This window comes from Streptomyces roseirectus, from assembly GCF_014489635.1.
Lineage (GTDB): Bacteria > Actinomycetota > Actinomycetes > Streptomycetales > Streptomycetaceae > Streptomyces > Streptomyces roseirectus.
In genome coordinates, this window is the sequence record NZ_CP060828.1 from 6878466 (window position 1) to 6935267 (window position 56802).

The 56802-nt window shown below is 72.2% G+C and carries 54 protein-coding genes and 1 riboswitch (2 of these 55 running past the window's edge); of the genes, 34 read left to right on the forward strand and 20 right to left on the reverse strand.

Annotated elements, in window-relative coordinates:
* Both IAG44_RS29500 and IAG44_RS29505 read left to right on the forward strand, forming a co-directional pair.
* Positions 1 to 15 carry the end of a C40 family peptidase gene (locus tag IAG44_RS29500; RefSeq protein ID WP_187750109.1) on the forward strand. 1002 nt of this gene lie to the left of the window's left edge, so the window shows 15 of its 1017 coding nt (coding positions 1003-1017); its start codon lies beyond the left edge, outside the window; it ends in the stop codon at positions 13 to 15.
* Between the two features lie 69 nt (positions 16 to 84).
* Positions 85 to 1236, forward strand: a complete 1152-nt coding sequence (locus IAG44_RS29505) for a hypothetical protein (RefSeq protein ID WP_187750110.1) — start codon at positions 85 to 87, stop codon at positions 1234 to 1236.
* A 10-nt stretch (positions 1237 to 1246) separates the two neighbouring features.
* Here the strand turns inward: IAG44_RS29505 and IAG44_RS29510 are convergent, their stop codons facing one another.
* Entirely contained in the window at positions 1247 to 1771 is a 525-nt protein-coding gene (locus IAG44_RS29510; RefSeq protein WP_187750111.1) for a PadR family transcriptional regulator, read from the reverse strand.
* A 98-nt stretch (positions 1772 to 1869) separates the two neighbouring features.
* On the opposite strand from IAG44_RS29510, the gene IAG44_RS29515 reads away from it, so the two are divergent.
* From IAG44_RS29515 to IAG44_RS29525, 3 genes are all read left to right on the forward strand, one after another.
* A complete protein-coding gene (locus tag IAG44_RS29515) occupies positions 1870 to 3162 on the forward strand; it encodes an MATE family efflux transporter (protein ID WP_187750112.1) in 1293 nt (430 codons plus the stop codon).
* A gap of 475 nt (positions 3163 to 3637) precedes the next feature.
* Positions 3638 to 4786, forward strand: a complete 1149-nt coding sequence (locus IAG44_RS29520) for a glycosyltransferase family 4 protein (RefSeq protein WP_187750113.1) — start codon at positions 3638 to 3640, stop codon at positions 4784 to 4786.
* 220 nt (positions 4787 to 5006) lie between these two features.
* The gene (locus IAG44_RS29525) at positions 5007 to 6638 is read left to right on the forward strand and encodes a GMC oxidoreductase (protein ID WP_484603690.1); all 1632 of its coding nucleotides are present in this window, start codon (positions 5007 to 5009) and stop codon (positions 6636 to 6638) included.
* 34 nt (positions 6639 to 6672) lie between these two features.
* On the opposite strand, the gene IAG44_RS29530 is transcribed toward IAG44_RS29525, so the two are convergent.
* Complete coding sequence (locus IAG44_RS29530) at positions 6673 to 8469, reverse strand: AMP-dependent synthetase/ligase (RefSeq protein ID WP_187750114.1); 1797 nt, start codon at positions 8467 to 8469, stop codon at positions 6673 to 6675.
* 257 nt (positions 8470 to 8726) lie between these two features.
* On the opposite strand from IAG44_RS29530, the gene IAG44_RS29535 reads away from it, so the two are divergent.
* The 6 genes from IAG44_RS29535 (at position 8727) to IAG44_RS29560 (ending at position 13637) form a co-directional block, all read left to right on the forward strand.
* Entirely contained in the window at positions 8727 to 9503 is a 777-nt protein-coding gene (locus IAG44_RS29535; protein WP_187750115.1) for a metallophosphoesterase family protein, read from the forward strand.
* 107 nt (positions 9504 to 9610) lie between these two features.
* Positions 9611 to 10045 carry an SRPBCC family protein gene (locus IAG44_RS29540; RefSeq protein ID WP_187750116.1) on the forward strand — a complete coding sequence of 145 codons (435 nt, stop codon included), beginning with the start codon at positions 9611 to 9613 and terminating at the stop codon, positions 10043 to 10045.
* A gap of 43 nt (positions 10046 to 10088) precedes the next feature.
* Positions 10089 to 11231, forward strand: a complete 1143-nt coding sequence (locus IAG44_RS29545; RefSeq protein WP_187750117.1) for an ArsA family ATPase — start codon at positions 10089 to 10091, stop codon at positions 11229 to 11231.
* Between the two features lie 53 nt (positions 11232 to 11284).
* Positions 11285 to 11740: a DUF5304 domain-containing protein gene (locus IAG44_RS29550; RefSeq protein ID WP_187750118.1), complete on the forward strand. Its 456-nt coding sequence runs from the start codon at positions 11285 to 11287 to the stop codon at positions 11738 to 11740.
* 79 nt (positions 11741 to 11819) lie between these two features.
* Entirely contained in the window at positions 11820 to 12773 is a 954-nt protein-coding gene (locus IAG44_RS29555) for an ROK family glucokinase (protein WP_187750119.1), read from the forward strand.
* Positions 12774 to 12923: 150 nt separating this feature from the next.
* A complete protein-coding gene (locus IAG44_RS29560) occupies positions 12924 to 13637 on the forward strand; it encodes an endonuclease/exonuclease/phosphatase family protein (RefSeq protein ID WP_187750120.1) in 714 nt (237 codons plus the stop codon).
* A 28-nt stretch (positions 13638 to 13665) separates the two neighbouring features.
* Here IAG44_RS29560 and IAG44_RS29565 read toward each other — a convergent pair whose 3' ends face one another.
* Both IAG44_RS29565 and IAG44_RS29570 read right to left on the reverse strand, forming a co-directional pair.
* Positions 13666 to 14268, reverse strand: a complete 603-nt coding sequence (locus IAG44_RS29565) for a hypothetical protein (protein WP_187750121.1) — start codon at positions 14266 to 14268, stop codon at positions 13666 to 13668.
* Positions 14261 to 15046: an alpha/beta hydrolase gene (locus IAG44_RS29570; protein WP_187750122.1), complete on the reverse strand. Its 786-nt coding sequence runs from the start codon at positions 15044 to 15046 to the stop codon at positions 14261 to 14263. Before IAG44_RS29570 ends, IAG44_RS29565 begins: the two co-directional genes overlap by 8 nt.
* A 143-nt stretch (positions 15047 to 15189) precedes the next feature.
* Here IAG44_RS29570 and IAG44_RS29575 point away from each other — a divergent pair, with 143 nt between their 5' ends.
* The 4 genes from IAG44_RS29575 to IAG44_RS29590 are packed head-to-tail and all read left to right on the forward strand — an operon-like array spanning position 15190 to position 18894.
* Positions 15190 to 15915 carry a lysophospholipid acyltransferase family protein gene (locus tag IAG44_RS29575; protein ID WP_187750123.1) on the forward strand — a complete coding sequence of 242 codons (726 nt, stop codon included), beginning with the start codon at positions 15190 to 15192 and terminating at the stop codon, positions 15913 to 15915.
* 29 nt (positions 15916 to 15944) lie between these two features.
* Entirely contained in the window at positions 15945 to 17147 is a 1203-nt protein-coding gene (gene macS, locus IAG44_RS29580; RefSeq protein WP_187750124.1) for a MacS family sensor histidine kinase, read from the forward strand.
* On the forward strand, positions 17144 to 17812 hold the full coding sequence (locus IAG44_RS29585) for a response regulator (protein ID WP_246562170.1): 669 nt from the start codon (positions 17144 to 17146) through the stop codon (positions 17810 to 17812). The genes macS and IAG44_RS29585 overlap by 4 nt, the downstream gene beginning before the upstream one ends.
* Before the next feature lie 53 nt (positions 17813 to 17865).
* Positions 17866 to 18894 carry a 6-phosphofructokinase gene (locus IAG44_RS29590; RefSeq protein ID WP_187750125.1) on the forward strand — a complete coding sequence of 343 codons (1029 nt, stop codon included), beginning with the start codon at positions 17866 to 17868 and terminating at the stop codon, positions 18892 to 18894.
* On the opposite strand, the gene IAG44_RS29595 is transcribed toward IAG44_RS29590, so the two are convergent.
* Together IAG44_RS29595 and IAG44_RS44820 are read right to left on the reverse strand one after the other, a co-directional pair.
* Positions 18891 to 20735 (reverse strand): anthranilate synthase family protein, encoded by a 1845-nt coding sequence (locus IAG44_RS29595; RefSeq protein ID WP_187750126.1) that lies wholly within the window; start codon positions 20733 to 20735, stop codon positions 18891 to 18893. The two genes, IAG44_RS29590 and IAG44_RS29595, sit on opposite strands and share 4 nt — an antisense overlap.
* Positions 20736 to 20829: 94 nt before the next feature.
* Positions 20830 to 20886, reverse strand: coding sequence for a trp operon leader peptide (locus IAG44_RS44820; RefSeq protein WP_187752905.1), 57 nt, complete (start codon positions 20884 to 20886; stop codon positions 20830 to 20832).
* Positions 20887 to 20968: 82 nt separating this feature from the next.
* On the opposite strand from IAG44_RS44820, the gene IAG44_RS29605 reads away from it, so the two are divergent.
* On the forward strand, positions 20969 to 22324 hold the full coding sequence (locus tag IAG44_RS29605; RefSeq protein WP_187750127.1) for a class II 3-deoxy-7-phosphoheptulonate synthase: 1356 nt from the start codon (positions 20969 to 20971) through the stop codon (positions 22322 to 22324).
* A 122-nt stretch (positions 22325 to 22446) separates the two neighbouring features.
* Positions 22447 to 22677: a (2Fe-2S)-binding protein gene (locus IAG44_RS29610; protein WP_187750128.1), complete on the forward strand. Its 231-nt coding sequence runs from the start codon at positions 22447 to 22449 to the stop codon at positions 22675 to 22677.
* A gap of 8 nt (positions 22678 to 22685) precedes the next feature.
* Here the strand turns inward: IAG44_RS29610 and bfr are convergent, their stop codons facing one another.
* Positions 22686 to 23165 (reverse strand): bacterioferritin, encoded by a 480-nt coding sequence (gene bfr / locus IAG44_RS29615; protein ID WP_187750129.1) that lies wholly within the window; start codon positions 23163 to 23165, stop codon positions 22686 to 22688.
* A 174-nt stretch (positions 23166 to 23339) separates the two neighbouring features.
* On the opposite strand from bfr, the gene IAG44_RS29620 reads away from it, so the two are divergent.
* The gene (locus IAG44_RS29620) at positions 23340 to 23972 is read left to right on the forward strand and encodes a sulfite oxidase-like oxidoreductase (protein WP_187750130.1); all 633 of its coding nucleotides are present in this window, start codon (positions 23340 to 23342) and stop codon (positions 23970 to 23972) included.
* 28 nt (positions 23973 to 24000) lie between these two features.
* Here IAG44_RS29620 and IAG44_RS29625 read toward each other — a convergent pair whose 3' ends face one another.
* The gene (locus IAG44_RS29625) at positions 24001 to 24480 is read right to left on the reverse strand and encodes a DUF4396 domain-containing protein (RefSeq protein ID WP_187750131.1); all 480 of its coding nucleotides are present in this window, start codon (positions 24478 to 24480) and stop codon (positions 24001 to 24003) included.
* Between the two features lie 130 nt (positions 24481 to 24610).
* On the opposite strand from IAG44_RS29625, the gene IAG44_RS29630 reads away from it, so the two are divergent.
* The gene (locus IAG44_RS29630; protein ID WP_187750132.1) at positions 24611 to 24781 is read left to right on the forward strand and encodes a hypothetical protein; all 171 of its coding nucleotides are present in this window, start codon (positions 24611 to 24613) and stop codon (positions 24779 to 24781) included.
* Between the two features lie 13 nt (positions 24782 to 24794).
* Here IAG44_RS29630 and IAG44_RS29635 read toward each other — a convergent pair whose 3' ends face one another.
* The 5 genes from IAG44_RS29635 to thiO all read right to left on the reverse strand — a co-directional run bounded on the left by IAG44_RS29635 (position 24795) and on the right by thiO (position 30668).
* A complete protein-coding gene (locus tag IAG44_RS29635) occupies positions 24795 to 25661 on the reverse strand; it encodes a deoxyribonuclease IV (protein ID WP_187750133.1) in 867 nt (288 codons plus the stop codon).
* Between the two features lie 35 nt (positions 25662 to 25696).
* Positions 25697 to 27610, reverse strand: coding sequence for a Stk1 family PASTA domain-containing Ser/Thr kinase (pknB, locus tag IAG44_RS29640; protein ID WP_187750134.1), 1914 nt, complete (start codon positions 27608 to 27610; stop codon positions 25697 to 25699).
* Between the two features lie 897 nt (positions 27611 to 28507).
* The gene (locus tag IAG44_RS29645) at positions 28508 to 29302 is read right to left on the reverse strand and encodes a thiazole synthase (RefSeq protein WP_187750135.1); all 795 of its coding nucleotides are present in this window, start codon (positions 29300 to 29302) and stop codon (positions 28508 to 28510) included.
* A 2-nt stretch (positions 29303 to 29304) separates the two neighbouring features.
* A complete protein-coding gene (thiS, locus tag IAG44_RS29650) occupies positions 29305 to 29505 on the reverse strand; it encodes a sulfur carrier protein ThiS (protein WP_187750136.1) in 201 nt (66 codons plus the stop codon).
* Positions 29502 to 30668: a glycine oxidase ThiO gene (gene thiO, locus IAG44_RS29655; RefSeq protein WP_187750137.1), complete on the reverse strand. Its 1167-nt coding sequence runs from the start codon at positions 30666 to 30668 to the stop codon at positions 29502 to 29504. Before thiO ends, thiS begins: the two co-directional genes overlap by 4 nt.
* Positions 30666 to 30778: riboswitch (TPP riboswitch) on the reverse strand. (Overlaps the previous gene by 3 nt.)
* Before the next feature lie 53 nt (positions 30779 to 30831).
* Between thiO and IAG44_RS29660 the strand changes: the two genes are divergently transcribed.
* The 6 genes from IAG44_RS29660 to IAG44_RS29685 all read left to right on the forward strand — a co-directional run bounded on the left by IAG44_RS29660 (position 30832) and on the right by IAG44_RS29685 (position 36103).
* Positions 30832 to 31176, forward strand: coding sequence for an avidin-fold protein (locus IAG44_RS29660; protein ID WP_187750138.1), 345 nt, complete (start codon positions 30832 to 30834; stop codon positions 31174 to 31176).
* A 32-nt stretch (positions 31177 to 31208) separates the two neighbouring features.
* The gene (locus IAG44_RS29665) at positions 31209 to 32459 is read left to right on the forward strand and encodes an NAD(P)/FAD-dependent oxidoreductase (protein WP_246562172.1); all 1251 of its coding nucleotides are present in this window, start codon (positions 31209 to 31211) and stop codon (positions 32457 to 32459) included.
* A 153-nt stretch (positions 32460 to 32612) separates the two neighbouring features.
* A complete protein-coding gene (locus IAG44_RS29670; RefSeq protein ID WP_187750139.1) occupies positions 32613 to 32978 on the forward strand; it encodes an Rv2175c family DNA-binding protein in 366 nt (121 codons plus the stop codon).
* A 205-nt stretch (positions 32979 to 33183) separates the two neighbouring features.
* Complete coding sequence (gene thiE, locus IAG44_RS29675) at positions 33184 to 33843, forward strand: thiamine phosphate synthase (RefSeq protein WP_187750140.1); 660 nt, start codon at positions 33184 to 33186, stop codon at positions 33841 to 33843.
* A gap of 290 nt (positions 33844 to 34133) precedes the next feature.
* A complete protein-coding gene (metF, locus tag IAG44_RS29680) occupies positions 34134 to 35057 on the forward strand; it encodes a methylenetetrahydrofolate reductase [NAD(P)H] (RefSeq protein WP_187750141.1) in 924 nt (307 codons plus the stop codon).
* A 56-nt stretch (positions 35058 to 35113) separates the two neighbouring features.
* A complete protein-coding gene (locus IAG44_RS29685; protein WP_187750142.1) occupies positions 35114 to 36103 on the forward strand; it encodes an SCO2102 family sporulation regulator in 990 nt (329 codons plus the stop codon).
* Between the two features lie 93 nt (positions 36104 to 36196).
* Here IAG44_RS29685 and IAG44_RS29690 read toward each other — a convergent pair whose 3' ends face one another.
* The 3 genes from IAG44_RS29690 to IAG44_RS29700 all read right to left on the reverse strand — a co-directional run bounded on the left by IAG44_RS29690 (position 36197) and on the right by IAG44_RS29700 (position 39855).
* Positions 36197 to 37678, reverse strand: coding sequence for a phytoene desaturase family protein (locus IAG44_RS29690; protein ID WP_187750143.1), 1482 nt, complete (start codon positions 37676 to 37678; stop codon positions 36197 to 36199).
* Positions 37679 to 38188: 510 nt separating this feature from the next.
* Entirely contained in the window at positions 38189 to 38818 is a 630-nt protein-coding gene (locus IAG44_RS29695; protein ID WP_187750144.1) for a DUF4126 domain-containing protein, read from the reverse strand.
* A 410-nt stretch (positions 38819 to 39228) separates the two neighbouring features.
* On the reverse strand, positions 39229 to 39855 hold the full coding sequence (locus tag IAG44_RS29700; protein WP_187750145.1) for a TetR/AcrR family transcriptional regulator: 627 nt from the start codon (positions 39853 to 39855) through the stop codon (positions 39229 to 39231).
* Positions 39856 to 40056: 201 nt separating this feature from the next.
* Here IAG44_RS29700 and IAG44_RS29705 point away from each other — a divergent pair, with 201 nt between their 5' ends.
* From IAG44_RS29705 to IAG44_RS29715, 3 genes are all read left to right on the forward strand, one after another.
* The gene (locus IAG44_RS29705) at positions 40057 to 40608 is read left to right on the forward strand and encodes an SAV_6107 family HEPN domain-containing protein (protein WP_187750146.1); all 552 of its coding nucleotides are present in this window, start codon (positions 40057 to 40059) and stop codon (positions 40606 to 40608) included.
* A 212-nt stretch (positions 40609 to 40820) separates the two neighbouring features.
* Complete coding sequence (locus IAG44_RS29710; RefSeq protein ID WP_187750147.1) at positions 40821 to 41639, forward strand: class I SAM-dependent methyltransferase; 819 nt, start codon at positions 40821 to 40823, stop codon at positions 41637 to 41639.
* A gap of 285 nt (positions 41640 to 41924) precedes the next feature.
* Positions 41925 to 42320: a DUF3040 domain-containing protein gene (locus IAG44_RS29715; protein WP_187750148.1), complete on the forward strand. Its 396-nt coding sequence runs from the start codon at positions 41925 to 41927 to the stop codon at positions 42318 to 42320.
* 307 nt (positions 42321 to 42627) lie between these two features.
* Here IAG44_RS29715 and IAG44_RS29720 read toward each other — a convergent pair whose 3' ends face one another.
* The 4 genes from IAG44_RS29720 to IAG44_RS29735 form a co-directional block, all read right to left on the reverse strand.
* A complete protein-coding gene (locus IAG44_RS29720; protein WP_187750149.1) occupies positions 42628 to 45126 on the reverse strand; it encodes a transglutaminase TgpA family protein in 2499 nt (832 codons plus the stop codon).
* Positions 45123 to 46439, reverse strand: coding sequence for a DUF58 domain-containing protein (locus IAG44_RS29725; protein ID WP_187750150.1), 1317 nt, complete (start codon positions 46437 to 46439; stop codon positions 45123 to 45125). The genes IAG44_RS29720 and IAG44_RS29725 overlap by 4 nt, the downstream gene beginning before the upstream one ends.
* A 416-nt stretch (positions 46440 to 46855) precedes the next feature.
* On the reverse strand, positions 46856 to 47866 hold the full coding sequence (locus tag IAG44_RS29730; protein ID WP_187750151.1) for an AAA family ATPase: 1011 nt from the start codon (positions 47864 to 47866) through the stop codon (positions 46856 to 46858).
* Positions 47867 to 48104: 238 nt separating this feature from the next.
* The gene (locus IAG44_RS29735) at positions 48105 to 48653 is read right to left on the reverse strand and encodes a beta-class carbonic anhydrase (RefSeq protein WP_246562174.1); all 549 of its coding nucleotides are present in this window, start codon (positions 48651 to 48653) and stop codon (positions 48105 to 48107) included.
* A 353-nt stretch (positions 48654 to 49006) separates the two neighbouring features.
* Between IAG44_RS29735 and rsmH the strand changes: the two genes are divergently transcribed.
* The 6 genes from rsmH to mraY form a co-directional block, all read left to right on the forward strand.
* Positions 49007 to 49963 (forward strand): 16S rRNA (cytosine(1402)-N(4))-methyltransferase RsmH, encoded by a 957-nt coding sequence (gene rsmH, locus IAG44_RS29740; RefSeq protein ID WP_187750153.1) that lies wholly within the window; start codon positions 49007 to 49009, stop codon positions 49961 to 49963.
* Positions 49964 to 50435: 472 nt separating this feature from the next.
* A complete protein-coding gene (gene ftsL, locus IAG44_RS29745; protein WP_187750154.1) occupies positions 50436 to 51104 on the forward strand; it encodes a cell division protein FtsL in 669 nt (222 codons plus the stop codon).
* Between the two features lie 5 nt (positions 51105 to 51109).
* Entirely contained in the window at positions 51110 to 53095 is a 1986-nt protein-coding gene (locus IAG44_RS29750; protein ID WP_281404309.1) for a peptidoglycan D,D-transpeptidase FtsI family protein, read from the forward strand.
* A gap of 33 nt (positions 53096 to 53128) precedes the next feature.
* The gene (locus tag IAG44_RS29755; RefSeq protein WP_246562176.1) at positions 53129 to 54778 is read left to right on the forward strand and encodes a UDP-N-acetylmuramoyl-L-alanyl-D-glutamate--2,6-diaminopimelate ligase; all 1650 of its coding nucleotides are present in this window, start codon (positions 53129 to 53131) and stop codon (positions 54776 to 54778) included.
* 4 nt (positions 54779 to 54782) lie between these two features.
* Positions 54783 to 56192 (forward strand): UDP-N-acetylmuramoyl-tripeptide--D-alanyl-D-alanine ligase, encoded by a 1410-nt coding sequence (locus IAG44_RS29760; protein ID WP_187750156.1) that lies wholly within the window; start codon positions 54783 to 54785, stop codon positions 56190 to 56192.
* A protein-coding gene (gene mraY, locus IAG44_RS29765) for a phospho-N-acetylmuramoyl-pentapeptide-transferase (protein ID WP_246562177.1) crosses the window boundary here: on the forward strand, positions 56189 to 56802 show its 5' portion. It continues 460 nt past the right edge of the window; the window shows 614 of its 1074 coding nt (coding positions 1-614); it begins with the start codon at positions 56189 to 56191; its stop codon lies off the right edge, out of view. The genes IAG44_RS29760 and mraY overlap by 4 nt, the downstream gene beginning before the upstream one ends.

A 56802-nucleotide genomic window follows, 5' to 3' on the forward strand; every position in this document is an offset into this window, starting at 1 on the left:
GTCACGCGGCCCTGAGAGGCCCTGAAGAGGGGGTGTGCTCCGGCGCTCACCCCCTTCTTGCCCGTTCCCCGTACGATCGTCTGGATGGCTGGTGATCGGAGGCGGGTGCGCGGGTCGGGGGTCATAGCCCTGTGCCTGCTCGCCGTCTCGCTGGTGGGGTGCGGGCCCGGCTCCCGGCGGGACACGACCCGCGACGAGGTGCAGGTCGCCCTGGACCGGCGGGCCGCCGTCGTGCTCGGGCGGGAGGGGGCCACCTACGACGTGCCGCTCGCGCAGTGGTCGTACCGGCTCACGTCCGTCGACGCCGAGGGGGACCGCGCCACCGCCGACGCACGGCTCAGCTACCGGCTGCGGGGGTACGACTCGGTGCCGGTGACGACCTCGCGGGTGGTGCGGCTGGCCCGGGACGAGGGCGGGGTCTGGTCCGTCGTCTCGGAGGAGCCCGAGGAGGGCGCGGGGGAGCAGTTGTGGGACCAGGGGCGGGTGAGCGTGGTGCGGGGGGCGCGGAGCCTGGTGATGGGAGTGGGGCAGCCCCTCGACCGGCTCCGGGACTTCGCCGACCTCGCCGACCGGGCCGTCCCCGCGGTCTCCGAGGCGTGGGGGACGGGGTGGGCGCGGCGCGTCGTCGTGGTGGTGCCGGGGTCCTTGCGGGGGATGGCGGAGCTGCTGGGGGCGTCCGTCGACTCGTACCGGGGGATAGCCGCCGTCACCACCGGCGAGACCGGCGGGCGGGCGCCGGCCGACCGGATCGTCGTCAACCCCGAGGCGTACGCGATGCTCGGCTCCGTCGGCCGGCAGGTCGTCCTCACGCACGAGACCACCCACGTCGCCACCCGCGCGCACACCAACGCCGCGACGCCCCTGTGGTTGTCCGAGGGGTACGCGGACTGGGTCGGTTACCGGACCACCTCGCGTACGCCCGCCGAGGCGGCTCCCGAACTTCAGACCGCCGTCACCGAGGGTCGGCTGCCTGCCGCGCTGCCCACCGACGCGGACTTCTCCTTCGGCGCCGATGCCACTCGGTTGGCCCAGGCGTACGAGGGTGGGTGGCTGGCGTGCCGTCTCATCGCCGAGCGTTGGGGGGAGGACCGGCTCGATGCCTTCTACAAGGCCGTCGGGGCGCACGGGAAGCGGGAGGGGGCTGTGGAGGGGGCGCTGGGGAGGGTGTTGGGGGTGTCGTCGGGGGAGTTCACGGAGCAGTGGCGGGCGTATGTGAAGGAGGAGTTGGCGGGGTGAGGGGGGAGGTTCACCCCTCCAGTTCCGCCAGTGCCTCCCGCAGCCAACCCCGTTCCGCCTCCCCCGTCGCCCGTGCCACCCGTAGCATCCCCGCCCGGAACAGGTCCCCGCTGTCCTCGGCCCGTACGGGCACCTCGCCCTCGTAGAAGAAGCTGCTCGGTGTCTCCAGGAAGTCCAGCCGGCGACGCAGGACCGCCGCCTGTTCCCGGGGGTCCGGCAGGTGTCGCAGGAACGCCAGCAGTGTGTTGAAGCGGACGCCGTCGGAGATCTCCACGTCCTTGGGGCGCCGCAGCCGTTCCGTCAGCGCAGCCCGGCCGGTGGCGGTGAGGGACAGCACCCGGCGCGGTGCCGCACTCACGCCGTCCTCGGTCCGCTGGTCGAGTTTCCCGGCGGCGACGAGGCGGTTGATCGCGGGGTAGAGGGCGCCGTCGCTGACGGGCCGGACGTGTCCGCTCAGCGCTCGGATGCGTTCCTTCAACTCGTAGCCGTGCAGCGGCTGTTCGGCGAGGAATCCGAGGATCGACAGCTCCAGCATGGCGCTCCCTTGTGAACGGCGACGCGCTCATGCTACCTCTAAACGAGCTATCTCTAATCGAGGTAGATCTGAAGGGCGGCCCCGTACAGAGGAGACCCGTGACCACCCACCGCGCCCAGCTCATCACCCTCGCCCGCCCCCTCTACCTCTCCCTCCTCGCCTCCGTCCTCTCCGGCCTCGTCAACACCCTCTGGGTCGCCCCGCTCGGCCCCTCCGCCGTCGCCGCCGTCGCGGTCGCGACGACCACCGAGAACGTGCTGCTCGGCGTCGCCCTCGTCTTCTCGTCCGGGACGACGGTGCTGCTCGCGCGGGCGAGAGGCGAGCGGGATCCGGTGGCCGCCGGGGCGGCCGTCCGTGGGGGATGGGTGCTGTTCGCCCTGGTCACGCCCGTGGTCGCCGGGGGCGGGTATCTCCTCCGGGAGCCGCTGGCCCGGCTGCTGACGGGCGGTGAGGCGCCGCTCGTCGCCCAGTACTTCGCGGTGTCCCTGCCGGGGCTGGCCGTCTTCTACGCGCAGAACCTCGTCGACGGCGTCCTCAAGGGGACGGGCGACACCAAGACCCCGATGCGGCTGGCGCTCCTCACCAACGGGCTGATCCTCGTGGCGGATCCGGTACTGATCGGCGCGTACGGGGTGCGGGGCGCCGCCGTCTCGACCGTGCTGTGCCGGTGCGTGGCCCTGGGGGCCGGGGTGGCCGTCCTGCGGCGTCGCGGGGTCCCCACCGGGAAAGGGACCCCCGACGCGGCCCGGCGCGTGCTGGCCGTCGGACTGCCGATGGCCCTCGACTTCACCGTCCGCCAGGGCGGCGGGCTCGTGCTCGTCGCGATCGTCGCGCGGATCGGGGTGACGGCGGTGGCTGCGTACGGGATCGCGTACAAGGTGCTCTACCTCGCGACGATGGCCTTCTACGCCGTCCGCCAGGCCGCGGTCATCCACACCGCGTACACGGGCGGCGAGACCCGGACGATCGCGCGAGCCGCCGCGGGCCTCGCGGCAGGCGTGGGCATCGTGGCCGCCGGGGTGTTCGCCGCGGGCGCGCCCTGGATCATGGCCGCGTTCGGAGCGGGCGACGACGTCACGGCGGACGGGGTCCTGTTCCTGCGCTGCGTCGGGCCGTACCTCGTCCTGATGGGCGCAGTGATCGCCCTGGGCGGGGTGTTCGAGGGCAGCGGGGGAGGGGTGGCGGGGGTGACCGTGGCCGGGACGGCGGTACAACTGCCGCTGGCGTACGGGCTGTCGGGGTTCGGGCTGGCCGGGGTCTGTGCGGCGATGGCGGTTTCCATGGGGGTGCAGGGAGCGGCGCTGGTCAGGAAGGGGTGGTCGAGCGGGTCGGCCGGGGCGGGGATCTGGGGCGGGCGGAGGTGGAGCGCCGTGGGCGGGCGCAGGGGGTGACGGCGGTGAGGGGGAGGGCGTTGCGGGTGAGCAGAAGGGCGGCGCGGACAGCGACTCAGCCCCCGTCCCCCGGTCGCGCTGGAACCCCGCGAACGCCCCCGGCGTCATCAGCGCGAGCCCGGCCGCGAGGACGGCCACCGTCGCCGCTGGCCGGCAGGAGGGCTGGTCACACCTTCAGCAGCACGCCCGTCGGACGGGGACACCGGGCGCCGGCGACGGCGGTCACCGTCACCTCGTTCCGCGCGTAGGCCGTCGGCCCCAGTAACGGCACCCCCACGACCACACCCACGCCCCACGCCGAGCAGCAGCACCAGCGTGGCGAGGTCGGGGACGGGGCGGGCGCGGGTCTTCGTGGCCCTCTCCCCGCGCGGGCCCCGCCGCGTGCCTCCGCCTCCTCGCACCCCCGCCCCTGCCTGCGGCGTTCCCCCCCGCCCCTTACACCCCCCACCCCGCCCGTCCGTTACAGTCGGCCGGGATGGACAAGACCCTCATTGTGACCAACGACTTTCCGCCCCGCCCCGGCGGTATCCAGGCGTTCCTGCACAACATGGCGTTGCGGCTCGACCCGGCGAGCCTTGTCGTCTACGCGTCCACCTGGAAGCGCACGCGTGAGGGGGTCGAGGCGACGGCGGCGTTCGACGCCGAGCAGCCCTTCACGGTCGTCAGGGACCGGACGACGATGTTGTTGCCGACGCCGGGGGCTACTCGGCGGGCGGTGTCGTTGTTGAGGGAGCACGGGTGTACGTCGGTGTGGTTCGGGGCGGCGGCGCCGTTGGGGCTGATGGCGCCGGCGTTGCGGAGGGCCGGGGCGCGGAGGCTGGTCGCGACGACTCATGGGCATGAGGCGGGGTGGGCCCAGCTTCCGGCGGCGCGGAGTCTGTTGCGGCGGATCGGTGAATCGACGGACACGCTCACGTATTTGGGGGAGTACACGCGTTCTCGTATCGCCGGTGCGCTGACGCCCGAGGCTGCCGCGAGGATGGTCCAGCTTCCGCCGGGTGTCGACGAGAAGACGTTCCACCCGGGGTCGGGCGGCGCGGAGGTCCGTGCGCGGCTGGGGCTCACGGACCGCCCGGTGGTGGTGTGCGTGTCGCGGCTGGTCCCGCGCAAGGGCCAGGACACGCTGATCCGCGCGATGCCGAGGATCCTGCGGGCCGAGCCGGACGCCGTCCTGCTGATCGTCGGCGGCGGCCCCTACGCGGACGACCTGCGCAAGCTCGCGGCGGAGACCGGCGTCGCGGACGCCGTCCGCTTCACCGGCGCCGTCCCCTGGGGCGAACTCCCCGCCCACTACGGCGCCGGCGATGTCTTCGCGATGCCCTGCCGGACGAGGCGCGGCGGCCTGGACGTCGAGGGCCTGGGCATCGTCTACCTGGAGGCGTCGGCGACGGGGCTGCCGGTGGTGGCGGGCGACTCGGGCGGCGCGCCGGACGCCGTCCTGGACGGCGAGACCGGCTGGGTCGTGCGCGGCGAGTCGGTGGAGGAGACGGCCGAGCGGATCGTGGTGCTGCTGGGCGACGCGGACCTGAGGAGACGGATGGGGGAGCGGGGACGCCGTTGGGTGGAGGAAAAATGGCGCTGGGACCTCTTGGCGGAAACTTTGAGATCCACCCTGCGCGCATAGGACCTACCCCCTAGGGCCTGTCGTCAAATTCCCGTCTGCCGGGCGGGGTCTGGCACGCGCATCTGCGGCGTTGTCGTCGGTTGCCGACGCTCCGCGTCGCCGCCCTCCTCCGCCTTGCAGCTGCACGCACCAGACCCCGCCCGGCCCGCCCTGCGGGCGGACGACGGGAATTTGACGACAGGCCCTAGCCGGAACCCGGGCCTCCGCCCATGCTCCGCATATGACAGGAAATCTGACGCAACGTCAGCTCAGTAGACGCCAGATCCTCGGCATGGCCGCCCTCCAGACGGCCGCCACTCTCGGTCTCACCCGGATCTCCCTCGCGTCGGCCCACGCCGAAGAGCCCGAGCCCGTCGACAACTCCCCGGCGATCGTGGTCGGTTCGGGCTACGGCGGAGCGGTCGCCGCCCTCAGGCTCGCCCAGGCCGGCATCCGCACCCTCGTCCTCGAAATGGGCCGCGCCTGGAACACGGCCGGCCCCGACGGCAAGGTCTTCTGCACCACCGCGAGCCCCGACAAGCGGTCCATGTGGTTCCGCGCCCGCACCGAGGCCCCCCTCGCCTCGTTCCTGTGGCTGGACGTGGTGAACAGGGACATCACCCCCTACCCCGGCGTCCTGGACCGCGTGCGGTTCGCGAACATGTCGGTGTACGTGGGCAGAGGAGTCGGCGGCGGCTCCCTGGTCAACGGCTCGATGGCCGTCACCCCCCTCCGCTCCTACTTCGCCGAGCAGTTCCCGACGGTCGACGCGACGGAGATGTACGGCACCTACTTCCCGCGCGCCCGCGCGATGCTCGGCGTCAACTCCATCGACCCGGCGTGGTTCGAGTCGACGGACTGGTACCGGTTCACCCGCACCGCGCGCAAGGCCGCCCAACGAACGGGCCTGCGGACGACGTTCGTCCCCAGCGTCTACGACTTCGCGTACATGCGGAAGGAGGCGGCGGGCACGGTGCCGAGGTCGGCGCTGGGCCAGGAAGTCATCTACGGCAACAACCACGGCAAGCGCAGCCTCGACAAGACCTACCTCGCCGCGGCGCTCGGCACCGGCAACGTCACCCTCCACACCATGGAGAAGGTCACCGCCATCAGCCGCGCGAGCGACGGGAGTTGGGTCCTGGAGACCGGCCGCCTCGACGACACCGGCACGGTCGTCGAGACGAAACAGTACGGCTGTGCCTACCTGTTCCTCGGCGGCGGCAGCCTCGGCACCACCGAACTCCTCGTCAGGGCACGCCAGTCGGGCACGCTCCCGGCGCTGGACGCGAGCGTCGGCGCGGGCTGGGGACCCAACGGCAACGTCATGCTGGGCCGCGCCAACCACCTGTGGGACACGACCGGCGCCGACCAGTCGACGATGCCGGTCATGGGCATCGACGACTGGGCCAACCCCGACAACCCCGTCTTCGCCGAAATGGCCCCGCTGCCCACGGGGTTGGAGAACTGGGTGAGCCTCTACCTGGCCATCACCAAGAACCCCGAACGCGCGACGCTCTCGTACGACAACGGTTCGCTGAGCCTGAGTTGGAGCGCCGCCCAGAGCGCGGTCTCCGTCGCGATGGCGAAGAAGCTGTTCGACCGGATCAACGCGGCCAACTCGACGATCTACCGCTACGACCTGTTCGGCACGCCCAGCAAGGTCTTCGCCGACGACTTCTGCTACCACCCGCTGGGCGGCTGCGTGTTGGGGAAGGCGACCGACGACTACGGGAGGGTGAAGGGGTATTCACGGCTGTACGTCACTGACAGCTCGCTCGTGCCCGGCAACATCGGCGTGAACCCGTTCGTCACGATCACCGCGCTCGCGGAGAGAACGATGGCGCGGGTCCTCGTGGAGGACACCGCGCCATGAACCGCCGCGCCATGAACGGCCCTGAAAAACAGGGCTACTTCGCGTACAGGGCCTCGATCTCGCCCGCGTAGTCCTTCGCCACCACGTTCCGCTTGAGCTTCAGCGACGGGGTGAGGTGGCCCGAGTCCTCCGTGAACTGGGAGGAGAGAATGCGGAACTTCCGCACCGATTCCGCTTTCGACACCGCGGCGTTGCCGTCGTCGACCGCCGTCTGGATCGCCGCGAGCAGATCCGGGTCGTCGCGCAGCGACGCCGCTGTGGCGTCCGCGGGCTTGCCGTGCTCGGCGGCCCAGCGGCCCAGGAACTCGTCGTCGATGGTGACGAGCGCGGCCACGAACGGCCGGCCGTCGCCGACGACCATGCACTCGGCGACCAGCGCGTGCGCGCGGATGCGGTCCTCGATCACCGCCGGGGCGACGTTCTTGCCGCCCGCGGTGACGATGATCTCCTTCTTGCGGCCGGTGATGGAGAGGTAGCCGTCCTCGTCGAGGGTGCCGATGTCCCCGGTGTGGAACCAGTTGTCGGCCAGCGCCTCAGCCGTCGCCGCCGGGTTGTTCCAGTACTCCTTGAACAGGTGCTCGCCGTGCAGCAGCACCTCGCCGTCGTCCGCGATCCTGACCACCGAGCCGGGCAGCGGCTGGCCGACCGTGCCGATCTTCTGCCGGTCCCAGGGGTTGAACGCCGTCGCCGCACAGGACTCGGTCAGGCCGTAGCCCTCCAGGACCGTGAAGCCGATGCCCCGGAAGAAGTGGCCGAGCCGTTCGCCGAGCGGGGCCCCGCCGGAGATCGCGTACTCGCCCCGGCCGCCGAGGACCGCGCGCAGCTTGCTGTAGACGAGCTTGTCGAAGACCTTGTGCTTGATCTTCAGCCCGAGCGACGGCCCCGACGGCAGGTCGAGGGCCTTGCTGTAGGCGATCGCCGTGTCGGCGGCCTTGTCGAAGATCGCGCCCTTGCCGTCGGCCTGCGCCTTCGCGCGCGCCGAGTTGTAGACCTTCTCGAAGACGCGCGGCACGCCCAGGATCAGCGTCGGCCGGAACGACGCCAGCTCGTCCGTGAGGTTCTTGATGTCCGGCAGGTTGCCCAGCTTGATCGGCGCCATCATCGGCGCGATCTGCACGAGCCGCCCGAAGACGTGCGCCAGCGGCAGGAACAGCAGCACACTGCACTCACCGGTACGGAACAGCGGGCGCAGCCGCTCGACGACGTTGCCGCACTCCGCGAAGAAACTGCGGTGCGTGAGGACACAGCCCTTGGGGCGGCCCGTGGTACCCGAGGTGTAGACGATCGTCGCCGGGTCGTCCGCCTTCGCCCGCGCGCTGCGCTCGTCGACCGTCGCGTCCGGCACGTCCGCGCCGAGCCGGCCCAGCTCCTCGACGCCCCCGGCCTCGATCTGCCACACGTGCTTGAGCGCCGGCAGCTCCGCGCGCACCGACTCGACGGCGGCGGCGTGCGTGTCCAGCTCGACGACGCAGGCCGTCGCGCCCGAGTCGGAGAGGATCCAGCCGATCTGCTCCGGCGAGCTGGTCTCGTACACCGGCACCGTGACCGCGCCCGCGCTCCAGATCGCGAAGTCGAGCAGCGTCCACTCGTACCGCGTGCGCGACATCAGCCCCACCCGGTCGCCCGGCTCCACCCCGGCGGCGATCAGACCCTTCGCGGCGGCGTGCACCTCGGCCAGGAACTCCGTCGCCGTCACGTCCTGCCAGGCGCCGCCCGACTTGCGGGCGATCACGGCGACGTCCGGGTGCTGCGCGGCGTTTCTGCGGACGATGTCGGTCAGGTTCCCGTCGGCGGGAACCTCGTACAAAGCCGGAAGGCTGAACTCGCGCAAGACTGCTGCTCCTCATAGGGCGCCGGCGCCACGACGTCGTGCGATGCGACGGTTACGGTCCATGGGCTCGGTGGACTGCCCGGACGTTACCGGTCGGTATGGCGACTTCGACAGGGGGTCCGGCTGAGATGTTCGCTGCGTCACACATCTTCGGTAGTGCTCTGCGTACGGTAGTCCACCGACTTACTGACCGGCCAGTAACGCCGGTTATGGACGTCACTGTTCACCCGTCGCGTCCCCGCCTACCCTTGATCGACATGGCATCCACACGTATCCACGTGGTGAGTGACGTCCACGGCAACGCGCACGACCTCGCGCGCGCCGGGGAGGGCGCCGACGCGCTCGTCTGTCTGGGCGACCTGATCCTCTTCCTCGACTACGCCGACCACTCCCGCGGCATCTTCCCCGACCTCTTCGGCGCCGAGAACGCGAGCCGGCTGGTCGCCCTGCGCACCGCCCGCCGCTTCGAGGAGGCCCGCGACCTCGGCCGCCGGCTGTGGAGCCAGGTCGACGGCGACCGCGCGACGGTCATCGAGACGGCCGTGCGCAGGCAGTACGCCGAGCTGTTCGCCGCGTTCCCGACGCCGACGTACGCCACCTACGGGAACGTCGACATGCCCGCGCTCTGGAAGGAGTACGCAGGGTCCGGCACCACCGTCCTCGACGGCGAGGTCGTCGAGATCGGCGGGCGCACGTTCGGGTTCGTCGGCGGGGGGCTGCGCACGCCCATGAACACGCCCTTCGAGATCTCCGACGAGGAGTACGCGGCCAAGATCGAGGCCGTCGGCGCCGTCGACGTCCTGTGCACGCACATTCCGCCGGAGGTGCCGGAGCTGGTGTACGACACCGTCGCGCGCCGCTTCGAGCGGGGCAGCGCCGCCCTCCTCGACGCGATCCGCCGCACCCGGCCCCGCTACTCCCTCTTCGGGCACGTCCACCAGCCCCTCGCCCGCCGCATGCGCGTCGGCGCCACCGAATGCGTCAACGTCGGCCACTTCGCGGGGTCCGGGAGACCCTTCGCCCTGGAGTGGTGAGGGGCGGGAGGCGGTGGGGGTGAGGGGCGTGAAGTCGGCAGGTCATGCGCGCGGTAGCCTTCACGCGCACCCTTCCTTTCCGGTCCGCATCTGGAGGAGCCCCGGCGATGGCGGAACACACCAGTTCGAGCATCACGATTTCGGCGGCACCGGCCGACGTCATGGCGGTCATCGCCGACTTCGCCCGCTACCCGGACTGGACCGGCGAGGTGAAGGAGGCCGAGGTCCTTCAGTCCGACGCGGCCGGCCGCGCCGAGCAGGTCCGGCTCGTCATGGACGCCGGCGCGATCAAGGACGACCAGACCCTCGCGTACACCTGGACCGGCGACAACGAGGTCTCCTGGACGCTGGTCAAGTCCCAGATGCTGCGTTCCCTCGACGGCTCCTACATCCTCAAGTCGGCCGGCCCCTCTTCGACCGAGGTCACCTACCGCCTCACCGTCGACGTCAAGATCCCCATGCTCGGCATGATCAAGCGCAAGGCCGAGAAGGTCATCATCGACCGGGCGCTGGCGGGACTGAAGAAGAGGGTGGAGGGCTAGTAGCCTCCTTCCGGGGAAACCCGACCCGTTAGCGTTCACCCTTATGCGCACCCTCCTCCTCGCCGGGCCCGGCGGTGCCGGTCGTACCACGATCGCCGCCGCCACCGCCCTCTCCGCCTCCCTCGCCGGCACCCGGACCCTCGTCCTCAGTGCTGATCGGGGGGACGGCCTGGGCGCCGCGCTGGGGGTGCCCACCGGGGACAAGCCCGTCGCGGTGAACGAACTCCTCACCGCCTGGCGCCCCGATGCCTCCGCCGGTTTCCGGGAGGACCTGGTCCGCCTCCAGGAGAAGGCGACCACCGCCCTCGACCTCCTCGGCGCCGCCCGGCTCGAAACCGAGGAGATGACGACGCTGCCCGGCGCGGAAGAGCTCAACCTGCTGAGGGCGTTGCGGGACGCCGCGCTGTCCGAGCGGTTCGACCTGATCGTCGTCGACCTGCCCCCGGCGTCGAAGGCGCTCGCCCTCCTCGCCCTCCCCGAGGAACTGCGCCGCTACCTCAGGCGCCTCCTCCCCGCCGAACGGCAGGCCGCCCGCGCCCTGCGCCCCGTGCTGGGGAGGCTCGCCGGGGTGCCGATGCCGGCGGAGTGGCTGTACGAGACGGCGGGCAGGTGGGACGTCGAACTGGCCGCCGTCGAAGCCGTACTGGCCGCCCCGGACACAGCCGTAAGGATCGTCGCCGAACCCGGCCCCGCCGGCGACGACGCCGTACGGGACGTCCGACTGGGGCTCGCGCTGCGCCGGTTGCCCGTGGAGACGCTGATCGCCAACAGGGTCGTCCCGGACGAGGAGGGATGGCTCGCCGGACTCGCCGCGCAGCAGCGCAAGGCGCTGGCGGAGTGGGACGCCGAAACGGTCGCCCACCTCGGCAGGGACCCGCGCGGACTCGACGACCTGCACACCCTCGCCGTCCCCCCGGTCGCACCGCCCGCCCCGTCCGTCGAGTGGCCCGTCACCGAACAGGACGGCGTCTTCACCTGGACGCTGCCCCTGCCCGGCGCCGTCCGCGGCGAGCTGGACCTGATCCGCCGGGGCGACGAACTCGTCGTCACCGTCGGCCCGTTCAAACGCATCGTCGCGCTCCCCTCCGTGCTCAGGCGCTGCACCGTGGAGGGCGCCTCGCTCAGGGACGGCGAGCTGAGGGTCCGGTTCGCGCCGGATCCGCAGTTGTGGCCCCGCGAGCGGTGAAGGACATACCGCCGTTCGGGTACCGTCGTAAGGACGAGCCGTAGGGAGACGTCATGAGCAGCGACGACAGCGAGGCGCGCGAGGCGGTCGACGAGAGGCCGCACGCCACGGACGACGACGCCTGGGCCACCGCCTGCGAAGAGGACCTGGCCGCCGAGAAGGCCCGCCGCCGCGCCCAGTACGGCCCGCCCCCCGGCTCGGCCGGCGAGGAACTGCGCAAACTCTTCGACGCCGTCTCCGACAAACTCTCCGGCCTCCAGTCCCCGCTCCTCGGCGCGGTCGCGGGTCCGGCCGCGCAGCAGGTCGTCCGCCAGGTCGTCCAGCAGGCCAAGTCCGTCGTCGAACCCGTCGTCGAACGCAACCCCGACGTCTTCGACCACCTCGCCGCCGCCGGAAACGAACTCCTCGCCGCCTACCGCTCCGCCGTCCAGAAGCAGGAAGCCCGCTGGACGAAGGACGACGACAAGGACGACGGCACGGGGCCGGGCCAGCGCATCGACGTCGACTGAGGGGTTCACTGTCGGTCGGCCTCACCGCCACCCTCCGGTACGGTGGCCGTAGCGGGGCTCGACCGAAACTGAGGGATTCATGGGACTCACCATCGGCGTCGACATCGGCGGCACGAAGATCGCGGCCGGGGTGGTCGACGAGGAAGGCACCATCCTGTCGACCCACAAGGTGCCGACCCCGGGCACGCCCGAGGGCATCGTGGACGCCATCGCCTCCGCCGTCGAGGGAGCGCGCGCCGGGCACGAGATCGTGGGCGTCGGCATCGGCGCCGCCGGTTACGTCAACCGCCAGCGCTCCACCGTCTACTTCGCGCCCAACATCGACTGGCGCAACGAGCCGCTGAAGGAGAAGGTCGAGCAGCGCACCGGCCTTCCCGTGGTCGTCGAGAACGACGCGAACGCCGCCGCCTGGGGCGAGTACAAGTTCGGCGCGGGCAAGGGCCACCGCAACGTCATCTGCATCACCCTCGGCACCGGCCTCGGCGGCGGCATCATCATCGGCAACAAGCTCCGCCGGGGCCACTTCGGCGTCGCCGCCGAGTTCGGCCACATCCGCATGGTGCCGGACGGCCTCCTGTGCGGCTGCGGCTCCCAGGGCTGCTGGGAGCAGTACGCCTCCGGCCGCGCCCTCGTCCGCTACGCCAAGCAGCGCGCCAACGCGGCCCCCGAGAACGCCGAGATCCTGCTCGGCCTCGGCGACTCCACACCCGACGGCATCGAGGGCAAGCACATCTCGATGGCGGCGAGGCAGGGCGACCCGGTCGCGGTCGACTCCTACCGCGAGCTGGCCCGCTGGGTAGGCGCGGGCCTGGCCGACCTGGCGTCCCTCTTCGACCCGTCGGCGTTCATCATCGGCGGCGGCCTGTCGGACGAGGGCGAACTGGTCCTGGACCCGATCCGCAAATCGTACAAACGCTGGCTGGTGGGCGGCAACTGGCGCCCGGTGGCGGACGTCCTGGCAGCAAGCCTCGGAAACGACGCGGGCTTGGTAGGAGCAGCGGACCTGGCAAGGGAACCAGACCCGATCATGTGAGGCGCGCCCTTCAAGGGGCGTAAGGGGAGCGCTTTTAGGGGCGCGGGGCTGTATCGATGTGCGGCTACCGCCGCGTGGGCGCGACCAACCACACGTGGCGGTACTCGCGGACAACCTCAGCGCCCCTTCGCGTAGGCGTAAATTGACGCCATGCCCCTGCCCCCCACCATCCGCGTACTCACCTACAACATCCGCTCCCTCAGGGACGACCCCCAAGCCCTGGCCCGCATCATCAAGGCGGCCACCCCCGACCTGGTCCTCCTCCAGGAAGCCCCCCGCTTCTTCCGCTGGCGCAAGAAACTGGCCCGCCTGGCAAGGGCCGCGGACCTGGTCGTCCTCACCGGCGGCGGCACCGCGGCGGGCCCGGCGATCCTCTGCTCCCTCCGCACGACAGTGGAACGCACGGAGGACGTCCTCCTCCCTCTGACCACCGGCAACCACCGACGCGGCTTCGCGACGGCGGTCGTCCGCATCGGCAACGCCCGCCTGGGAGTCCTCAGCACCCACCTCTCCCTGGACGAGGAGGAGCGCTACGACCAGACGGCCACCCTCCTCGACCGGCTGGCCGGCCTGGGCGTGGACCACGCCATCGCGGGCGGCGACATCAACGAGACCCCGGACGGCCGCTCGTTCAGGCGGCTCGCGGAGACCTTGCAGGACACCTGGGCCACCGCCCCCTGGGGCACCGAGCACACGTTCCCGGCGACCGCCCCGGACACCAGGATCGACGCCATCTTCACGACGAAGGGCATCGAGGTCCTGACCGCCGGCGTCCCCAGGGACTTCCCCGGCATCACGGAGAACGACCTGAGGGCGGCCACGGACCACCTCCCGGTCCTGGCCACCCTCAGAATCCCCGGCTGACCGGGGTCAACTCCCCGGCCGGCAAGGGTCAGACGACCGCCCCGCGCCCGGGATCGTCGTCCCCCTCCTCGTCCGTCCGCATCCGCATCACCAGCGTCGCGAACCCGCCGAGGAACCCGCCGATCCCGACGGTCGCGAGCCACCACGTCATGTCCCAGCCGAACAGCACCGCGAACAGCAGCAGGACGGGCCCGCCGACGACACCGAGCCAGGCGAACTTCGCGGTGGTATCGGCCTCGGGCAGCGGTGGCGGCTCCGGCGGCACGAAGTGCCCCTCGTCGTCCGGGCCGAGGTCGTCGTCGCTGGGTTCCGCCGGGGTGTAGTCGCGGGGGCCGACGCCGGGCGCGAACGTCACGGAACCGCCGAGCGGCTTGTCGTCGGACGGACCGGAGGGCGTGCCGGGGTCGGCGGCGGCCGGGTCCTTCGGGGCGGGCGGCTTCTCGTCGTCGTTGGTCTGCGCCTCCAGCAGCGCCAGGTCCTCCACCGACTTGAACGGCCGGGCGCCCGGCGGGTCCTTGGGCTCGTCGCCGTACCCGGCGACGATGGCCGCCCAGGCGGCCTCCTCGTCGAACGGGACGTTCTGCTCCTTGGGCTCCGCGTTGTCCTCGCGGTCGGAGTCGTGCTCAGCCACCTGCCGTCGTCCCTTCCTCAGCGACACCCCTGCCAGCTGCGAGCCGGTCGATGAACGCGACGCTCTCCTCGACGACGCGGTCCGCGTCGTGGTCCAACGTCGCGACGTGGTAGCTCTGTTCCAACACGATCTCGCGTACGTCCAACGACGAGATCCGGCTCAGGATCCGCGCGGAGTCCGCCGACGGGACGACATGGTCCTGAGCGCTGCGCATCAGCAGCACCGGCTGTGTCACCCGGGGCAGTTCGCCGTCCAGCTTCCGCAGCGCGTTGCGCAGCGAGTGGGCACAGTGCAGCGGCACCCGGTCGTACCCCAGCTCCTCGACGCCCTCCTTCGCGATGTCGCTCGCGATGCCCGGCGTCGTCCGCACGAGGTGCCGGGCCACCGGGAGGGCGTACGCGGCGAGGCCGTGCACCTTGTTCGCCGGGTTGACGACGACCACGCCGGTGACCGCCGCGCCGTGCTTCGCGGCCAGCCGCAGCGCGAGGGCGCCGCCCATGGACAGGCCCGCTACGAACACCGTCGTGCACCGCTCGCGCAGGGCGTGCAGCTCGCGGTCCAGCTCGGCGTACCAGTCGGGCCAGCCCGTGAGCGCCATGTCCTCCCAGCGCGTGCCGTGGCCCGGCAGGAGCGGCAGCGAGACCGACAGGCCGCGCGCGGCGAGCCGCTTCGCCCAGGGGCGCAGCGACTGGGGGGAACCGGTGAAGCCGTGACAGAGCAGGACGCCGACCTCTCCGCCCTCGTGGCGGAACGGCTCTGCTCCGGGAAGGACCGGCACGGTCGGTCTCCTCTTTTTCAAAGGGCACATGAGCGGGGTGAGGAGTTCACCGTACGCGACCGCACTGACACCGACCAGGCCCGTCGGCCGGTTCCGGCGTCCTGCGGGTTAAGGTCTGTTCGACACAAACAGGAGGCAGTCGGTTGTTGTACGGCGCGATGAAGGTCGCTATCGGGGGACCGCTCAAGGTCACCTTCAGACCCTGGGTGGAGGGCCTGGAGAACATCCCGGAGGACGGCCCCGCGATTCTGGCGAGCAACCACCTCTCGTTCTCCGACTCGTTCTTCCTGCCGGCGGTCCTCGACCGCAAGGTGACGTTCATCGCCAAGGCCGAGTACTTCACCACGCCCGGGGTGAAGGGCCGGCTGACGGCCGCGTTCTTCAAGGGCGTCGGTCAGCTCCCCGTGGACCGCTCCGGCGCGCGCGGCGCGGGTGAGGCCGCGATCAAGAGCGGTATCGAGGTCCTGGAGCGCGGCGAGCTGTTCGGGATCTACCCCGAGGGCACCCGCTCGCCCGACGGCCGCCTCTACCGGGGCAAGCCGGGCGGCCTCGCGCGCGTGGCGCTCGCGACCGGCGCGCCCGTCATCCCCGTCGCGATGATCGACACGGAGAAGATCCAGCCGCCCGGCCAGGTGATGCCCAAGCTGATGCGCCCCGGCATCCGCATCGGCAAGCCCCTCGACTTCAGCCGTTACGACGGCATGGACCAGGACCGCTTCGTCCTGCGCGCCCTCACCGACGAAGTCATGTACGAGATCATGAAGCTCTCCGGCCAGGAGTACGTCGACATCTACGCCACCGCCGCCAAGCGCCAGCTCTCCGAGGCCGCCAAGGCGGAGAAGGCGGCCAAGAAGGAGAAGGCCGAATAGGGTCGGGGTAGGACACGGGGGTGGGGGACATGCCTAAACGAGAACGCGTCATGCGCATGTCGGTCGAGCAGCCGCTCTGGCGTGCGCTCACCGGGTACCGCGTGCTGACCATGCTGTACGCCGTCGGTCTGTTCGTCAGTGGGTACGACGACTTCGACCGGCCGGTCGTCGCGTTCGTCTACTACCCGGTGCTGTGCATATGGACGCTCGTGACCCTCCCCAGGGTCGCGAGCGCCGCGAACTGCACGAAACGGTTCCTCACGGCCGACCTGACCATCGCGGTCGTCGGCATCCTCCTCACCCCCCTCGCGGTCACCAGCGAGCGGATCGACTCCGGCGGACCCACGCTGCCGTCGATATGGACGGCCGGCTCGGTCCTCGCGTTCGCCATCAAGGGCGGCTGGCGCTGGGCCGCCTTCGCCTCGACGCCGGTCGCGGTCGCCAACCTGATCCAGCGGGGCGCGCCCGCCCACGACACCGTCCACAACGTGATCCTCGTCTGGGTCGCCTCCATCGCCATCGGGTACGTCGTCGAGGTCGCCCGCGCCTCCGAGCGCACCCTCGCCCGCGCCCTGGAGATCGAGGCGGCGACCCGCGAGCGCGAGCGGCTGGCGCGGGACATCCACGACAGCGTCCTCCAGGTCCTGGCGATGGTGCAGCGCCGGGGCGCGGTCATCGGCGGTGAGGCCGCCGAGCTGGGCCGCCTCGCCGGCGAGCAGGAGGTCGCGCTGCGCACCCTCGTCTCCGGCGGCCTCACCCCCGTCTCCCGCGTCTCGGAGGACCTGACGCAGGGCGCCGTCGTCCGCGTCGTCGACGAGGACCCGGACGACGACGGCCCCGTGGACCTGCGGACGCTCCTCGCCCGCTACGCCGCCGCCCGCGTCAGCCTCGCCGAGCCCGGCGCGCCGGTCGAGCTGCCCCCGGCCGCCGCCCGTGAACTGGCCGCCGCCGTCGGCGCCGCCCTGGACAACGTCCGCCGGCACGCCGGTGCCGACGCCCAGGCGTGGATCCTGGTCGAGGACGAGCCGGACGAGGTGATCGTCACCGTCCGCGACGACGGCCCCGGCATCCCCGAGGGGCGGCTCGCGCAGGCCGAGGGCGAGGGGCGACTCGGCGTCGCCCAGTCGATCCGGGGCCGCCTGCGCGACCTCGGCGGACGCGCCGAGCTGATCTCGACGCCCGGACAGGGCACCGAAGTGGAGCTGACCGTGCCGAAGAAGGGGAGTCGATGAGCAGCGGCATCAAGGTCATGGTGGTCGACGACCACCCCATGTGGCGCGACGCGGTCGCCCGCGACCTCACCGAGAACGGCTTCGACGTCGTCGCCACCGCCGGGGACGGCGAGCAGGCGGTCCGGCGCGCGAAGGCCGCCGCGCCCGACGTCATCGTCCTCGACCTCAACCTTCCGGCCAAGCCCGGCGTCCAGGTGTGCAAGGAGGTCGTCGCCGCGAACCCCGCCCTGCGGGTCCTCGTGCTGTCGGCGAGCGGGGAGCACGCGGACGTCCTGGAGGCCGTGAAGTCCGGTGCCACCGGCTACCTGCTGAAGTCGGCGTCCACGGAGGAACTGCTGGACGCGGTGCGCCGCACGGCTGTCGGGGATCCGGTGTTCACGCCGGGGCTCGCCGGGCTCGTCCTCGGCGAGTACCGCCGGCTCGCCTCCGACCCGGCGCCCGCCTCCGGCGGCGACCAGCCCGACGCGCCCCGGCTCACCGACCGGGAGACGGAGGTGCTGCGGCTCGTCGCGAAGGGGCTCAGCTACAAGCAGATCGCCGAACGCCTCGTCATATCGCACCGCACGGTCCAGAACCACGTCCAGAACACCCTCGGCAAGCTCCAGCTCCACAACCGCGTCGAACTCGTCCGGTACGCGATCGAGCGGGGTCTCGACGACGAGTGAGGGGCGCGCAAGACTGACACCTCGTCAGGTTGGTATGGCGAAGGGACTCGTCCATGCGCGTCGGAGTACTGACCGGAGGCGGGGACTGCCCCGGCCTCAACGCCGTGATCCGCGCGATCGTCCGCAAGGGCGTCCAGGAGTACGGCCATGAATTCACCGGCTTCCGCGACGGCTGGCGCGGACCGATCGAGGGGCACGCCGTCCCGCTCGACATCCCGGCCGTCCGCGGCATCCTCCCGCGCGGCGGCACCATCCTCGGCTCCTCCCGCACGAACCCCTACCAGGAGGACGCCGGCGTCGAACGCATCAGGGAGACGCTGGCCCGGCAGCGGGTCGACGCCCTGATCGTCATCGGCGGCGAGGACACCCTCGGCGTCGCCGCCCGGCTCTCCGCCGAGGAGGGCGTCCCCTGCGTCGGCGTCCCCAAGACCATCGACAACGACCTCTCCGCGACGGACTACACGTTCGGCTTCGACACGGCCGTCGGCATCGCGACGGAGGCCATCGACCGCCTCCACACCACCGCCGAGTCCCACATGCGGGTCCTGGTCGTCGAGGTCATGGGCCGGCACGCCGGCTGGATCGCCCTGCACTCGGGGCTCGCGGGCGGCGCGAACGCCATCCTCATCCCCGAGCAGCGCTTCGACGTCGAGCAGGTGTGCGCGTGGGTGACCTCCCGGTTCCGCGCCTCCTACGCGCCGATCGTGGTCGTCGCCGAGGGCGCCATGCCCAAGGACGGCGACCTGGTCCTCAAGGACGAGTCCCTGGACTCCTTCGGCCACGTCCGCCTCTCCGGGGTCGGCGAATGGCTGGCCAAACAGATCGAGAAACGCACCGGCAACGAGGCCCGCACCACCGTCCTCGGCCACGTCCAGCGCGGCGGCACCCCGAGCGCCTTCGACCGCTGGCTCGCCACCCGCTTCGGCCTCCACGCCATCGACGCCGTCCACGAGGGCGACCACGGGGTGATGGTCGCCCTCCGGGGCACGGACATCGTCCGCGTACCGCTGGCCGCGGCGACGGAGAAACTGAAGACGGTGGACCCGAAGCTGTACGAGGAGGTCGGCGTCTTCTTCGGTTAGCCGACCGGCCTCAGCGTGCCCAGCAACTCCCGTACGATCTCCGCCCCGTTGAGCGTGAGGACCGACTCCGGATGGAACTGCACCCCCGCGAAGCCAGGGCCCCGCAGGGCGTGCACCTCTCCGTTGTCGGCCCTGCTCACCTCGACGCCCGGCACCTCACGGAACCGCGCGACGAAGCTGTTGTAGAAGCCGACCGTCTCCACCCGCCCGAACAGGTCGATCTCCGTCTGGGCCCCCTGGTAGGGCACCTCCTTGCGCACGATCTCCATCCCCAGCTCGGCGGCGATCAGCTCGTGCCCGAGGCACACGCCGAGCACCCCGTACCGGTGCCCGCGCAGCAACGCGGCGGCCAGCTTCCGCAGGAACCGCATCTTGGGGTCGCCCAGGTCGGAGGGGTCACCGGGTCCGGGGCCGAGCACGACGGGCCCGGGATGCGCGAGCACCACCTCGCGCAGACCGGGCTCGTCGTAGCGGCGGACGCTCACCTCGACACCGTTCGTGCGCAGCACGTGCGCCAGCATCGCGGTGAACGTGTCCTCCCCGTCGACGATCAGGGCGTGTCCGGCCACCGGCGCCGACGGCACCTGCATCCGCAGCCAGAACGGCGCCAGCGACGCCCGCCGCCCGTCCAGCGCGGCCCGCACCCGGGGATCCTCGGCCAGCCGCGGCAGCCCCCGCTCGGACCGCGGCCGGGCCGGACGCACCCCCAGCGCCGCCAGCACCCCCGCCGCCTTCGCATGCGTCTCCGCGACCTCACTGACCGGGTCGGACCCGCGCACCAGGGTCGCGCCCACGGAGACGCGCAGCCGTCCGGCGTCCGAGATGTCGGCCGTCCGGATGAGGATCGGCGAGTCCAGGGTCTGCGCGCCCCCGGCGTCCCGCCCGAGCAGCGCCAGCGCGCCCGCGTAGTACCCGCGCCCCCCGGACTCGTGCCGTTCGATGACCCGGCACGCGTTCTGGACGGGCGAGCCGGTCACGGTCGCCGCGAACATCGTCTCCCTGAGCACGTCACGGACGTCCAGCGAGGACTTCCCGCGCAACTCGTACTCGGTGTGCGCGAGATGGGCCATCTCCCGCAGCCGCGGCCCGATCACCACCCCGCCCATGTCGCCGACCGTGCACATCATCTTCAGCTCCTCGTCGACGACCATCGACAGCTCCTCGATCTCCTTGCCGTCGGCGAGGAAACCGAGCAGGTGCTCGGGTGTCGGCCCCTCGGCGGGATACCGGTACGTCCCGCTGATCGGGTTCATGACGACCGTCCCGCCGGACATCCGCACATGCACCTCCGGCGACGCGCCGACGAGCGTCCGCTCCCCGGTGTGCACGACGAACGTCCAGTACGCGCCCCGCTCTCCGTCGAGGAGACGCCGGAACAGAGCGAGGGCGTCCCTCTTCGAGAACCCCTCGATCTCCCCCTCGTACGTCCGCCGGATCACGAAGTTCGCGCCCTCCCCGCTGCCGATCTCCTCACGCAGGACACGCCCGACGATCTCGGCGTACTCCTCGTCGCCGACGTCGAAGCCGCCGCCGGTGACCCGGACGTCGTGCGCGGGGAGCTGCGCGAGGGCGTCGGCCAGGGTGAGCGTGCGGGTCTCCTCCGGGACGAGGACGGTCAGCGGGGTGCCGTCGTCGCGGACGTCGAAACCGCGCTCGCGGATCTGCCGGAACGGGATCAGGGCGAGCCCGTGGTCGGGCAGGTCGGCGAGCCGGTCGTACGTCCGCGTCGGGCCGATCAGCAGCTCGACGGTGTCGCCGTCGTGGCCCGGCGCGCGGCGGCGCAGGAGCGCGAAGGGGCGGGAGTCGGTCAGGAGGTCCAGGACGTGGTCTGTGCGGGACATGGCGTGGTCTCTCTCGGTTTCTCTGCGGAGAGACGGACCCCTGGAACAACACGAAGGCCGCCTCTCGGGGCGGCCTGTGGGATGTACGCGCAGATCAGCGGGCCGCCGGAGGAGCGGTCCACCACCAGTTCAGATTCGAAGGCGCGAACATGTGGCGCACCCTACATCACGCGGGTGTCTCACGTTTCGAGCCGAGCGAAAACCGGTCGACATGACCCCGTAGTGTGGAGCCCGTGACCGTGAACGCTGATTCCCAAGCCATCGCCGCCCAGGCGACCTGGCGCGACCTGCCCGCGGCGCAGCAGCCCGAGTACCCGGACCCCGAGGCTCTGCGCAAGGTGATCGCGGAGCTGGAGTCGTATCCGCCGCTCGTCTTCGCGGGCGAGTGCGACCAGCTGCGCAACCGGATGGCTGCTGTCGCCAAGGGGGAGGCGTTCCTTCTCCAGGGCGGCGACTGCGCCGAGGCGTTCGACGCCGTGGGCGCCGACCAGATCCGCGCCAAGCTGAAGACGCTGCTCCAGATGGGCGCCGTGCTGACGTACGCCGCCTCGGTGCCGGTCGTGAAGGTCGGCCGCATCGCCGGCCAGTACTCCAAGCCGCGCTCCAAGCCGACCGAGACCCGCGACGGCGTGACCCTGCCGACCTACCGGGGCGACTCGGTCAACGGCTTCGCCTTCACCGAAGAGGCCCGGATCCCGGACCCCGAGCGGCTGAAGCGGATGTACAACGCCTCCGCGTCCACGCTGAACCTGGTGCGCGCCTTCACCACCGGCGGCTACGCCGACCTGCGCCAGGTGCACGCCTGGAACCAGGACTTCGTGAAGTCCTCGCCGTCCGGCCAGCGTTACGAACAGCTCGCGCGCGAGATCGACAACGCCCTGAACTTCATGCGGGCCTGCGGGACCGACCCGGAGGAGTTCAAGACCGTCGAGTTCTACGCCTCCCACGAGGCGCTGCTCCTCGACTACGAGTCCGCGCTGACCCGCGTCGACTCGCGCACGGGCAAGCTGTACGACGTCTCCGGGCACATGGTGTGGATCGGTGAGCGCACCCGGCAGCTGGACCACGCGCACATCGAGTTCGCGTCCAAGATCCGCAACCCGATCGGCATCAAGCTCGGTCCGACGACGACGGCCGAGGAGGCGCTGACCTACGTCGACCGCCTCGACCCCGACCGGGAGCCGGGCCGGCTGACGTTCATCGTCCGCATGGGCGCCGACAAGGTCCGCGACAAGCTCCCCGAGCTGGTCGAGAAGGTCACCGCGTCCGGCGCGGTGGTGGCCTGGGTGACCGACCCGATGCACGGCAACACCTTCGAGGCGGCCTCCGGTCACAAGACCCGGCGCTTCGACGACGTGCTCGACGAGGTCAAGGGCTTCTTCGAGGTCCACAAGGGCCTCGGCACCCACCCGGGCGGCATCCACGTCGAGCTGACCGGTGACGACGTCACCGAGTGCGTGGGCGGCGGCGACGAGATCTTCGTCGACGATCTCCACCAGCGCTACGAGACGGCCTGCGACCCGCGGCTCAACCGCAGCCAGTCGCTGGACCTCGCGTTCCTGGTCGCGGAGATGTACCGCGACCAGTAGAGATCGCTTCATGGGTTGGGGCGCGGATCACATGGGATCCGCGCCCCTTCGCACTTTTGCGGCACCTGAGCGCCGGGTAAGGTTAGGTTCACCTAATCGTTCTCGGCGGGAGGTGAGACCGCATGTTCGTGTGCAGCTGCTTCGGGGTGACCGAGGCGCAGATCCAGCGGCACGCGGACGACGGCGCCTGCACGCCCCGCCAGATAGCCTCCGCCTGCAAGGCCGGCACGGACTGCGGCTCGTGCGTCCGGCGTATTCAGGCGATCCTCGGCCGGGGGGCCTGCAAGTCGGCGGTGACCCGGCTGGAGTCGGTGGACTCCCTTGAGGGTGCCGGTCTGGAAGAGGCCGCCTAGCTTCCCGCTCAGCTCTCCGGCTGTTCGATGAGCTGGGCGATGTAAAGGGCCTCGCCGAGCTTGTCGAGGAGTTCGAGCTGGGTGTCGAGGTAGTCGATGTGGTGCTCCTCGTCCTCCAGGATCGACTCGAAGATGTTCGCCGACGTGATGTCGCCCTTCTCGCGCATCACCTTGATGCCGCGCTTCAGGCGGTCGATCGCCTCGACCTCGATCTGCCGGTCCGCCTCGAACATCTCCTTGACGGTCTGGCCGATCCGGACGTGGAACAGGCGCTGGTAGTTCGGCAGGCCCTCCAGGAAGAGGATCCGGTCGGTCAGCACCTCGGCGTGCTTCATCTCGTCGAACGACTCGTGCCGGGTGTACTTCGCGAGCTTCGTCCAGCCGAAGTTCTCCTGCATCTTCGCGTGCAGGAAGTACTGGTTGATCGCCGTCAGCTCGCCCGTGAGCTGCTCGTTGAGGAATTCGATGACTTCCGGGTCGCCCTGCATCGCCAAGGCTCCTTCCGTACGGGATCCGTGGGGAGATCAAATGGAGGAGGTCGCGGCCGATGATGGCACTGGTCCAGAAGATCGTCCAGTAAGTGCGGGCTTAGTAAGTAAGGGCATGCTTAGTTCGAATTGCCCGATTTTCGGGTTCGTATTCACGTCTGTCAGGATGGAGTCATGGGTCGTCCGGTGGAGCGGGAAACAGGAGAGAGCGCACCGTCCGAGCTTCCGCCGGGGCAGCGACTCCAACGCGGCTGGCCGGTCACGCATTACGGGCCCGTACCCAAGTTCCGTCCCGAACGCTGGGACTTCCGGGTCTTCGGGGCCACCGCCGACGGCGAGAAACACAGCTGGTCCCACGAGGAGTTCGCGGCGCTGCCGTACGCGACCGTCGTCGCAGACCTGCACTGCGTGACCAAATTCAGCATGCTCGGCGCGGAATGGGGCGGTGTCCCGGCGAGCGCGGTCCTCGAACTCGCCCCACCTGCTCCCGGCGTCACCCACGTCATGGTCTGGGCCGAATACGGCTACAGCGCCAACCTCCGCCTCGCCGACTTCACCGGCCCCCACACGCTTTTCGCCAGCCACAAGGACGGTGAACTCCTCACCGCCGAACACGGATTTCCGCTGCGTCTCGTCGTCCCTCACCTGTACGCCTGGAAAGGGCCCAAATGGGTGCGCGGCATCGAGTACATGACCGCCGACCGGCGCGGATTCTGGGAGGAACGGGGTTACCACAACGTCGGCGATCCCTGGCGCGAGCAGCGGTACTCGTACCAGGAGGAGCCGGGGGAGGGGCCGGAGTTGTAAGCCGGCGGTGCCTGTGATGCGGGCGGTGTCAGTGGTGCTGGTGATGCTGATGCACGACGGCGTGCCCCTTGCCCCGGCCGATCATCCACTTGTTCACCGGGACCGTGACGACGAACGCGATCACCAGTGAGATCGCCAGCGACCCCCAGAACAGGACGTCCGCCAGCTCCGCGTCCATCGCGTCCGGCCACAGCGCGATCACCCCGTTGTCGATCAGCTCCATCACCGCGATCGACAGTGTGTCCGCGGCCAGCGCGACCTTCACCGCCGCCTTCAGGCCGAGCCCGCCCTTCATGACACCCCGCAGGGTGAGCGAGTACCCGAAGAAGAACGCCAGCACGATCGCGAGCACGGTGGTGGGGACGTTGCCCCACCCCGCCGCCGTGCCGATCACCATGCCCAGCACCTCGCCGATCGCGCATCCGGTGAGGCAGTGCAGGGTCGCCTGGACCGCCGTGGCCCAGGTCGCGGCGGGGATGGGGTGGTGTGTGTGCGCTTCGTGCTCCATCGGGACTCCCGGGGCGGGGGCGGGGTTGCGTCGGACGGGAACGCTATACCCGGGTGGGGTATTCCCGTCCGGGTGCGGGCAGCCGATACGCTCATAGCCGGTTACTACGACAACCTACGCAGGGGTCTTGATGGTCGTCCTCAACGTGGTCTTCTCGGAGGCCGCGGCGCGCGTCCGTGACGGCCTGTCGCCCGAGCGCCGCGAACTGCTCGAACGCGGCTTGCTCCTGCTCGGCAAAGACCCCCGCACCAAGGTCTCGGCCCCGATCGCCGGCGACGTGCTGTTCGAGGACGAGGACTGAGCCGCGGCCCGCGTCAGCCGTCCCGGAGTTTCTTCAGGCGCTCCACGTCTGCCGCGTGGCCCTCCTTGCCGCCGGGGGTTTCGATGATCAGGGGGACGTTCGCGGTGGCGGGGTGGGTCATCAGGGCGCGGAAGGGGTCCTCGCCGATGTGGCCGGAGCCGATGTTCTCGTGGCGGTCCTTGTGGGCGCCGACGACGTCCTTGGAGTCGTTGGCGTGGATCAGCTTGAGACGGCCCTCACCGACCGTGCCGACGAGGAGGTCGAGGGTCTGGTGCATGCCGGACGGGCCGGTGAGGTCGTGGCCCGCGGCGAAGATGTGGCACGTGTCGAGGCAGACGCCGAGCTTGGGATGCGCGTCGAGGGCGTCGAAATAGGGGCCGAAGTCCCAGGTGCGCGAGCACAGCGACGAGCCCTGCCCGGCCGTCGATTCGAGCAGCAGGTACGGGTCGTCGTCATGGGTCAGCTCGTCGAGCAGCGGCAGCATATGCTCCCTGACCTGCGCCAACGCCACCTCCCGCGCCCGGCCCCCGGTCGCGCTGCCGGTGTGGACGACGACCCCGAGCGCCCCGATCTCCCGCCCCCGGCGCAGTGAGTGCCGCAGCGACTCCACCGACTTCTCGACCGTCGCCTCCGTGTGGGAGCCGAAGTTGATCAGGTACGGCGCGTGCACGTACGCCGGCACGTTCCGCTCCGCGCACGCCTCCCGGAACGCCTCGTCCTGCCGGGGATTCCCCACCGGCGTCGCCCACCCACGCGGGTTCGCCACGAAGACCTGCACGGTCTCCGCCTTCAGCTCCTGGGCGTACGAGAGACCCACGGAGTGCAGACCACCGGCCACGGGGACGTGGCCGCCTACGGGGTTACGGGAGGGGAAGTTCACCCTTCCAGGGTGTCACGCACCCCGGGGTGCCCCCCTCACCGGATGGTGATCGTGATCGTCGACCCCTTCGGCGCCGTCTCGCCCGCGTCCACGGACTGGCTCTTGACCGTGTCCCCGAACAGCCCCAGCAGCCCCCGGTCCTCCTCGACCTTGAAGCCGGCCTGCTCCAGCCGGGACTTCGCGTCGTCGACGCTCGACCCGACGACGTCCGGCACCTCGACCATCTCGGGGCCCTTGGACAGCGTCAGCGTGATCGTGTCGCCCTCGGCGGCCTCGCCGCCCGCGCCCGGGGACTGCTCGGCGACCTTCCCCTTGTCCAGCTCGGAGTTGACCTGCGTGGAGGAGATCGCGACCTTCAGCCCGGCCTCCTCCAGCTCGGCCGTCGCCGCGTCGAGGTCGTCCCCGGTGACGTCCGGGACCTCGACGGCCGCGCCCTTGCTGACGACGAGCGCGACGGCCGACCCGGCCCGCCGCGAGGTGCCGACCGCGGGCGCCGTCCGGATCACCGTCCCCTTGGCGACGGAGTCGTTGAACTCGCTGGTCACCAGCCCCGGTTCGAGGCCGGCGGCGGTGAGCCGGCCGGTCGCCTCGGCCTGGGACACACCCGTCACGTCCGGCACCCGCACGGTCTGCGGCCCGTCGGAGACGGTCAGCGTCACCGAGTCGTTCTTGCGGATCCGCGCGCCCGGCCCGGGGTCGGTGCTGATGACCGTCCCGCGCTTCACGGTGTCGCTGTACGCGTGCTTCACCGACCCGACGGCCAGCCCCGCGTCGTCCAGCCGCTCCTTCGCGACCGCCTCGGTCTGCGTGAGGACCGCCGGGACGTTCGTGAACTGCCCCGAGTTGATGTACCAGACGCCCGCGCCGACCCCCAGCGCCAGCAGCACACCGGCCACCAGCGCGACGACACCCCGCCGACGCCGTACCGAGTGCCGGCGCGGCGGGGGAGGGGGCGTCTCGAACCGGGACGTGTGCTGGACGTCGTCCTCGTTGACCGGCAGCGGTCTCGGCACCGTCAGCGACCTCGGGATGACGCTGGTGCGGTCGCCCGCGATGTCGTGCTCGGACGCCGTCGACTGCGGCGGCACCGCGTCCAGCTGCTCCTCGCTCAGCCCCGCGCGCGCCGTGCGCACGAGGCCCAGCAGCTCCACCGCGTCGTTCGGACGGACGTCCGGCGTGCGCGCCGTCGCCGACGCGACCAGCTCGTCCAGCTCGTACGCGAGGCCCGGGACGGCCGCCGACGGGGGCGGGACGTCCTCGTGCAGGTGCTTGTAGAGCACGATCGCCGCGGTCTCGCCCTCGTGCGGCTGCGCGCCCGTCAGCATCTCGTACAGCACGACCCCGCACGCGTACACGTCCACGCGCGCGTCCGCCGTGCCCTTCTCCGTCTGCTCCGGCGCCAGGTACGCGACCGTCCCGAGCACGTTCCCACTGCTCTCGGTGACCGTCCCCACGGACCTCACCAGGCCGAAGTCCGCGACCTTGACCCGGCCGTCGTCCCCTATCAGCACGTTCTCGGGCTTCATGTCCCGGTGCACGAACCCCGCGCGGTGCGCCGCCCCCAGCGCCGCGAGCACCGGCTCCAGGATGTCCAGCGCCGCCCGGGGCTGCAGCGCGCCCCGCTCCCGCAGCACGTCCCGCAACGTGCACCCTGCGACGTACTCCATCGCCAGGTACACGTAAGGCCCATCGGCCCCCTGATCGAAAACCTGCACCACATTCGGATGCGCCAGCCGCGCGACCGACTTCGCCTCCCGGATGAACCTGTCCACGAACCCCGCGTCCGCGGCCAGCGCCGGATGCATCACCTTCACCGCCAGCACCCGGTCCAACCGCATGTCCACGGCCCGGTAGACCGTGGCCATACCGCCCACCGCGATCCGCGCATCGACGCGATAACGCCCGTCGAGCACCTGCCCGACGAGAGGGTCCTGAAGGGTCGTATCCACGCCGCCGAGTCTACGAGCCCCCACTGACACCCCGATCCTCCGCACCCGGATCGGTTCGGGGTTGTGACGTGCCACTACGCCGAAACCCCAACCACCCACCGGGAACCACGGCCCGGCGTCCCACAGCGTGGCGGTGCTCACAGACCGGAGCCGACCGGCACCCTGCCGAAGCACCAGCGCCTCGGGGCACCCGGCCGTGTCCCTCAGAGCCACGAGGCCGTACCGGCATGCGCCCACCCCGCGCGCCCGCGGCATGCGACGCCGCCCCACACCCCACAGCCCCCTCAGCCCACCCGAACCCGCCCGGACTGCTCCCACCCGAGCCCGCCCCCGTTCGGACCGCCCCCGTTCGGACCGCCCCCGTTCGGACCGGCCCCGTTCGGACCGGCCCCGTTCGGACCGAACGGGACCGGTCCCTGTCCGGGCCGGCCTCCGTCCGAGCCCACCTTCACCCGACCCGCCCCCACCCGCCCCCGCCGTCCGGCCCCGCCTCCACCTGGCCCCGCTCCCACCCGCACCTGCTCCCATCCGAGCCTGCTTCGCCTCGGCCCTGTCCCTACCCGGCCCTGGCTGTGCCCGCCCTCGCCTCTACCCGGTCTTGCTCCCATCCGAGCCTGCTTCGCCTCGGCCCCGCTCCCACCTGAGCTCGCCTCGGCCCTGCCCCTATCCGGCCCTGCTCCTACCCGGCCCCGCTCCCACCCGGCCCCGCTCCCACCCGGCCCTGCCCCCACCTGAACCCGCCCCCGTCCGGACTCGCCCCCACCCAAGCCGTCCCCAGCTCCTGAACCACCCCCCCCGCCCCCGGACGGAAAGCCGCCGACGGCGGGGACCCCCACGGGAGACGCCCACCCTTCAAGAAACTGGAAACGGGCGGCGCGTGGGTGGGGAAGGAATGGCTCAGAACGCCGGACGTTCAGGATCGAACGCCGCCAGCCCTTCCCCCGGCGAAGACGCCTCCGCGAAGAACCGCCGAGGAATCCTCCCGGCAAGCCGAGCCAACCTCCCCGCCTCAACCGCGTACCGCATCGCCGACGCCATCCGCTCAGGCTCCTGCGCCCGGGTCACCGCCGACGCGAGCATCACCCCCGCACACCCCAACTCCATGGCGAACGCGACATCGGACGCAGTCCCAGCCCCCGCGTCAAGAATCACCGGCACCCGAGCCCGCTCGACGATCAACTGAAAGTTGTGGGGATTACGAATCCCGAGCCCGGACCCGATCGGCGACCCGAGCGGCATGACAGCCGCACACCCCACATCCTCCAGCTTCCGCGCGAGCACAGGATCGTCGTTGGTATAGGGCAACACCGTGAACCCGTCGTCCACCAACACCTCCGCCGCCTCCAGCAACTCCACCGGATCCGGCAGCAACGTCCGCTCATCGGCGATCACTTCGAGCTTGACCAGCGACGTCCCCAACGCCTCCCGCGCGAGCCGAGCCGTCAGCACAGCCTCCCCGGCGGTGAAACACCCGGCCGTATTGGGCAACACACGCACCCCGAGCCGGTCAAGAACGGACAGAACCGATCCCTGGACCGAAGGGTTGACCCGCCGCATGGCGACAGTAGTCAGCTCGGTCCCGGACGCGACGAGCGCCCGCTCCAGCACATCGAGACTGGGCGCCCCACCGGTCCCCATGATCAGCCGAGACGAGAACGCCGTCCCTCCGAGCAGAAACGGATCATCAGCCATGGTCAGCCTCCTTGGACGGCAGTGAGGACTTCCACCCGGTCACCCTCACGGAGCACGGTGGAACCCCACTCCGCGCGCGGGACGACGGTTTCGTTCAAAGCGGCGGCCACCCCGGAGGCGGAGGGAGCGAGCTCCCGCACGACGAGACCGAGCACCACCCCGGCGCCGACCTCCCGCACCTCCCCGTTGACGGAGATGTTCATACGACCTGCTCCAGAAGCGAGACGGCACCGAAGCGCCGAGGCGTGAAGGGACGGGCCTCCTCGGGCAGCTCACCGGAGGTCAACGCGTGCGCGAGCACGTCCCCGGTGACCGGCGTGAGAAGAACCCCGTTGCGGTAGTGCCCGGTCGCGAGCAGGAGCCCGTCGAGGCCGGTGGGCCCGAGCAGCGGCGCGTTGTCGGGCGACCCCGGCCGCAACCCCGCGCGCGTCTCGGTGAGCGGCAGCTCGGTGATCCCGGGAACCAGCTCATGCGCGTCGCGCAGCAGCTCGTACACGCCCCCGGCGGTGACGACGGTGTCCCAGCCCTGCTCCTCGGACGTCGCCCCCACGACCAGCTCCCCGTTCGCGCGCGGCACGAGGTAGACGTGGCTCCCACGCACCACGGCCCGCACGGTACGGCTCAGGAAGGGCGCGTACGGGGCCGGCACGGTGAGCCGCAGCACCTGCCCCTTCACGGGCCGCACAGGAGGCCGCACGGCGTCGGGAACCCCCGCGAGCCGCCCGCTGAGACTGCCCGCGGCGAGCACGACCTGCTCGGCCGCGAAGAATGTGCCCCCGCGCGCGTGCACGCCGGTGGCCCGCCCGCCGGCGACCTCCAGCCGCTCGGCCCACGCGTGATGCAGCACGACCCCGGCGCGCTCGCACGCGACGAGCAGCGCGGCGGCGAGCCGGCGGGGATCGACCTGGTGGTCGCCGTCGACCCGCAGCCCCCCGCGCACGCCGGGCGCCAGCATCGGTTCGAGCCGCCGGCACTCCCGCCCGGACAGCCACTCCGACTCCAGTCCGGACCGCCGTTGCAGCGCGTGCAGCTCCCGCAGGTGCGCGCGGTCGTCGGCGTCGAGCGCGACCGCGAGCGTGCCGCACCGCCGGTAGCCGACGTCGTGCCCGGTGACCTCGCCCAGCTCGGCCACGAAATCGGGGTACCGGCGCGCGGACGCGAGGTTGAGGCCGAGCAGGGTCTGCTCGCCGTGGTGCAGTTCGGTGACGGCGGCCAGCATCCCGGCGGCCACCTGGGCGGCCCCGCCGCCCGGCTCGGGGTCCAGCACAGCGGCCCTCAGACCGCGCTGTGCGGCCCGCCAGGCGGTGACCAGCCCGATGATCCCGCCCCCGATCACGAGGACGTCAGACGGACGCGTGGGCGACATGGGCGTCCAGCCCCTCCCTTCGCCGGCATGACCCGGATCAGGTTCGTACGGTCGGAGGCCGGCCAGCCTCCCTCTCAGCCCGGTGCGTCCGGGCTCCCGCGAGTGCTTTACGTTGGCCACCACCCTAGCCCGCGCCCCCCACACCTCGTAAAGGGAGCCTCAGTTGACCCTGGACGGACTCGTCTTCGCCCCCGTGACCGATCAGGCCCCCGGCCAGGTCGGCACGGACACCCGTTTCGCCTACCGGGAGGCCGACGGCGTGATCTGGGCCGACTACGCGGGCGGGGACGTCGTCCGCGGCCACCTCGTCGGCACCCGCGCGGGCGACCGCGTCGACTTCCGGTACGTGCAACTGCGCACCGACGGGACGACCGCTTCCGGCCACTGCGTCTCCACCGTCGTCACGCTCCCCGACGGCCGCCTGCGGCTCGACGAGACCTGGGAGTGGGAGTCCCAGGAAGGCGCCGGGACGAGCGTTGTGGAGCAGGTCACGGAACCGGCCCCCTGACTGACCCGGCGTCACCTGACTATGGTGATCCAGTGAGCGAGCAGACGCAGGAGAGCGAGCAGACGCCGCGGACGGACGCCCCGCGCGTGGTCGTCGTCGGCGCGGGCATGGCCGGCGTCCAGACGGCGGTCGCCCTGCGCGAACAGGGCTTCACCGGCACGGTCACCGTCCTCGGCGCGGAACCCCACCCGCCCTACGACCGCCCCCCGCTCTCCAAGGCCGTCCTCCTCGGCAAGGCCGACGGCTCCGCCTTCGACATCGACTTCCCGGCCCTCGGCATCGACCTCCTCCTGGGCCGCGAGGCGCTGACGGTACGCCACGGCGACCACGTCCTCGACACGGACGCCGGGCCACTCCCGTACGACGCCCTGGTGCTCGCCACCGGCGCCGAACCGGTGCTCTTGCCGGGCACCGAGGGCGTCCCCGGCGTCCACCTCCTGCGCACCCTCGACGACGCGGAACGCCTCCGTCCCGTCCTCGCCGACCAGCACGACGTCGTGGTCGTCGGCGCCGGCTGGATCGGCGCGGAGTTCGCCACCGCCGCGCGCGAGGCGGGCTGCGCGGTGACCGTCGTCGAGGCCGCCGACCGCCCCCTCGCGGGCGCGCTCCCGCCCGAGGTCGCCGCCCCCATGACCGCCTGGTACACCGACCTCGGCGTCGACCTGCGCACCCACGCGCGCGTGCGGCGCGTCGAGCCCGGCGCCGTCCTCCTGGACGACGGGACGCGCATCCCCGCGGGCGCCGTCCTCGTCGGCATCGGCGCGCGGCCCGCGACCGGCTGGCTCGCCGGCTCGGGGATCGCCCTCGGGGACCACGGCGAGGTCGTCACCGACGCACACCTGCGCACGTCCGCGCCCGACGTGTACGCCGTCGGGGACTGCGCCTCCTTCCCCTCCGCCCGCTACGCCGGGCGCCTGCTGATCCACCACTGGGACAACGCCCTCCAAGGGCCCCGGGCCGTCGCCGCGAACATCCTCGCGGGCGCCACCGGGGCGCCGTCCGTGGTCTACGACCCCGTTCCCTACTTCTGGTCCGAGCAGTTCGGGCGGTTCGTCCAGTACGCCGGGCACCATGCCGACGCCGACGCGATGATCTGGCGCGGCGACTCCTCCGGGCCCGCCTGGTCCGTGTGCTGGCTGCGGGACGGACGGCTCGTCGCCCTCCTCGCCGTCGGCCGTCCCCGGGACCTCGCGCAGGGGCGCCGGCTGATCGAGGCGGGCGCCACGATGGACGTCGAGGTGCTGAAGGACGCGGCCAAGCCGCTGAAGTCGGCGGTCGTCTGAGGGGCGGATACGTCCGGGGTGCACCGGGGACCGCTTCGGTGTGGCTCTCAGGGGGTACGGGGTGTCCCCGAGGCGGGGCTCGGGGGTGGCTGGGGGACCGGTCCGGGTGGTCCCGGCTTCCGCGTGTCAGTGGCAGGTGGCAGGCTTGGTGCCGTGACCGAGAATGACACGAAGATCGACACGCTCGTCCCCGCCTGGCTCGCCCTGCCCGACATCGCCGAACTGCTCGACGTGGAGGTGACCCGCGTACGGCAGCTGGTCAAGGAGGGCCAGCTCATCGCCGTCCGCCGAGGCGAGAACCGCGCCCTGTACGTCCCCGCCGCCTTCATCGACGGCGACAAAGTCGTCAAGGGCCTCCCCGGCCTCCTGACGCTCCTGCGGGACGACGGCTTCACGGTCGACGAGATGATCGAATGGCTCTTCACCCCCGACCCCACCCTCCCCGGCACCCCCGCCCAGGCCCTCCTGGAGAACCGAGGCACAGAGGTCAAGCGCCGGGCCCAGGCACTCGCGGTGTGAGCACAGGCCGGCCGACCTGAGGCCCACGCCCCCGCATCCGGGCACACAGCGGTCAGGGCCCTTGGGAACACGGGCCCTGACCGCCCCGGCAGGCACCCCGGCGGCCGGAAAGCACACCCCCCGCCCCCGCCTCACCGCCCCCATCTGCTTATCTGCTCGCGCAGTGCCCGACGCCCACCCGCCGAGCCACCCAGGGAAACCCACCATGCCCGACACCGCGCCCGCGCCCCGCTCCCGTCTCGCCGACGCCCGCCTGTACCTCTGTGTGGACGCCCGGAAGCGCCAGGGCGACCTGCCGGAGTTCCTGGACGCGGTGCTGGCCGGCGGTGTCGACATCGTGCAGCTGAGGGACAAGGGCATGGAGGCCGCGGAGGAGCTGGAACACCTCGCGGTGTTCGCGGAGGCGTGCGCGCGGCACGGAAAGCTGCTGGCCGTGAACGACCGCGCGGACGTGGCACACGCCGCCGCCGCGCACGTCCTGCACCTGGGCCAGGGCGACCTCCCCGTCCCCGCGGCGCGGGCGATCCTCGGCGACGACGTCCTGATCGGCCGCTCCACGCACGCGGAGAGCGAGGCGCGGGCCGCCGCCGTCCAGCCCGGCGTCGACTACTTCTGCACGGGCCCGTGCTGGCCCACCCCCACGAAACCCGGCCGCCACGCCCCCGGCCTCGACCTGGTCCGCCACACCGCCTCCCTCGCCACCCCCCGCCCCTGGTTCGCGATCGGCGGCATCGACCTGACCAACCTCGACGAGGTCCTGGAGGCCGGCGCCCGCCGAGTCGTCGTCGTCCGGGCGATCGCCGACGCGGACGACCCCGGCGCGGCGGCGGCGGAGTTCGCGAAGAGGCTGCGAGAGCCGGCGTAGGGCAACGACGGAGGGCGAGGGCAGGGCGCCACGGACCTCCGACGGATCCGGACGACCTCACCGGCCCCGGAACCCCGCTCGACTCTCCCTCGCCCCCGCCCGCACCCCGCCCACTCATGGAAACCCCCCGCCACCACCGCCCCCACCCCCGCTGACCTCCCCCTTAACGGCCCCGCCCGCCCCCAGACTTGCCCCCACCCCGTCCGCTATGCGGACAGCGACCCCACGGATTAGGGCATTTTCCCCAGAGCCGGTTGGGTGAGCGGGCCCCCGCTGGCTAACCTGCGGGTATGGCCCTCGGAACCGCATCCACAAGGACCGATCGCGCACGCACGGTGCGTGACATTCTGGCGTCCGGCAAGACGACCTACTCGTTCGAGTTCTCGGCTCCGAAGACGCCGAAGGGCGAACGGAACCTGTGGAGCGCGCTCAGGAGAGTGGAGGCGGCGGCACCGGACTTCGTCTCGGTGACCTACGGCGCCGGCGGCTCCACGCGCGCGGGCACGGTGAAGGAGACGCAGCAGATCGTCGCCGACACCACCCTCACCCCTGTCGCGCACCTGACCGCCGTGAACCACTCCATCGCCGAACTGCGCAACATCATCGGCCAGTACGCGGACGCCGGTATCAGGAACATGCTCGCCGTCCGGGGCGACCCGCCCGGCGACCCGATGGCCGAGTGGATCGCCCACCCCGACGGCCTGACGTACGCGGCCGAACTGGTCCGCCTGATCAAGGAGTCCGGCGACTTCTGCGTCGGCGTCGCCGCGTTCCCGGAGATGCACCCGAGGTCGGACCACTGGGACACGGACGTCGCCCACTTCGTGGACAAGTGCCGCGCGGGCGCCGACTACGCGATCACCCAGATGTTCTTCCAGCCGGAGTCCTACCTGCGCCTGCGCGACCGCGTCGCCGCCGCGGGTTGCGACACCCCGGTCATCCCGGAGATCATGCCGGTCACCAGCGTCCGCATGCTGGAACGCCTCCCGCAGCTCAGCAACGCGGTGATCCCCTCCGCCCTGAAAGAGCGGATCCTCACAGCGAAGGACGATCCGGCCGCTGTACGCTCCATTGGCATCGAATTCGCCACGGAGTTCTGCGCGCGGCTGCTGGCCGAGGGTGTGCCCGGACTGCACTTCATCACGCTCAACAACTCCACGGCGTCGCTGGAAATCTACGAGAACCTTGGCCTGCACCATCCCCCGCGGGCCTAGACCGGTCGCACCAGAATGAGACACACTGCGTAGCGGCCACCGGGAGAGGGGCGTACATGGGCTGGACGGTCCTCTACATCGCGTTCGGCATCGTCGCACTGTGGCTGCTCGGCGAGGTGCTGCTGCAGTACAAGGCACGCCTGCGCTGGCGGCTGCTGGCGTTCGCCGGCTTCCTGGGCGTCGTCCTCGGTGTCCTGATTCCATCGGTCCCGGTGATCGCCGTGGGCGCGGTCGCGTTCGCGATCGGCCAGACGTACGTCACGCTGTCGTTCCGCAAGGGCTTCGAGTCCGGCTGGGCCGTCAGCCGCCCCGCCCTCGCGGACGGCTTCACCAAGCGCCGCAAGGGCAAGAAGGCCGACGACGACCCGGCCGCCCCGGAAACCCCGCCCCCCGGCACTCCGGCGGGCCCGGACCCCTCCTACGACCAGGACGCCGACCCCGCCCTCGACGCCGCCGCGACCGCCGCCTTCGAACGCGCCACCAGCGGCTACGACGACGACTTCGACCACGACGACGTCTTCACCCCGGCCCGCCCCGTCCACTCCGCCGACGCCACCGCCGTCTACGAGCCCCAGCCGATGCCCGACGACACCGGCTCCTACGGCGTCTACACGGACTCCGCGTACGCGGCGGCCACCGGCCAGGACCAGCAGGACCAGTACGCGGGCTCCGGCCAGGGTACCGACTCCTACGGCTACGACGGCTACTCCGGGTACGGCCAGCAGGGCTACGGGTACGACACCAACGGCGAGCAGCAGCAGTACGCCGCGTACTCCGACCCCTACATCGGCACCCAGAGCTACGGCACCGGCACGTACGACACCACCGGCTACGACCAGCAGCAGTACGGTCAGCAGGGCTACCCCCAGGACCAGTACGGCCAGCAGGGCTACACCGAGACCCCCGCGGGCGGCGTCTGGGTCCCCCAGCAGCGCAACACCGACGACCCCGCGTACGGCGCCGACCTCCCCGTCGACCAGCAGTACTACCAGGACGGCCAGCCCCGCCCGAACCCCGGCTACGACGAGCAGCAGTACCGTTTCTGAAGCACCGCGCGCGGGCCGGGTCGAGGTGTTCCCGGCGCGGACGAGGGCGAGGGCCCGGCCGTCGGCTGAGGCTCCCGCCCCGCGCTCACCCGCTCACTGAGACCCCCTGAACCCGGGCCCCTCCACGATCAGCCCCGCCACCAGCGCCCCCGACATGCCCGCGTGCGCCAGCCCGCCGCCGGGGTGCGACCAGCCGCCCACGGTGAACAGGCCCGGCAGCGCGGTCGAGTTGGCCGGATGCAGCAGACGGCCCTCGCCGGCGGCCAGCGCGGGCGGCGGAATCCGGCCACCTTCCGCACCGGTCGCCGCGGCGACGTCGTCCGGGGTCCGCACCTCGCGCCACAGGATCCGCTCACCGAGCCCCGGGACGGCCCGCTCGGCGGCGGCGAGCATCGCCTCCACCGTCCGCTCGTAACCCGCTGCACCGCCCGCCGGGACCGTCGCCGTCAGCACCATCGCCTCGTGCTCCGCGTCGGGGACCAGCGCAGGGTCGTCCGGGCGCAGGAGGGTGACGGTCGGGGCGGACGGAGGCGTCGGGGCCGTGCCGAAGAGTGCCGCCAACTCGGCCTCGCGGTCCGGGGCGTGGATGATCGTCCGGTGCGCGGTGCCCTCGGGGCGGGCGCCGCGCACCGCCAGCAGCACCGTCAGCCGGCTGGGCAGCCCGTGCTGCGGCTGGACCTCACCGGCACCGCGCGCGGGCACGCCGGACAGGCCCGGCGCGGTGCCGGCGACGACGAGATCGGCGTCCACGGCGGTGCCGTCCGCGAGTTCCACGCCAGCCGCCCTGCCGTCCTTCTCCACCACCCGTACGACGTCCGCGCCGAACACGAACTCCACCCGCCGCGCGAGGCACCGCTCGTACACCGCGCGCGCCAGCTCACGCAGGCCGCCCTTGACGTACCAGGTCCCGAACGCGTGCTCCATGTACGGCAGGACAGCCGCGCTCGCCGGAGCGGTGCGCGGGTCGAGGCCGTACGCGAGGGCGTGGCTCTCCAGGAGCGCCGTCAGCCGGGCGTCCCGCAGCTCCCACGCGCCCACCTCGGCCAGCGTGCTCGCCCTGCGGGTGCGCAGCAGCCGCTTGTGCGGCACCGCCGGGTACGGCTCCTTGTCGGCCAGTACGTCCCAGTTGGGCCACAGCGGCTCCTCCAGCAACGGCCGCCGCGTACGGTCCCACGCCTCCCGCGCGCGCACGAGGAAGTCTCCCCAGCGGGCGCCCGCCCCCGCGCCCAGCGCTTCGTCCAACGCCGTCACGACCCCGGCGCGCGAGGCGTTGGGCAGCAGGGCCGAACTCCCGTCCCCGAAAAGGTGCTGCGCCGACGGGTCGACCTGGGTCAGCTCGACCCGGTCCTCCAACGCCTCCTTCCCGGTCTTCACGAACAGGTCCCGCCACACAGCGGGCAACGTCAAGAACCCCGCCCCGGTGTCGAACCCGAACCCCTCCCGCTCGACCCTCCCCACCGCACCCCCGTACGTCTCCCCCCGCTCGTACACCACCACCCGATGCCCCGCGATCCCCAACCGCGCTGCCGCCGCCATGGCGCCCATCCCAGCGCCGATCACCACGATCCGTCCCATGCCAGCGACTGTATCGGCCACCACTGACAGCACCGCCGGGAGGGACCGGCCGGACAGGCCGCGATGGTCGGCCGCGGGGCGTGGGGCGCTGGGCGCGAGGTGCGGGGCGCTGGGCTGATGAGCCTGAGGCAGGGGGGACACGGGGAGGGGCCGGCCGAGCCGGAGGGGGCTGCGGACGGGTGGTCGCTGACCGAGGCGGTGAGCCGGCCGTTCCCGCCGTCACCCCGCGCGCGGCTCCCGGGCGAGCCGGCCGAGGCGCGGCAGTACGTCTCGCCCCGCCTCGCGTGCGCACCCCGTGGCGCAGCGGGTCCAGCGCGTCCTGGTTACCTGTCGTGCCACGCGCGTAGACGCTCGCCCGCCCAGGAACATCACGATCCCCAGCGCGACGTCGTGCCACGCGCGCGTAGACGTTCGGCGGCTCACCCTGCCCCGCCTCCGCCTCCGCCTCCGCCCTCGTCCTCGCCACCGCCCCCGCCCTCGGCCTGCCGGGCCTCCTTGCCTACGGCCGTCTCACCCGCCCGCTCCCCACCCCGGTGGGCCGCCCCCGCGGCCGGCCAGGCGGCGTTCCTCGCGGCGTTGGGCTCGGCGGCGGAGGTAGCGGCGGATGCGGGTGGCGAGGAAGAGGAGGAGAAGGGCGCCGAGAAGGAGGAGGGCGCCGGCGATGATCGCCGCGGCGGTGGGGTGGAACATCGCGAACGTGAGGATGCCGCCCACGCCCAGGTCCTCCGCGAGGCTCAGCAGGATGTTGCTGAAGGGCTCGGGGGAGGTGTTGACGGCCATACGCGTGCCCGCCTTGACCGTGTGGCTGGCGAGGGCCGTGGAGCCGCCCAGGAGGCCCGCGGCGACGTCGGAGAGGGACCCGGAGTGCCCGGCGAGGAGAGCGCCGACCCACGCGCCCGCGACGGGCCGCACGAGGGTGTGGACGGCGTCCCAGACGGAGTCGACGTAGGGGATCTTGTCGGCGACGGAGTCGCAGAGGAAGAGCACGCCCGCGATGACCAGCACCTCGGGACGCCGCAGGGTCTCGGGGACGTCGTCGCTCAGTCCCGTCGTACCGAACACGCCGAGCAGCAGCACCACGGCGTACGCGTTGATGCCGCTGGCCCAGCCGCTCGTGAACACCAGGGGGAGTACCGACACGGACGCGATCGTAACCAGAGCGCGCCGAGACGGCCTGGGGATGAGCACACAGCCCTGAGTATCCGTACTCAGTGACGGAGATGAGTACGCGCGCGGATGGGGGCCGACCTGCGTAAACGGGAAAGTGGAGGCACGGAAAGGGGCCCGGCGCCGGTACCGCCGACACGGGGCGGCGGAACGGCACCGGCCCCAGACCGCTCCTTCCGCCGGCCCGTTCGGCGGGAGCGAGGCACGGGGGACCCCTGGGGGGAACGACCGCACGGGGGACCGACGGGGGAAACACGGGGGAGGGGAAACAGGGGGGGAACGGGGGAAACGGGGGAGCAGGAGGGAAGCGCCGGTTCGACAGCGGCCCGCGGGGGACGCGGCCACGTCGAACCGGCGCTTTCTGCGTACGCCCGCGCCCCCGCCTACAACCTCCCGCTCACCCGCCCCTGCAACAACCGCGACAGCGCCGCGTGCACCTCCTCCAGCGACCGCTCCGGCTGGAACGCCTGCCAGTCGAGCGCGGCGACCAGCACCATCCCGACCAGTGCCGCGGCGGTCAGGGGCACGTCGATCTCGCGCGCGAACTCACCGGCCTCGATCCCCGCGCGCAGGACGCCTTCGACGACGGCCACGGCCTCCTTGCGGACGACCATGAGCGTGGACTGCCAGGCACGGTTGGTGCGCCACAGCTCGGCGACGTACAGCTGGGTGAACGCGGGATAGCGGTCGATGAAGACGAGCCCGGCGCGGATCATCGCGTCCAGGGCGTCGACCTGGCTGCCGCCCGCGCGGACGGAGCCTTCCGCGGCCTCACGCAGGGACGCGGTCAGCAGGCCCACGCCGTGTCGCAGCAACTCCTCGAAGAGGACGGACTTGCTGGCGAAGTTGTAGTAGACGGTGCCCTTGGCGACGCCCGCGCGCTCGGCGATCTCGTCGACCGTGGTGGCCGAGAAACCCTGCTCGGCGATGAGCGTGACGGCCGCCTCGTAGAGCTTCTGCCGAGTGGCCTCGCGGCGGGTGCCACCGCCCGACGTGGTGCTGCTTTCCATGGCGTCGATTCTCACAGGTACGAGACCCCCCGCAGGGCCGCTTCGGCGATCGGGCCGGAGCCGGGACGAGGTCTTTACCGATACGTCCGTTCGAACCCTTGATCGAGGCAAAAGGCCAGGTCAGAACGGATTGTCAGTGGTGTGCCGCACGATGGACACATACGGCCACAGCGCCGTCACCCAGACGACAGGAGGTTCGTCATGGCCAGCTATCAGGCGGCAGCCGCGCACCGGCGCCGCGCCACCGGCCCTGCCCCCTCACTGCCCGGCCCGGCGAGCGACGTGCACCCCGTCCTCCGCCGGGCCACGGCTCCACCCGCCGCGCTGGACCTGCTGGAGCAGGCCCGCGCGGGCCTGGAGGAGGCCGCCGTCCTCGAAACCCCCAACGAGCGGTACGCCACGGCGCACCTCGCCGCACTGCGTACGGCAGCCGCCGTCCTCGCCGCCCGTGCCCGTCCCGACGTCTCCTCGGGGCGCAGGCCCCGGATCCGCAGCGCCTGGGAACTGCTGCCCGAGATCGCTCCCGAACTCGCCGAGTGGAGCGCCCACTTCGCGGCCGGCGCGGCCCGGCGCGCCCGCGCGGAGGCGGGCATCCAGAACGCGGCCTCCCCACGCGACGCCGGCGACCTCATACGCGACGTCTCGATGTTCCTGCGGCTCGTCGAACGCATGCTGGTCCTCCAGCCGGTCCTGCCCCGCCCCCGCCCGGACGGCGGCCCGGAGGACGGCAGAGAGGTCCCGCACGCGGGGTGACGCCTCGCCCGAGGGCCGGGCACGGCGCGGCGGGCCCTCCCGCACCGCCGTGCCCGCCCCGGCCGGGCGAGGGGGCCGGACGAGGCGGCGGGGCCGGGCGAGGCAATAGGGTGGACGCGCATGCAGCTCCCGCCCCGGGGATCCCGGTGGGAGGGGGTGTCCGTCTGCTCCGCCGGCCGAAGTGGCGGGGCCGCGTCGAGGAGTCAGCTGTCGTGTCGGATCCGTTGCGTTCACCCGTCTCGAAGGAACGTCCGCAGACAGGGGCGCTGGGGAGCGACCCGGCCCGACCGCGCTCGTCGCTGCGCACCGCCGTGGTGTGGGAGGTGCTTCAGGAGGCGCTGGAGCGCCGCGTGAAGGGCAGCGGACGCGAGAGCCTGGACGTCCTCGACGCCGGGGGCGGCAGCGGGAACTTCGCCGTGCCGCTCGCCCGCCTCGGGCACCGCGTGACCGTCGTCGACCCCAGTCCCAATGCCCTGTTCGCCCTGGAGCGCCGCGCGGCCGAGACGGACGTCGCCGACCGCGTACGCGGCGTGCAGGGGGACGCCGGCGGGCTCTTCGACGTCGTCGAGCGGGGCGCCTACGACGCCGTCCTGTGCCACGGCGTCCTGGAGTACGTCGACGACCCGGCGGACGGCGTCCGCAACGTGGTCGCCGCCCTGCGTGAGGACGGCGTGCTCAGCCTCCTCGCGGCGGGCCTCGGCGGCGCCGTCCTCGCGCGGGCCCTCGCCGGGCACTTCACGGAGGCCCGGCAGGCGCTCACGGACCCGGCCGGCCGCTGGGGCGAGGGCGACCCGGTGCCCCGGCGCTTCACCGCCGACCAGCTCACGGACCTGGTGGAGGGCGCGGGCCTCGCCGTCGGCGCGGTCCACGGTGTCCGGATCTTCGCCGATCTCGTCCCCGGCGTCCTCGTCGACACCGAGCCCGGCGCCCTGGAGGCGCTGCTGAGGCTGGAGGAGGCGGCGGCGGAACTGGCCGCCTTCCACGCCGTCGCGACCCAGCTCCACGTCCTCGCCGAGACCCGGCCGAGCTGACCGCGTCCCAGCTCGCGTCTTTACTCTGGCTTGATCAAGGTCCCGGCCGTGATGGAGTACGCCACAGGCCCTCCGTTCGGGCGCTGTGCGCCGTATGATCGAGGCAGACCGTTCCGGCATGACGGGTCGGTTGCTGGGGAATGGAAGCCTCAGCGGACCGGGACGCTCTTGACGGGTTCCGGTTGGCCAATTGGCGTAGAGGGGCGGGTTTCACGGGGGCGATTCCCTGCCTATCCTGAAGGGACCCCCGGGTCGCCCCGGCGACTGCACGATGAGGAGGACGCCGTGCCGCTCTCGGAGCACGAGCAGCGAATGCTTGAGCAGATGGAGCGAGCGCTGTACGCCGAAGACCCCAAGTTCGCGACAGCGCTTGAGGGAAGCGGGCTGCGGACGTACACCCGGCGACGGGTCTACCAGGCGGTCGCGGGCTTCCTCGTAGGTATCGCGCTCCTCATGGCCGGTATGGTCGCCCAGCAGGTCTGGCTCAGCGTGGTCGGGTTCCTCGTCATGCTGGGATGTGCCGTGCTCGCCGTGACCGGTTGGCGCAAGGCCCCCAAGCCGGGCGAGCAGCCCGCGGGAGGCGGACCCCAGGCCCGCCACCAGCCCCGGTCGAGGCGTTCCGTGATGGACCGCATCGAACAGCGCTGGCAGCGCCGCCGCGACGAGCAGCAGGGCCAGTGATCCCGGCCGCTCCGTAGCGCCTACAACTCCCAGACGGACCAGAGCACAGCTGAGGGGGCCACCCACGCGGATGGCCCCCTCAGCCATACGCCCCACAACCCCGTCCCTCTTTCGTGCGGCACCGACTAGCGCGGCGACGCCCTCCCGAGTGAGCACCCACCCCGCAGGAACGGGACGCCACGGGTGAGGCCCGCCGGAGCCCCCGCGAGCACGCGCGAACCCCGCGAGGGGGCAGGGGCGGCAGGTGGCCGCACACACCGAGGACCGCCGCAGTGCCCGAAGCACCACGGCGGCCCCCGGAACAGCCTCAGCCGCCCTGCTGCTGCCCCCGCTGCGCCCACGGCAGCCGCTGGGCCAGTTCGGTCCAGCGGGCCGCCCAGGACGCCTTGAGGGCGGTCCAGCGATCCATGAGGTCCCACATCGCCCGGACGGCGGAACGGGGGGCGACCAGGGCGCGCAGGCGGACCGGGAAGGCCGCGCGGGCGCGCAGTGCGGAGCGGACCGCGCGGACCTCGTCCGCGAGACCGGGCTCCGCGTGGGGACGCGGGGAGAACAGCACCTGCTCCACCGCGCCGGCGACCCGGTGCACCGACCGCGCAGCCGGCTCCTCCAGCTCACCGAGACGCACGATCCGCTCGGCCGCCCGCCGGGGCGTGAGCGCGTCGTCCGGCACGATGCCGAAGTCCCAGGCCGTGTCGGTCAGTTCCTGCCACACCGCGAGGACGTACGCGACGGCCGCCTCACCGGCCCGCACCGACGGATCCTCGTCCGGCGCCAGCGGATCACCCACGGCACCCTGCGGTCCCGCGCGCTCCGGCCCGCCCGCCCCGGTGTGCCGGGCCGACGCCAGCCGCACCGACCGGCGCCGCAGCCGCCACACCATCGGCAGCAGGGGCACCGAGACCACCAGCACGGCCAGCAGCGACCACCAGGCCACCTGGTACCAGGGAGTGCCCCCGCCACCGCCCGTCGCCTGGCCCAGCGGCGGCGTGCTCGCGCAGCCGTTCTCCTTGCGCTCCACCGCCGAGCACGTGGCGCTCGCCGAGGGCGCCGCCGACGGAGCCGCGCTCGCCGAGGCCGAGATCTCCGGCTGGGCCGGAAGCGACGTGTCCGAGGTGTCCGGCAGCGTGTAGGACGGCGTCGAACCGCGCGTCGGCGTCGGCTCGAAGCGCGTCCAGCCGACGCCCTCGAAGTACAGCTCCGGCCACGCGTGCGCGTCCCTGAGGCTCACCTCGACCGTGCCGTTGCCCTGCGGAGTCCCTGGCGCGAAGCCGACCGCGACCCGCGCCGGGATGCCCAGCGTGCGGGCCATGGCCGCCATCGCGAACGAGTAGTGGACGCAGAAGCCCTGCTTGTCCCGCAGGAACCGGGCGATCGCGTCCGGGCCCGTGCCGACGTCGACCTGCGTGTCGTACTGGAAGCCGCCGGTCACCGCGAAGTAGTCCTGGAGTGCGACCGCCTTCGCGTAGTCCGACTCGGCGCCCCGCGTGATCCGGCGGGCCTCCTGCCACACCAGCTGGGGCAGCGCGGCCGGAACCTCGGTGTAGTTGCCCAGGATCGACGAGCGCGCCACGGGCGCCGCCGCGAGCTGCTGGGCCGTCGGCCGCACCTCCAGGCTGTTGACCTGGTACGTCAGCCCGCGGGTGTTCTGGCCGTGGTCGCCGACGAGCGTCATGCCCTCCGGCTCGAACCGCCAGTTGCCGTCGATGCGCACGCCGCTCGGCGGGTACGGCATCGGCAGCCAGTCCTGCGCGTACCAGTCGGCGGCCGTGATCTGGGTGGTGATCTGCGTCCGCTTCACGTCGGAGCGCAGGCCCGTCGGCGTCGGGAAGTCCCGGGGGACCTCCTGGATGCGCTTGCGGGACGGGCGCCAGGTGGTGCCGTCGAAGTCGTCCAGGGAGACGATCCGCAGGTACATGTCCGACAGGTCGTTGGAGTTCGTCCGGACCGTCAGGACCGTGCGGTCCTGGTCCACGTTCAGGCTGTCGCGCAGCGAGACCAGCGGGTTGACGGCGGAGATCGTGCCCCCGCCGCCGTTCCCCACGCCCGCGCCCGCCGCCGTGCCGTCCAGCAGGCCGCCCTGGATCGCGGGCAGCGGCAGCAGCGGCACCACCAGGGCGACGCCGAGGGCGGCCAGGCCGATCCGCCGGCCCGTGCGTACCGGGGCCACCGGGCCCTCCGCCGCGCCGGGACCGCCGGGTCCGCGCGGGGCGCCGCCGAAGACGCGGCCCCACTGGGACAGCCGCTCCCGGCCCTCGGCGAGCAGCAGCATCAGGTAGCCGGCCGCCGCGACCAGGAACCACAGCCAGTCCGAGCCGCCGTTCGACAGCCCCGCCGCCACCGAGTACAGGGCGAGCAGCGGCAGGCCCGCCGGGGCCGCGTTGCGGAAGGTCACCGCGAGGGTGTCGACCAGCAGGCCGATCACCAGGACCCCGCCGATCAGCATCAGCCGGATGCCGTCGGACAGGGGCGCCGGGATCGCGTACCGGCTCACGTCGTCCCCGCCCGCCTGGAACAGGTCCGCGAAGCGCGTGACGGCCTCCGGGCCCGGGACGATCCCGGCCAGGGCCTGCTCACGGGCGAAGACCAGGGTCAGCAGCAGGACCGTCACCAGCGCCTGCGCGGCCACCGTCAGCGGGCGGGCCAGCGGGACCCGGCGGGCCGCCGCGCCCACGCCCGCCTGGACGAGCAGCAGCAGCGCCGCCTGGAGGAACCACGAGCTGCGGTCGACCAGGGGCAGCAGGGCGGTCGCCGCCATCAGCGTCGCCGCCGCGGAGCACAGCGTCAGTCTTGCCCGCCCGCTCATGATCCCGCCCTTCCGATCGTGCCCACCACGCCCGAGCGTTCGCGGTCCGCCTGGCGCCACAGGTCCTCCAACGAGGCGCCCCGCGCGACGCTCACCGCCGTCCAGCCCGCGTCCCGCAGCATCGTCAGCCGCTCCTGCTGACCCTTCATCGGTTCGGACCCGCCGTTCGGTTCACGGCCCGTGTCCCGGCTCCAGGAGTCGTTGTCGATGAGGAACGCGATCGCCCCTCCGCTGCGCTGGCGCATCTTCGCGGCCACCGCCGCCTGTTCCTCGTCGAGGTCGCCGAGGAACGCCACGAGCAGGCCCTCGTTGCCGCCGCGCAGCACGTCGTAGGCGCGCGAGAGGCCCGCGCCGTCGGAGTGGTCGACCACGGCGAGGGTGTCCATCATCAGGCCGGCCGCCTCGGCGGACTCGCCGCCGCCCGCGAAGCCCTCGGCGCCCTCGCCGGGGACCGCGCTGCCGGTGTCGGTGAGGAGGCGGACGGTGAAGCCGCGCTCCAGCATGTGCGTCAGCACCGACGCGGCGCCCGACACGGCCCACTCGAACGGCGCGTCGGGGCCCACCCCGTCGTACGCGATGCCCCGGGTGTCCAGCAGGACCGTGCACCGGGAGCGCTGGGGCTGTTCCTCGCGGCGGACCATCAGCTCGCCGTAGCGGGCCGTCGAGCGCCAGTGGACGCGGCGCAGGTCGTCGCCGTAGCGGTAGCCGCGCGGGATGACGTCGTCCTCGCCGGCCAGCGCGAGGGAGCGCTGACGGCCGTCGCCGTAGCCCTTGGCCTCGCCGCTGAAGCGGACCGGGGGGAGGGGTTCGACGCGCGGGATCACCGTCAGGGTGTCGTAGGAGGAGAAGGAGCGGGTCAGTTCGCACATGCCGAACGGGTCGGACAGGCGCAGTTGGAGGGGGCCCAGCGGGTAGCGGCCCCGCAGGTCGGAGCGGACCCGGTAGGAGACCTCGCGGCGTCCGCCCGCCTCGACGCGGTCCAGGACGAAGCGGGGGCGCGGGCCGAGGACGTAGGGGACGCGGTCCTGGAGCATCAGCAGGCCGGTCGGCATCCGCGAGACGTTGTCCATCCGCAGGTGCACCCGCGCCTCGCTGCCGGCCGGCACGCGCGCGGGGGAGAGCCGCCGGCTCCCCGCCACCCGGTACCGCGTCCGGTACAGCACCGCCGCGCAGATCAGCGGCAGCACCGCCAGCAGCAGGCCCACCCGCAGCAGGTCCGGCTGCCCGAGCACGTACGCGCACACGGCCGCCGCCACCCCGGCGGCCAGGAACGACCGCCCGCGCGTGGTCAGCCCGGCGAGCGCGGTCCGCACCCCGCCCTTCTCCCCGGCGCGCCCACCCGCGGAGCCGCCCCCGGAACGCCCGGGTGCCGACGCGGCCGGAGCAGCCGGCGCGTACCCGCCCGCCGGCCCGACAGAACCCCCGCCCGAACGCCCGCCACCACCACCAGGTATCGCCCCCGCGGCACTCGCCGTCGCCCCTGCGGGCCGCTCACCGGCCGGTGCCCCGCCGGGGCCGCTCCCCGGCGGGCTCGTGGGCCTCGGGGGATACCCGCCCCCCGGCGCCCCCGTGGAACCGCCCGCCCCCATGGAACCCCCTGTCCTCGCAGCCCCACCGGCCCCCACGGGACGCCCGCCGGACGCCGCCCAGGGACCGTCCGCAGACGCCCCCGTGGCACCCCCGGACGCACCTCCCGCAGTGCCCCCGGGGCCCGTCGCGCCAGGTGTCATCACAGGCCCCGGGTGCCGTACTGCTGGCCGTAGTCGCGCTGCTGGGGGGTCGCCGGGACCGGGGTGCGCTGCAGGATCTCCTCGACGACCTGCTCGGAGGTGCGGCGGTTGAGCTGGGCCTGCGCGGTGGGCAGGAGCCGGTGGGCGAGGACGGCGACGGCGAGGTTCTGGACGTCGTCCGGGAGGGCGTAGTCGCGCCCGGAGAGCGCGGCGGTGGCCTTCGCCGCGCGCAGGAGGTGCAGCGTCGCGCGCGGGGAGGCGCCCAGCCTGAGGTCGGGGTGCGTACGGGTGGCGGCGACGAGGTCGACGGCGTACCGCTTGACCGCCTCGGCGACGTGGACCCCGCGCACGGCCTCGACGAGCTTGACGATGTCGTGCGCGTGCGCCACCGGCTGGAGGTCGTCCAGCGGGCTGATCGCGCCGTGGACGTCGAGCATCTCCAGTTCGGCCTCGGGGCTCGGGTAGCCGATGGAGACGCGGGCCATGAAGCGGTCGCGCTGGGCCTCCGGCAGCGGGTAGGTGCCCTCCATCTCGACCGGGTTCTGCGTCGCGACGACCATGAAGGGGCTCGGCAGCTCGTACGACTGCCCGTCGATGGTGACCTGGCGCTCCTCCATGGACTCCAGGAGCGCGGACTGCGTCTTCGGCGAGGCGCGGTTGATCTCGTCGCCGATCACGATCTGCGCGAAGATCGCGCCGGGCTTGAACTCGAAGTCACGGCGCTGCTGGTCCCAGATGGACACGCCGGTGATGTCCGACGGCAGCAGGTCGGGCGTGAACTGGATCCGCCTCACCGAGCAGTCGATGGACCGCGCGAGCGTCTTCGCGAGCATCGTCTTGCCGACGCCCGGGACGTCCTCGATCAGCAGATGGCCCTCCGCGAGCAGCACGGTGAGCGCGAGTCGTACGACCTCGGGCTTGCCCTCGATCACGCTCTCCACCGAACCGCGGACCCTGTCCGCGGTGGCGGTCAGATCTGTCAGGCTCGCTCGGTCGTCATAGGTCGTCACCCGGCCCTCCTCGGCCCCTGCATGTCCGGGCCGCCGCTCTGTCGCGCGAACCGGCCCACCCCGAATCACGTACGCCGGCCGAGGAATGTTCGGCTCGGCGTCACAACCGCATTCTTGCCGCCGTTACCGATTCGTGTCACTCGGCTGTGGATAACTCCCCGCGACACGTCCGCGTTTGTGGCTTTTGCCGGTAATGGTGACAGCGTTTCGACAGGGTGCGGACCCTGCTACGACGCGGTCAGGACGGGTCGATCTCGCGCAGCAGGCCCGTCTTCACGTCGAAGACGAAGCCTCGCACATCGTCGGCGTGCAGGAGGAACGGCGAGGTACGCACGCGCTGCATGGACTGCCGGACGTCCTGGTCGACGTCCCGGAACGCCTCCACCGCCCACGCGGGACGCTGGCCGACCTCCATCTCCAGCTCGGTCCTGAAGTCCTCGGTGATCGCCTCCAGGCCGCAGCCCGTGTGGTGGATCAGGACGATGGAACGGGTGCCCAGCTTGCGCTGGCTGATCGTGAGCGAGCGGATGACGTCGTCGGTGACCACGCCGCCCGCGTTGCGGATCGTGTGGCAGTCGCCGAGTTCCAGGCCGAGCGCGGCGTGCAGGTCGAGACGGGCGTCCATGCAGGCCACGACCGCGACGCGCAGGACGGGACGGGCGTCCATGCCGGGGTCGGTGAACGCGGAGGCGTACCGCTCGTTCGCCTGCACCAGACGGTCGGTCACCGTGCCGCCGTTGCTTATGGCGCCGTGGGGGTCGGTCGATACGGATGAGGGAGTCGTCATAGTCATGACGGTACTGGTCACCGGCGTTCCGGGCCCGCTGTGAGAAGGGAAAATGAGGGTCATCGCACCCTGCGTGTGAGGTAAGCCACAAGAGTGGCCAGGTGGGGGTCCAAAGGGTGATTTCTCGCGCTACGCGGCGTCACGCGCGCGTGGGCCCGCGACGCGCAGGCCGGTTGATTGACCGTGAGACAGCGTGGACTAAAGTGACGCGAAGCGGGAGGCGCGGCAGCGGTGGCTCCCCGCTGAGCGAAACCAGAGCGAACTTCCCCGTGGGACCCCGGCCCGGCCGCCCGTAGTCTCCCCGCGTGCGCGGCGCGTACGTACGGGCCCCGCCGGCACTTGAGAGGGCCCCCTTGAGCAACAGCCGACACGTACCCGTGATGCTCCAGCGGTGCCTGGACCTGCTGGCGCCCGCGCTCCAGGAGCCCGGCGCGGTCGTCGTCGACTGCACGCTCGGGCTCGGCGGGCACAGCGAGGCGCTGCTGACCCGGTTCCCCGAGGCCCACCTCGTCGCCCTCGACCGGGACAAGGAGGCGCTGCGGCTGTCCGGGGAACGGCTCGCGCCCTTCGGGGAGCGCGCGAACCTCGTCCACGCCGTCTACGACGAACTGCCCGACGTCCTCGACCGGCTCGGCCACGCGCGCGTGCAGGGCGTTCTGTTCGACCTCGGGGTCTCCTCCATGCAGCTCGACGAGGCCGACCGGGGCTTCGCCTACGCGCAGGACGCGCCGCTGGACATGCGCATGGACCAGACGACCGGGATCAGCGCCGCCGAAGTCCTCAACACGTACCCCGCCGGGGAGTTGGTGCGCATCCTGCGCGCGTACGGCGAGGAGAAGCAGGCCAAGCGGATCGTCTCGGCGGTCGTGCGCGAGCGCGACAAGGAGCCGTTCACGAACAGTGCGCGGCTCGTCGAGCTGATCCGGAACGCGCTTCCGCAGGCCGCCAAGCGGACCGGGGGCAACCCCGCCAAGCGCACCTTCCAGGCGCTGCGGATCGAGGTCAACGGCGAACTGTCGGTCCTGGAGCGGGCGATCCCCGCGGCCGTCAAGTCCCTCGCCGTGGGCGGCCGGATCGCCGTCCTCGCGTACCACTCCCTCGAAGACCGCCTGGTCAAGCAGGTGTTCGCGGCCGGCGCCGCCAACACCGCGCCGCCCGGCCTCCCCATCGTCCCCGAGCGCTACCAGCCCCGGCTCAAGCTGCTCACCCGCGGTGCCGAACTTCCCACCGAGGAAGAGATCGCCGAGAACCGCCGAGCCGCCCCCGCCCGCCTGCGGGGCGCCGAGCGCATCAGGGAGGACGTCGAGTGACCCGACCAGACCCCGCGAAGTCCGCCCACTCCGAAGACCACACCCCGCGCACCCACGGGTCCCGGACGCCGCCGAGTCACCCCGACGCCCGTCAGGCCCCGAGGCCCCCGCGCGCCAGGCCGATCCCGGTAGCTCCGTGCGGCGAGTCGGCCTCGGTAACCCCCGAGGGCCGTCCGCTCCTGAGGGGCCCGCACGGTGGGCCGACCCGGGGGCGGCTCGACGGCCGCCCGGTCCCGGAGAGGGCACGTGGGCGGCTGGGTTCGGTGTTCGGTGGCAATCCGGCCCCGGGGCTCGTGTCCAGTGCGCCGCGCGCTCAGGGTGAGCCGGTTTCCGGCGTTTGCGGGGGCTCGGTCACCGCAGGGCGCTCAGGTGTCCCGCAGCGGCGTGCTTGCGCAGTGGCACCTTCCGGGGGTTTTCCGCAGGGGGGCGCATCCCTGCGGGTGGCTCAGGCGTCCTACTCGGTGGAGGGGTTGTGAGCGGGAAAGGTGAACTCAGGGGTCGGCTGGCGGGGTTGTTGCCGGTCGGGGGCGGTGCGTCGGCCGGGCGGACGCCGTTCGTGCTGCTGGTCGTCGTGCTGCTCGGCGGCGGGCTGATCGGGCTGCTGGTGCTCAACTCGGCGCTCAGCGAAGGCGCGTTCAGGATGGACGACCTCCAGCGGGAGACCAAGAGCCTCACCGACGAGCAGCAGGCGCTCCAGCGGGACATCGACGCGTACTCCGCGCCGGACGCGCTCCAGAAGCGGGCCCGCGAGCTGGGCATGGTCCCCGGCGGCGACCCCGCCTTCCTCGCGCCGGACGGCACCGTCAAGGGCGTCCCCTCGCCCGCCGCCCAGCCCTCCGGCGCACACGCGCAGGAGGCCGTCCGCCCGCCCGAGGCGATCACCCTGTCCCAGACGAACCAGGGACAGCCGGGCCAGAGTCAGCCGGGCCAGGCCAGCCAGCCCGGTCAGACCACCCCGTCCGGTCAGACCAGCCAGTCCGCTCCGATCGGTCAGCCCGGCCGGCCCGCTCAGCCCGGTCAAGCCGGCCAACCCCTCGGCCGGCCCGACCAGTCCGCGACTCAGCAGGATCTGACCACTGGTCAGCGGACCCCGCAGACCCCCTCCGCAGGAACCCCCGCCCCCTCGACCCCCGGCAGGTGACGGAAGTGTCCGACAGGGAACCGCCCCGCCGGCGCGTACCCGGCCCCGCCAGGCCCCCGCGCCCCGCACAGGGCGCGCAACGCCGGCCCGGACCGGCCGCGCGCCCCCAGGCGAGGCGCCCCGCGGCCCCCCGCCCCCGCGCCCCGCGCCCCCCGGCCCCCGCGAAGCCGCTGCGCCTCGGCAGCCCGAGGCCCCGCCTGCGCCTGGTCGGCGTCGCGCTCGCCCTCGTCCTGACCGCCTTCGTCGTCCGCCTCCTCCAGGTCCAGGCGGTCGACGCGAGCACGTACACCGCGAAGGCCGAGCAGAACCGGTACGTCGGTCAGGTGCTCGCGGCCGAGCGCGGGGAGATCACCGACCGCAGCGGCGTCGCCCTCGCGACCAGCGAGGACGCCTACGACATCACCGCCGACCCGACGATGTTCTCGGCGAAGCAGCTGAAGATCGACGACGGCCCCGAACAGGCCGCCGCCCTGCTCGCGCCGATCCTCGGCCAGGACCAGGCCGCCCTGGTGAAGAAGCTGCGCCCGAAGAACTCGGCGTCGCGGTACGCGAAGCTCGCCTCGCGCCAGACCCCGCAGGTGTGGAAGCAGATCCGCGACCTGCGGGCGACCCTCGCCGAGAAGGCGAGCGCGGACAAGACCGCCGTCAACGTCCTGGGCGGCGTCTTCGCCGTGCCCAGCAGCAAGCGCGTGTACCCCAACGGGGATCTGGCCGCCGGGATACTGGGCTGGGTCAACGCGGAGGGCGTCGGCGGCGGTGGCGTCGAGCAGCAGCTGAACAAGACGCTGGCCGGCAAGGACGGCAAGATCAGGTACGCCCAGTCGGGCGGCCGGCAGGTGCCGACCGCCGGGTCCACGGAGACGCCCGCCGTCCCCGGTTCGGACGTCGAGCTGACCATCGACCGGGACATCCAGTGGGCCGCGCAGAACGCGATCACGGAACAGGTCCGGAAGTCGAAGGCCGACCAAGGCTACGTCATCGTCCAGGACACCCGCACCGGCGAGATCCTGGCCATGGCGAACTCCCCGGGCTTCGACCCGAACGACCTGTCCTCGGCGTCGTCGGCGAACATGGGCAACGCGGCCGTCCAGGACGCGTACGAGCCCGGCTCCACCGCCAAGGTCGTCTCCATGGCGGCCGTCCTGGAGGAGAACGCGGCGACGCCGCTGACCAGGGTCACCGTGCCGAACCGGCTGCACCGGGGCGACCGGCTCTTCCAGGACGACATCGACCACCCGACCTGGTACCTGACCCTCAACGGCGTCCTGGCGAAGTCGTCGAACATCGGCACCATCCTCGCCACCGGTCAGCTCGGCAAGACGCAGCCCGAGGCGAACCAGGTCCTCGCCTCCTACCTGCGCAAGTTCGGCGTCGGTCAGCCGACCGGGCTCGGCTTCCCCGGCGAGACGCGCGGCATCCTCGCCCCGGCCGCCGACTGGTCGACCTCGCAGCAGTACACGATCCCCTTCGGCCAGGGCATGTCCGTCAGCGCCCTCCAGGCGGCCTCCGTGTACTCGACGATCGCCAACGGCGGCGTCCGCGTCGAGCCGACGCTGGTGCGCGGCACCGAGGGACCCGACGGCCGCTTCACGCCCGCGCCCGCGCCGCAGACGTCACGCGTCGTCAGCGCGCAGACGGCCCGGACGCTGAGCCAGATGCTCGAGTCCGTGGTCGACGACCGGGAGGGCACCGGCACCAAGGCCCGCATCCCCGGCTACCGGGTGGCCGGCAAGACGGGCACCGCGAACCGAGTCGATCCCGCCACCGGCACGTACAAGGGGTACACGTCCTCCTTCGCGGGCTTCGCGCCCGCCGACAACCCACGCGTCACCGTCTACTGCGCCATCCAGAACGCGACGAAAGGCAGCTACTTCGGCGGCCAGATCTGCGGCCCGATCTTCAAGCAGGTCATGGAGTTCGCCCTGAAGACCCTCCAGGTACCGCCCACCGGGACGAAGCCCGCGAACCTTCCCGTGACCTTCACGCCGTGAACCGTTCAGCGCCGAACAGCCAGGAACCAGCCCGTGACCATGATCACTCCCGACCCGGGGAACCACGCCCCGCCCCCGTCCTCGCTTCGCTCCGGAGCGGGTCAGCCCGGTACGCTCACCGCCGTGCCACACGCTGATCAGTCCCGAACCACCCCGAAAGGCGCCCCCGTGACCCACCCGGGACCGCCCCGGCCGACCCAGGTCTCCGCCACCTCCCTCGCGGACCTCGCCGGCCGGCTGGGAGCCCCGAAGCCGCAGGCCACCGCCGAGATCACGGGCATCACCCACGACTCGCGCGCCGTGCGCCCCGGCGACCTGTACGTCGCCCTCGCGGGCGCCCGCGCGCACGGCGCCGACTTCGTCGCCCAGGCCGCGGGCCAGGGCGCGAGCGCCGTCCTGACCGACCCGGCCGGCGAGAGCCGCGCCGCGGCGACCGGTCTGCCGGTGCTCGTCGTCGACGACCCGCGCGCGCGGATGGGCGACCTGGCGGCCACCATCTACGGCCGCCCCGGCGAGGGCCTGCTCCAGATCGGCATCACCGGCACCTCCGGCAAGACCACCACCGCCTACCTCGTCGAGGGCGGCCTGCCCCGGCCCGCCGGGCTCATCGGCACCGTCGAGACCCGCATCGGCGAACAGAGCGTCAAGTCCGAGCGCACCACCCCCGAGGCCACCGACCTCCAGGCCCTGTTCGCCGTCATGCGCGAACGCGGCGTCGAGGCGGTCGCCATGGAGGTCTCCAGCCACGCCCTGTCGCTCGGCCGGGTCGACGGCTGCGTCTTCGACGTCGCCGTCTTCAACAACCTCAGCCCGGAGCACATGGAGTTCCACTCCGGCATGGAGGACTACTTCCGGGCCAAGGCGCAGTTGTTCACCCGCGCGCGCAGCAAGGTCGGCGTCGTCAACTTCGACGACGAGTACGGCCGCCGGCTCGTCACCGAGGCCGAGGTGCCGGTCGTCACGTTCTCCGCCGAGGGCCACCCGGACGCCGACTGGCGCGCGGTGGACGTCCACATCGGCGCGATGGACTCGGACTTCACGGTCGTCACGCCGGACGGCACCCGGATCCCGGCCAAGTCGCCGATCCCGGGCCCGTTCAACGTGGCCAACAGCCTCGCCGCGATCGTCGCGCTCGCGACCGCCGGCCTCGACCCGCGCGCCGCCGCCGACGGCGTCGCCGCCGTGCCCGGCGTGCCGGGGCGCCTGGAGCGGGTCGACGCCGGACAGCCGTACCTCGCGGTCGTCGACTACGCGCACAAGACGGACGCCGTCGAGTCGGTGCTCAAGGCGCTGCGCAAGGTCACCAAGGGGCGGCTGCACATCGTGCTCGGCTGCGGCGGCGACCGGGACGTCACCAAGCGGTCCCCGATGGGCGCGGCTGCGGCCCGGCTCGCCGACACGGCCGTCCTGACCTCCGACAACCCCCGCTCCGAGGACCCCCTCGCGATCCTCACCGCGATGCTGGAGGGCGCCGCCTCGGTGCCGGCCCACGAGCGCGGCGAGGTGCTGCTGTTCGAGGACCGGGCCGCCGCGATCGAGGCCGCCGTCGCCCGCGCGCACGCCGGGGACACCGTGCTGGTCGCGGGCAAGGGCCACGAGCAGGGCCAGGACATCGCCGGCGTGGTCCGTCCCTTCGACGACCGCCAGGTGCTTCGAGAAGCCATCCAGAAGACCCAGGGATGAACTTGTGATCGCCCTCTCCCTCGCCGAGATCGCTGAAGTCGTCGGCGGGCAGATTCACGCCATACCGGATCCGTCCGCGCGCGTCACGGGCCCCGTCGTCCGCGACTCCCGCGAGGCCGGACCCGGCAGCCTCTTCGTCGCCTTCGTCGGCGAACGCGTCGACGGCCACGACTACGCGCGCCAGGTCACCGACGCGGGCGCGGTCGCCGTCCTCGCGTCGCGGCCGGTGGACGCGCCGGCGATCGTCGTGGACGACGTGCAGAAGGCCCTCGGCGCCCTCGCCCGGCACGTCGTGGGACAGCTCGGCGCGACCCTCGTCGCGCTGACCGGCTCGGCGGGCAAGACCAGCACCAAGGACCTGATCGCCCAGGTGCTCCAGAGCCACGCGCCCACCGTTTTCACACCGGGCTCGCTCAACAACGAGATCGGGCTGCCGCTGACCGCGCTGAGCGCCACTCAGGACACGCGTTTCCTCGTCCTGGAGATGGGCGCGCGAGGCATCGGTCACATCAGCTACCTCACCGAGCTGACCCCCCCGAAGATCGGCCTCGTCCTCAACGTCGGCACCGCCCACATCGGCGAGTTCGGCGGCCGGGAGCAGATCGCGCAGGCCAAGGGCGAGCTGGTCGAGAGTCTGCCCCCGGCAGAGGAGGGCGGTGCTGCGATCCTCAACGCCGACGACCCCCTGGTCCGGGCCATGGCCTCCCGTACGAAGGCGAAGGTGGTCCTTTTCGGCGAGAGCGACGAAGCGGACGTACGCGCCGAGAACGTGCGACTCACGGACAGCGGACAGCCCTCCTTCAGGCTTCGCACACCCTCCGGTGCGAGCGACGTGACCATGCGCCTGTACGGTGAGCACCACGTGTCGAACGCGCTCGCCGCCGCCGCCGTCGCCCATGAGCTGGGCATGTCCGCAAGTGAGATCGCCACCGCGCTCTCCGAGGCGGGCACCCTCTCCCGCTGGCGGATGGAGGTCACCGAGCGCCCGGACGGCGTGACGATCGTCAACGACGCCTACAACGCGAACCCCGAGTCCATGCGAGCGGCGCTGCGCGCGCTCGTGGCCATGGGCAAGGGGCGGCGGACCTGGGCGGTGCTCGGCAAGATGGCCGAGCTCGGGGACGAGGCGCTCGCCGAGCACGACGCGGTCGGGCGGCTCGCCGTCCGGCTCAATGTCGGCAAGCTCGTCGCGGTCGGCGGCAGGGAAGCCGCCTGGCTGCAACTGGGCGCATATAACGAGGGTTCGTGGGGTGAGGAGTCGGTGCACGTGTCCGACGCACAGGCGGCGGTCGACCTGTTGCGCAGCGAGTTGCGCCCGGGGGACGTCGTACTCGTGAAGGCGTCCCGATCGGTCGGTCTGGAGAGTGTCGCCGAGGCGCTGCTCACCGCTGAGGGCGAGGTCTCCGCCCGATGATGAAGCAGATCCTGTTCGCAGGTGTCATTGGTCTGTTCCTGTCCCTGGTCGGCACCCCGCTGCTGATCAAGCTGCTGGCCCGCAAGGGCTACGGCCAGTACATCCGCGACGACGGCCCGCGCGAGCACGCCAGCAAGCGCGGTACGCCGACCATGGGCGGCATCGCGTTCATCCTCGCGACGGTCGCCGCCTACTTCGGCGCGAAGCTCATCGCCGGCAAGCCCCCGACCTACTCGGGGCTGCTGGTGCTCGGTCTGATGATCGGCATGGGCCTGGTCGGCTTCCTGGACGACTACATCAAGATCGTCAAGCGGCGTTCGCTCGGTCTGCGGGCCAAGGCGAAGATGGCCGGCCAGCTCATCGTCGGCATCGGCTTCGCGGTGCTGTCGCTCCAGTTCGCGGACAACAGGGGCAATACGCCCGCGTCCACGAAACTCTCGTTCATCACGGACTTCGGCTGGGCCCTCGGACCCGTGCTGTTCGTCGTGTGGGCGCTGTTCATGATCCTGGCCATGTCCAACGGCGTGAACCTGACGGACGGTCTGGACGGCCTCGCCACCGGCGCCTCGGTGCTGGTGTTCGGCGCGTACACGTTCATCGGCGTCTGGCA

What these genes read in the sequence shown, in the direction of transcription:
- IAG44_RS29505 (WP_187750110.1), top strand. Translation starts at nt 85, where the DNA reads ATGGCTGGTGATCGGAGGCGGGTGCGCGGGTCGGGGGTCATAGCCCTG.
- IAG44_RS29510 (WP_187750111.1), bottom strand. Translation starts at nt 1,771, where the DNA reads ATGCTGGAGCTGTCGATCCTCGGATTCCTCGCCGAACAGCCGCTGCAC.
- IAG44_RS29520 (WP_187750113.1), top strand. Translation starts at nt 3,638, where the DNA reads ATGGACAAGACCCTCATTGTGACCAACGACTTTCCGCCCCGCCCCGGC.
- IAG44_RS29525 (WP_484603690.1), top strand. Translation starts at nt 5,007, where the DNA reads ATGACAGGAAATCTGACGCAACGTCAGCTCAGTAGACGCCAGATCCTC.
- IAG44_RS29535 (WP_187750115.1), top strand. Translation starts at nt 8,727, where the DNA reads ATGGCATCCACACGTATCCACGTGGTGAGTGACGTCCACGGCAACGCG.
- IAG44_RS29540 (WP_187750116.1), top strand. Translation starts at nt 9,611, where the DNA reads ATGGCGGAACACACCAGTTCGAGCATCACGATTTCGGCGGCACCGGCC.
- IAG44_RS29545 (WP_187750117.1), top strand. Translation starts at nt 10,089, where the DNA reads ATGCGCACCCTCCTCCTCGCCGGGCCCGGCGGTGCCGGTCGTACCACG.
- IAG44_RS29550 (WP_187750118.1), top strand. Translation starts at nt 11,285, where the DNA reads ATGAGCAGCGACGACAGCGAGGCGCGCGAGGCGGTCGACGAGAGGCCG.
- IAG44_RS29555 (WP_187750119.1), top strand. Translation starts at nt 11,820, where the DNA reads ATGGGACTCACCATCGGCGTCGACATCGGCGGCACGAAGATCGCGGCC.
- IAG44_RS29560 (WP_187750120.1), top strand. Translation starts at nt 12,924, where the DNA reads ATGCCCCTGCCCCCCACCATCCGCGTACTCACCTACAACATCCGCTCC.
- macS (WP_187750124.1), top strand. Translation starts at nt 15,945, where the DNA reads ATGCCTAAACGAGAACGCGTCATGCGCATGTCGGTCGAGCAGCCGCTC.
- IAG44_RS29585 (WP_246562170.1), top strand. Translation starts at nt 17,144, where the DNA reads ATGAGCAGCGGCATCAAGGTCATGGTGGTCGACGACCACCCCATGTGG.
- IAG44_RS29590 (WP_187750125.1), top strand. Translation starts at nt 17,866, where the DNA reads ATGCGCGTCGGAGTACTGACCGGAGGCGGGGACTGCCCCGGCCTCAAC.
- IAG44_RS29595 (WP_187750126.1), bottom strand. Translation starts at nt 20,735, where the DNA reads ATGTCCCGCACAGACCACGTCCTGGACCTCCTGACCGACTCCCGCCCC.
- IAG44_RS29610 (WP_187750128.1), top strand. Translation starts at nt 22,447, where the DNA reads ATGTTCGTGTGCAGCTGCTTCGGGGTGACCGAGGCGCAGATCCAGCGG.
- bfr (WP_187750129.1), bottom strand. Translation starts at nt 23,165, where the DNA reads ATGCAGGGCGACCCGGAAGTCATCGAATTCCTCAACGAGCAGCTCACG.
- IAG44_RS29620 (WP_187750130.1), top strand. Translation starts at nt 23,340, where the DNA reads ATGGGTCGTCCGGTGGAGCGGGAAACAGGAGAGAGCGCACCGTCCGAG.
- IAG44_RS29625 (WP_187750131.1), bottom strand. Translation starts at nt 24,480, where the DNA reads ATGGAGCACGAAGCGCACACACACCACCCCATCCCCGCCGCGACCTGG.
- IAG44_RS29630 (WP_187750132.1), top strand. Translation starts at nt 24,611, where the DNA reads ATGGTCGTCCTCAACGTGGTCTTCTCGGAGGCCGCGGCGCGCGTCCGT.
- IAG44_RS29645 (WP_187750135.1), bottom strand. Translation starts at nt 29,302, where the DNA reads ATGGCTGATGATCCGTTTCTGCTCGGAGGGACGGCGTTCTCGTCTCGG.
- thiS (WP_187750136.1), bottom strand. Translation starts at nt 29,505, where the DNA reads ATGAACATCTCCGTCAACGGGGAGGTGCGGGAGGTCGGCGCCGGGGTG.
- thiO (WP_187750137.1), bottom strand. Translation starts at nt 30,668, where the DNA reads ATGTCGCCCACGCGTCCGTCTGACGTCCTCGTGATCGGGGGCGGGATC.
- thiE (WP_187750140.1), top strand. Translation starts at nt 33,184, where the DNA reads ATGCCCGACACCGCGCCCGCGCCCCGCTCCCGTCTCGCCGACGCCCGC.
- metF (WP_187750141.1), top strand. Translation starts at nt 34,134, where the DNA reads ATGGCCCTCGGAACCGCATCCACAAGGACCGATCGCGCACGCACGGTG.
- IAG44_RS29685 (WP_187750142.1), top strand. Translation starts at nt 35,114, where the DNA reads ATGGGCTGGACGGTCCTCTACATCGCGTTCGGCATCGTCGCACTGTGG.
- IAG44_RS29690 (WP_187750143.1), bottom strand. Translation starts at nt 37,678, where the DNA reads ATGGGACGGATCGTGGTGATCGGCGCTGGGATGGGCGCCATGGCGGCG.
- IAG44_RS29700 (WP_187750145.1), bottom strand. Translation starts at nt 39,855, where the DNA reads ATGGAAAGCAGCACCACGTCGGGCGGTGGCACCCGCCGCGAGGCCACT.
- IAG44_RS29705 (WP_187750146.1), top strand. Translation starts at nt 40,057, where the DNA reads ATGGCCAGCTATCAGGCGGCAGCCGCGCACCGGCGCCGCGCCACCGGC.
- IAG44_RS29720 (WP_187750149.1), bottom strand. Translation starts at nt 45,126, where the DNA reads ATGAGCGGGCGGGCAAGACTGACGCTGTGCTCCGCGGCGGCGACGCTG.
- IAG44_RS29735 (WP_246562174.1), bottom strand. Translation starts at nt 48,653, where the DNA reads ATGACGACTCCCTCATCCGTATCGACCGACCCCCACGGCGCCATAAGC.